The organism is Enterococcus canis NBRC 100695, assembly GCF_001544375.1.
Lineage (GTDB): Bacteria > Bacillota > Bacilli > Lactobacillales > Enterococcaceae > Enterococcus_H > Enterococcus_H canis.
In genome coordinates, this window is the sequence record NZ_BCQJ01000003.1 from 57,672 (window position 1) to 115,342 (window position 57,671).

Consider the following 57,671-nt stretch of genomic DNA (forward strand, 5'->3'; position numbering starts at 1 on the left):
TTCTTCATTATACTGTGTTTCTTTTTGCAAATAAGCGCGAATCCTTTGGTCTAACTTGGGATTGTCTTGCCAACCTGCCACTTGAACGACTCCCAGCATGGATCTTTCACCGGTTAGCGCGTACTGCTGGTAAAGATCATCTGCGATTACACCGATAGCGTTGGTGTTTAAATTAAACTGAGTAGTCACTTTCTCTACATCAAAGGTGACTGGCTTCTCTTCTAAAACGCCGCTCACCGTCACCTTGCGTTCGGCCGCTGACATGGCTTCTGTCGCTGCCACATCCGTGTTGGAGGTAGCGAATAAAATTAGCTCTTGACCTTGTGGCTCGTACAGCGGCAAATCAGTTGCCTTGGCCAGCCTTTGGTATTGACTCGCCGGCAGCAATGCTAGGGTGATTGGCAGTACAGAGGTTGTTGGCAACGGCGTATCGCCTAAATCTAGATAGATTGGTCGGATAATTTCCTTCGTGGTGGCCGATCCCTCGGCTTCAGCCAGCTGCTCCACCTGATCCACCAATCCTTCAAAGTAGGCAGCTTCTCTGTCAGCGCCAAAACCGTTTAGCACATAGGAAAAACTTGGCCCTTGGGTCGCCGCAAAGTCTGATCCTCCAACAGCCCACGACACGCCAATCCCCACAAACGCCACTGAGGCAACAATTGTAATCAAACTATACATCAACGCATTGTCCCGCATTCGATAAATGAGTTCACTAATAGAGAGTAAATTTGTGCCTCGTAATGCCAGTGAACGGGTTTTAAGAAATTTTAGCAAATAGACACTGCTTTGATAGAAAAACAGGATTGTACCAGCAATCGTCAATAAGACACATAGTAAAAGATAATGGAGCTGCATATCAACCCAAACTGCGTAAAATACAGTGCCATACCCCGCTAAAATCAAGCCAATACCTAGAACCATCCAATACCAAGTTGCTTTCGGTTCAGGTCGCGGCTGTTCATCGGCTTTCATGAGGGAAACCAGTGAAACTTTTCGCAGTGACACCAAACTGGCAAATGAAATCCATAAAAAAATCAAGAAGAATAAGCCGAAGGTCAACAGTACCGGTTTAACTGGTAAATAGAAATGCAAACCATCGGCTAATGATAATAGCTGTTGGCTAATCAGTAAGACAAATTTTGTAAATAAAACGCCTAGTCCGATACCTCCAACGGTTGATATCAACCCTAATAGCGTATTTTCCAAAAAAATCATCCAGCGTAGATCTCGTTCTTCAATCCCCAACAGTAAATACACCGACAAATCTCGCTTACGAGCCTTTAAAAAAACCATAAAAGTATACCATAAGAAAATCAACGCTAAAATGATAATGACGACTTGCGCCGTTTTTAGGCCAATTCCAGCCAACTCACTCATGGTATCACTGCTAGCTGCAATTCGTTTGGTTAGTTGTGGATGGAAGTACAGCATGGAGAAAAGATAAAAGATAAATACTGAAAACAAACTACTAAAAAGGTAGGTCGCATAAACCCGACCATTACGAACAACATTACGGAAGATCAATTGATTGAAGGTCATCGCTTCGCCCTCCTAAATGTGCCAAAACATCTAAAATCTGCTGATAAAAGACTTGCCGATCCTCGCCGCAATACAGCTCATTATAAAATTGCCCATCCTTGATAAAAACAACGCGGTTAGAATAACTAGCTGAGTAGGGGTCATGGGTCACCATCATAGTCGTCACTTGATGTGTCCGGTTCATTTCTGATAGCAGTCGCATCACGTCTGTTGCTGCCTTGGAATCTAAATTTCCGGTAGGCTCATCCGCTAATAGTAACTGCGGTTCATGGATCAAAGCCCGCGCAATCGCCACTCGTTGTGCCTCGCCCCCTGATAACTCATATATCCGTTTACTGCTTTTCTCCGTGATCCCTAGCTCTGTTAATAAAGCCGCCGTCTTCGCCTTCATCTCAGCTACTGGCACCTTATCCAAGGTCAATGGCAGCATAATATTTTCCGCCACAGTCAAAGGCGCTAACAGATTATAGTGCTGAAACACAAAACCTAATGCTCGGCGCCGAAACAATGCCAATTCTTGTGGGGAAAACTGCCGTAATTCTTGACCAGCTAAACTGATGGTCCCCTCGGTAGGTGTGTCTAAAGTTGCAATCAAGTTCAATAAGGTCGTCTTGCCACTACCTGATGGTCCCATAATACTGACAAATTCGCCTTCTTCTACTTGCAAATGCAGCTTTTTCAAAACCGCCACCGGAACCGTCCCAGGATAGGTCTTACTGATATTCTCTAATTGTAAAAATGACATGGTCATCCCTCCTATATGACTAGTCTAACAAGCGGGCCTTTTTTCTCATAGGGACTAAGTTGACAGCCAGCTTACAAAACTGTCACTTGCTAAAAAACGGCAGCCCATGCCTTCAATTTCTTGAAACATGCACTCCCGTTTCCGCCTAGTCTAGTTTTGTATCTTGAAAGCGTAGCGTAATAGTCGTACCTTGGCCAACTTTTGATTGCACCGTGATACCTACTGCTAGTCGTTGCGCAATCGTTTGGGCTAGAAATAAGCCCATCCCCGTAGACTCCCCTAATTTACGACCATTTTCCCCTGTATAATAGCGTTGAAAAATCCGCGGCTGGTCACTGCTGGGAATCCCCAGGCCGTGGTCTACAACGTCAATCTGCTGTGGCTTTAGAATCAGTTCAACTTGTTGACCTGCTGATGAATACTTGATGGCATTGCTGAGTAGCTGATCAAGTAGTAAGAGCAGCCACTTTTCATCGCTCAAAAGGGATTCGTGGGAGAGGATCGTCAGCTTAGGAAAAACGCCTTGACGAATAAAATAGCGCTTTTGCTTTGCAATCGCCTTTTTAACTAACGCCTCTGGATCCAGTGGTCGAATTAGAAAATCAAACGCAAAGTCCTGCAAGCGAGCCAATGTTAGGGCCGTCTGCAAGCCGTGTTGTAAGCGGTCTGTTTCTGCTAAGACTTCTTCCTTCGTGATATCATCTGATTCTGCCAACAACGTTAGCACCGCTAAAGGCGTTTTCATTTGATGGACCCACAGCTCCATGAAATCCGTTTGCTCCCGCTGCTGCTCTTCCAACTGCTTGTTGGCTAGCTTCAACTGGTCTAGTTCTTGTTGGCGGCGACGTAAAATCTGCTCGCCTAGTGGGGTTCTTGCTTCTGGCAGTCCCCTGCCCTCTGCTAGCAAACGATAAAGAGAGCGTTCCAGAAAGTAGCGCCGTAGCCAATATACACTGCTTAACAGCAAAATGAGTAGTCCGGCGTAACCTAACAACGCCACCTGTTGATAACCATCGAGCCACACAATCAGGCTCACTAGCCCCCAAGCCAAAAGGGGCCAGAGCCACTTCATGATATTTTCTCGTAAAAACAGCTTCATTCCTTCACCTTCAATTGATAGCCTTTCCCACGAATCGTTGTAATAGCCGTCACCAAACCTAAAGCTTCTAGTTTTTTCCGGAGACGACCAACATTGACCGATAACGTATTATCATCCACAAATTGATCTGTATCCCAGAGAATTTCCAACAGTCGCTCTCGGTTAACAATGCGCGGAAATGCCGTCATCAAGGCTTCTAATAATTCACCTTCTCGCTTAGTCAGCGTTTCCTGTTGGCCTTGAAAAGTAACTTCTAGCCGTTCGGGTAAGTAATGTAAGCCCCCTACCTGTACGATGCGTTCCTGTAAAGAAGACAGTTCCCCGTATACACGGCGAGTCTGACTTTTGATTTTCGCTAAGAGTAATTCAAAAGAAAATGGTTTTGTAAGATAGTCATCTGCCCCATATTCCAATGCCATAATTTGATCCATCTGACTATCCCGCGCAGACAAAAATAGAATCGGCACCTTCGAAATTTTACGGATTTGCTGTGCCCAGTAAAAGCCGTCAAAATAGGGTAAATTGACATCCAATAAAACTAATTCAGGCGCTTCTCTTTGAAATTCGGCGATAATACGCTGAAAGTCGGCAGCAGCGGTGACTTGATACGCATATTTTTCCAGATGCTGTTGTACCATATGCGCTAATTTTTGATCATCTTCAACTAAAAAAATCTTCATGGTAACTCCTCCCACCTCGATTGTACCATGTTGTCACAGGGCATCGTAGCAAGAACTGAAGAGACAAGTCGACAAGTGCTTTGACGTAGAACAACTTAGCAAAAACTTACAAAACTGTTCGTCATAAAAAATTGTAGAATCAGTTTGAGAAGTGCATAATGGTAACACTTGGGGGGATTTTTATGAAAGCAAAACATGCTAGTCGCAACAAACGATCATTTCGTAGACAGATTGGTCGTTTACTCATCCTAACTGTGGCCACCGGCGCAGTAGGATTATCTGCGTATTTCAGTTATTACTATATTTTAAAGGGTACTTTTTTTGCCGCGGATACTAGCAGCACCACTGCCACCAGCAGTGAAAGCCTCACCTCCCCGGACCCGACAGAAGAAAAGCTCGGTTTTGATACGCACTATGCTAACTTTCAGCAACGCGTTGACGCCAGCAACAGTCCTTCGCCCTTAGCCGCTCAAATTGATGAGTATCTCAAAGCGGGAGATTTCATCGGGACTGCCTTAGTCGTTCACGAAGGAAAAATCATTTATCAAAAAGGTGCTGGATATGCCAATTTAGCAAAAGGTGTTGTCAACGACATCAATACTCAATACAATATCGGTTCTGTTCAAAAAAACCTAACGGGTCTTTTGATTATGCAGCAGATACAGCAAGGAAAACTGTCTTTAGATACGTCCTTAGCGACCTTTTATCCCACAATCCCTTATGCGGAATCTATTACCATTCGGCAAATGCTCACCATGCATTCTGGGCTGGTACAAACCAAACAACCCACTAAAGTCATGGATGACCAACAATTGATCCAGTTTGCCTGCGACCATCTAAAAGTAGAAAAGTTAGGACAATGGCGTTATTCGCCTGTCAACTTTGTTCTTTTAAGTGGGATTTTGATGCAATTGACGGGGAATGATTACTATCAACTTGTTCAACAACAAATTTTAGACCCTTTGGCGCTCGCCCATAGTGCCTTTTATCAAACGTTTACTAAAGACAAAGCCTATCCTGTTGCCTACGCACCTAGTGATGCTGGCGCAGATTATGGCTCTATTGTAAAAGAAGCAGATTACGCCTACGCCCGTGAATTGGGGACCGGCAATCTCGCCATGACTCCTGGCGACCTTTATACGTATTATCAAGCCTTACTTAGCGACAAGCTGCTGACGGCTCAGCAGGTTACTAGCTTATTGACACCTTATGATCAATATACCTATGCCGCAGGGCTTTATAATCGCGGTACTTACTACACAGCCCACGGCGTAGAAAAAGGAATGGAGGTCTCCGCCATAGTGGCCACTGATGCCAGTGACGCGGTCATTCTTATGACAAACCAAGCGCCGGGTCATGATTTGAATAGTGATCAGGCAGCCGCAATTTACCAAATGATTACCGGCGTTCAGGCCAAGGTCTAGAGGAGGAGAATGATGATTGTTATTGATTTTATTTTACATGTAGATGAACACTTGCTTTATTTGATTCAGCAATATGGGGCTGGCATTTATCCCCTTTTATTTGCGATTTTATTCGTTGAGACTGGCGTCGTGGTCTTTCCGTTTTTACCAGGAGACTCCCTTTTATTTGCTGCAGGAGCGTTGATTTCTGCCAGCAATGGCGTTTTATCCCTGCCTTGGCTGCTATTGGTCTGTATCCTTGCCTCAATAATTGGTAACTCCACCAATTACTGGCTTGGGCATAAACTGGGGACCCCGGTCTTATATTCAAAAAAAGTAGGCCGTTTTCTAAAGCCGCAACAAGTTCAAAAGGCGGAACACTTTTTTGAAGAAAAGGGCAAATACACCATTTTTATTGGTCGTTTTTTGCCTTTTATCCGGACACTGATTCCCTTTATCGCTGGTTCCACCAAAATGCCTTGGCGTACTTTTAGCTTTTACAACATTATCAGTGCCATCTGCTGGGTCGTTTTAGCCACTTGTGCCGGTTACTTCCTTGGGAGTATCCCGGTGATTCATGATCATTTTTCATTGATTATGTTAGCCGTGATTTTTGTTTCCTTATTACCTATGGTGATCACAGCTTGGAAAAATTTCCGCCAACGATCAGCTTCGTAGCCTTTAACTAAAACGCCATATAAAAAGGTTGGATAAAACTGTAGGAACAGTTTTATCCAACCTTTTTAGTTCTAACATAAATCTGCGCTAGCCTTCTCGCTGAAGGAGGTGAATTATTTCCCCTTGTGGATGGTCTTGATAGTAGCCCACAACCTCATTCAGTATTTTGGGTCGCAAATCTTTGCTTTCTAATTTATCAAACTTTACCCACTGCGGAAGTAGCTTTTCTTCCCCAGCAAGAACCGGCATTTCCACCGCCGTCATCTTTCGCTTAAGCCCATAGACGTAAATAAATTGATGGTAGTCTGCATTTTGATAAATAAGAAAATTTTCAATTATCGCAACAAGTTTAACTACCTCAACCGCCAGTCCCGTTTCTTCTTGAAATTCCCTAATAACTGCCTCAGCAGTAGTCTCGCCTGTTTTAACAGCGCCACCGGTTAAGGTTCGGCTACCATCAGGTTCATTGGAGATTAAGAGTTGTTCACCCTCTAAAAGGATGCCACAGGCCCGAACGTCAAACCCGTTTTCGCCAATCTTTATGCGAATATCTTGTCTATTATACATCCCTGCCCCGCCTTCCTATTTTATAAAAATAGACAAAAAAAGGATCTTGAATATTCAAGATCCCAAAAAGCCACCTGTCGGATTCGAACCGACGACCCCCACCTTACCATGGTGGTGCTCTACCTACTGAGCTAAGGCGGCATATTGCTTATCAGCACAAGAAATAGAATAACGGATAAGCAATCATTTGTCAATCACTAGTACTAAAAATCCCCGGATTTATTCGGAAGGTTCCTCAGGCTTTTTTTCTTTGGGCTCAGCCGTTGCTTGATCTTCTTTTAGAATTTCTTCGACTGATTCTTTTCCTAGAAACTTCCCCAAGCCTTCCGCTAACTGCTTTGTTTGACGTAAGATAAAATCACGGTCTTCTTGTGGCATTAGGCTTCCTCCAAAGTATTAATAGCACTTAACAACTCAGAGGGTTGAGTCACTATTTTGTCAGCGCCGCCTTCTTGTAACTCACTTTCGCTACCGAAACCATACAGAACACCGATACTCTTCAAACCATTGGCTTTGGCCCCCAGAATGTCATGTTCCCGGTCGCCGATCATCACTGTTGCAGTAGGTGTTGCCTTTGACTCCTGCAATGCGTAAGCAATCACTTGCTCTTTCAAGGTCCGTTCCGTATCCATCGTTGCACCGTAAATCCCTTTAAAGTAGCGCGTTAGATTAAAATGGGTCAAAATACGCTCTGCAAAAATTTCTGGCTTACTAGTAGCAATTGATAACGTATAGGTTTGGCTTAGTTCTTGCAGCGCCTCTTCTAAGCCATCATAAATTGTTCCTTGGAAAATCCCTCGCTGACTATAATATTCTCGGTAAGCTGCCACTGCCTCTTGCGCGCTAGCTTCATCCAATGAAAAATAGCGTTGAAAAGATTCTCGTAAAGGTGGGCCAATAAAGACACGGTAGTCTTCTACCAATGTGCTGTCCAAGCCGTTTTTAGCAACTGCATATTGAATTGCGCGAATGATTCCCTCTTCAGAATCCATGATGGTCCCATCTAAATCAAAAAAGATATTGGTTACCATTTCATCACTCCTTTTTCCCATCTTACCATAAAAAATCGGCTGTTTTCCTTTTATCTAGGAAGTTTCTCCTCCACAGTGGTTTTTTTAGCAAATGATTTTAGCTATGAGCGAATTTCTTGAGTTATTTTGCCTAAGCCTTTATACTTACTTTTAGTAAGTTAAATATTTTTTACCGTAGGAGGTATTTACACATGGATATTCAAATTAGAGGATTACATCACGTTACCGCAATGACTAGCAGCGCCGAAAAAATCTACCGGTTCTTTACCGATATTTTAGGTTTGCGTTTAATCAAAAAAACTGTCAATCAAGACGACATTGAAACTTATCACCTATACTTCACAGATGATTTAGGTTCAGCCGGCACAGATATGACCTTTTTCGATTTTCCAGGCATCCCTAAAGGAACTAAAGGAACCAATACGATTTCGCGCACCTCTTTCCGTGTGAAAAGCGATGCTTCCTTAGACTACTGGATTGACCGTTTCAATCAAAATGGTGTGGAACATGGTGAGATCTTAGAACGTTTCGGTAAAAAATATATTGAATTTGAAGATTTCGATAACCAACGCTACCAAGTAATATCTGACGAAAAAAATGTCGGTGTTGCGGGCGGAACACCTTGGAAAAATTCAAATGTGCCGGCAGAACATGCCTTGATTGGATTAGGTCCTGTTTTTGTAACCGTTCAAAACTTCAAACATATGCAATTGGTTTTAGAAAACGTCTTAGGTTTTAAACTGACTGATGCAGAAGGCAACTTCCATCAATTTGAAATCGGCGAAGGCGGTAATGGCGCCACTATCATCGTGGAACATCGTGAAGACTTGCCCGTTGCCCAAGAAGGTTATGGTAATGTCCATCACTTAGCCTTGCGCGTAGCTGACCGCGAAGCCTTGGAACATTGGATTAATACCATCAATAAATTAGAATTCCCAAATTCTGGATTTGTTGAACGTTTCTACTTCGAGTCTGAATACTTTATGGCTGCGCCTAACGTATTGTTTGAATTAGCGACTGACGGTCCTGGCTTCTTGCAAGATGAAACCTATGAAACAGCTGGGGAAATCCTTTCCTTACCGCCATTTTTAGAACCAAAACGTCAAGAAATTGAAGATTATGTGCGCCCCTTCGATACTTCTGACGCAAATAAAAAACGTAACTAATTAAGTAAAAGAGTCCCTAAAGACTGGATGAAGTCACGCGCATCCAGTCTTTTTTTAAAGGAGGAAATCTCATGCGGCATTTTGCTAGTCATGATTTAACAAAAAAGCAGCAGTACAAGTTTTTATCGGGCGCTATCATTCCAAGGCCAATTGCCTGGATCACGACGCAAAACCAGGATGGCCTCGTTAATGCCGCCCCTTTTAGCTTCTTTTCAGGTGCCTCTAACGAGCTGCCCTTAGCCACCCTTGCAATTTTACGAAAAAACGGTGTTTTAAAAGACTCCGCCCGCAATATCTTAGAGCAGCAGGAATTGGTGATTCATTTTGTTAACGAAACGGTCGTAGCTGACATGAATCAGACGGCAGCCAACTTAGCACCTGAGGAAAGCGAAGTCGTGGTGAATAAGCTGGCCACAATTTCCAGTCAAACGGTTGCGGTTCCCGGCTTAACTGCCGCCCCCATTCGGATGGAGGCTGTCTTACACCAATATTTACCTATTAAAGATGGCGAGCGGGTCCTAACTGATCTTTTTGTGGTTCGGATTACGGACTTCTATTTTGACGAGTCCCTCTTCGATGCCGAACGGGAATACATTTTACCCGAAAGCTTTGCGCCAATTGCTCGCTTAGCGGGTAATCACTATGCCAATATCAGTGACTTTTTCGAATTAGAACGGCCCCAATAAAAAAACGTCTCAAGTTTTTAGCTTGAGGCGTTTTTCTGTTTTATGGTCGTAAATCGACGATTGGTACATTACCATCTAAGACACCACTTGGTGATTTTAGGTATAACGTGTTAAAACGATCCTTGACGTCTAGCGTCATATCTTCGTCTAAATACATTTTAGAATAGTCCTTAATCAAGACCTCACCCACATTGCTATCTAAAGTCAGCGCATAGTCTTTACTTTCTTGCACTTTATCCAAGATCAAAATTCGAAAGCTAGTGTCCAAGGAGCAGACACCCATTTTTGAATAGGCCCCCACGCCATCATCTAAATCCAACACTACTTTAGCGCCAGCTTCAATATAAGGTTCCAGTTTAGCTTGGGCAGCATCTGTTACAGTCAAATACATCCTAAAACCCTCCTTCATAAATAAAAAATCTTTTCAGTTATCTCTTCCTTCATACTAGCACAGCGGGAGAGATAACTGAAAAGATATGTTTAGTGCTTATTTGACGTAGGACTTATTAGCCGTTAAATAGCCTTGGTTCGTAACAAAGCGCGGTACACCGGAGGCAGTAAATTGGATTCCTTTGACGGTTACTTTCGTGTTCTTTTTCACTGCCTGCTTCCGATTTTTCAAATTGACATCGCCATAGAAATAATCATTTTTCTTCAACGTAACACTACTCTTAGCCGCAGTAAAATATTGCGAATAATTCGCCGTCACTTTAGAAACGATAGTCTTCTTGGCAGAGATATAGGTACCATTACTTAACTTAAAGCGCGGGTAGTTAGAATCACTATAAGCCACGCCGACTACCTTCAAAACATCACCTTTTTTATACTGTTTACTGCCATTTTTTAAGTTAGCTTCTTTATACGCCCAATCGTTTTTCAGAAGGACAATATAGCCTTGATTGGTGAAATAGTAATCTTGATAATTGGTGACTAGGGTGGACACAATTGTCCGGTTACTTGAAATGTAAGAACCATCAGACAAGATAAAGCGCGGTGTCCCACCACTCGTATACGCAATGCCTTTTACATTGACCTTGGCACCTGTTTTATACAACTTTTTCTTCTGATTGCTGCTAAGGTTCACATTCTTATAAGAATAATCATTTTTCAGCAAGACTAATTGCTTCGGCACTTTCGTCATGTAGTTCGCATAGCTATTAGTTATAGTGGAAACAATACTGCGATTTGCAGAGATATATGTCCCATTACTCAATTTAAAGCGGGGATAGTTCGTTGAGCTATACACAATACCGGAAATTTTCAAGACGGTACCGGCAGCATATTTTGTTTTCACTTGATTTTTAGACAAGTTAGCATCGCCATAAGAAGTATCACTTTTCAGCATAACGATATAATTCGTCGCTGGCTGTGTATAGTAATTCTTATAGTTTCCTGTAATCTGTCTAACGATCGACTTATTAGCCGTTAAGTAGCCACCATTGACGATCAAACGTGGTGTGCCACCTGAAGTCTTGGTAATACCTGTGATTTTCAAAACAGTACCCTTTTTATAGGTCGTGCTCTTAGTTTTAAAGTTCACATCTTTATAAATGCAATCATCCTTCAACACCGTCACGTAGCCTGGGTTTGACGTATAATAGTTGGCTGGTTTCGGAACAGTCACAAATTTTTTCACATAATCTGACGAAATATCAAACGGAAAATCAATTCCGGGGAATTTCAACCGTGAATTCCATTGCCATGCGCCGTATTGCGTATGACTTTGATTCTTGCTGACAGAGTAAGGATATTGTGCGATCCAAATATTTTTTGCCCCTAAAGTATTGGCGTTTAACTGTCCAGCAGTTATCGCGCCCAAATAAGTATAGTGAACGGTGTTACCATAGCCTTGTTTCTTCAATTCTTCGGCAAAAATCTGAGATTGACGGGTATGATTAGCGGTCCCCATAATCTCTGGATCTTCTAAATCGTTGACCATGATCGTTGAAGCAGCCAAGCCCAGCTTCTTCGCAAATTTAGCATAATAGCGTGCTTCGGCTCGCGCACCCGCATCAGTCGTAAACCAGCTGTAATGGTAAGTCGAAACTTTCAAGCCAGCTGCTTGTGCATTTTGAATCTGAATCTGTGCATAGGGATTACGATAAGTGGTATATTCCGTCAGTTTGACAGCAACCCCTTTAACACCCCAAGCCTTCAATAACTGATAGTTTGCGACACTTAGATAACCATTATGGGAAGAAACATCTACAAAATCTTTTGTTGGTGTATTTGCATTGTTGTGCGCCACCTGCGGAATAGAACGGACAGCACTTTGAACTACCGGTGCTTGAAAAGAACGAACTTGGATGCGATGAACTGGCTTTTCCGCATCAGACAAATCAGAACGCTCATAATCTTCTGGGATAAAAGTATCTGCGTCCTCTTCACTAGTTGCTTCCGTTTCTTTCACTGCTTTCGATTCAGTAGTTGAAGATTCTGTTGTTTCTGATTCACTAGAATCTACCACCGGCTTTGTTTCGGTTGATTCTTCTAATACACTGGTTTCCGTCGATGAATTTGTCGTTCCTGGCAATTCAGTTGGAAAACCTTGCTTTTGTGTTGAACTAGCACTATCTGTCTCGCCAGCTTCGCTTGAACTGTCTAAATCGCTTAGGGACTCAATGCTTTCAGCCGTTTCAGGAGCTACGCTGATCAAGCCTGAATCCAGACTGCTTTCAGCAAAGGTCGCCATGGGTGCCAAAACCAACGAGCTCATGGATGTAACCACCAAACTTACCCAAAATTTTCTTTTCATTTGCTATTCCACTCCATTTTTTCATTTATGCTACCTTAAGCATAACCGAATTCTAATTTGATGGCAACGGGCTTTTTGTTATTATTGCCTCTTTAATTTTGTCAAATTCATGACAGTTATATGACAAAAAAAGAGAACAGCTGTTGCTGTTCTCCCTTGCTTTGTTTTTTTAACGTACAGCTACTGCCATCTTCTTTGGTTTGTAGGCACGATATAATTGTGCTTCACTGACCCAAAATTTCCCGCTGATTGGATCGGTTAGATGATAACGACCATCTTTGTAACCGTCCACTACCATCACGTGTAGATTAGTCACCCCTGTACCCCACCAGAACTTTTTAGTAACCGGTTTTTGATACAAATAGGTGGCCCAAATAATCACAGGATTTCCTTGCAGCAGCTCATTTCTTAATTGTGTCACCGAACTACCACTAATATCCGCAATCTTACCTGGTGCATACTTGTTAGCAAAAGGAACGAAGGCTTTAGGGAAAATCGTTTGATGGACATTTGCACTGGCAGGTAACGTTTTGAACGGCGTGCCGGCAAAGCCATTGTAAGGATTATTGTTACTAGAGAGTGGCAAAGCTTTTAACAATTTTGGCAGGCTTTGGTTGCTGGCATAGCCTTTGTAACGGAATGTCTCCCACAACGAGGCTGTTTCACAGCCCTGAGGCGCCCCCACGGCATACTGACTATAAAAAGGAACATTCATTTGAATCGTTGGGCTTGCACTGGTTGCCGCCACATACTTTTTATTCGCCGTTAAATAGCCGCCTCGAACTTTCAAACGAGGAATCCCCGAACTAGTGAAGGTTAAATTTTCAACACTAACAACCGTATTTTTAGGTAATTTGGATTTGCGACCATTTTTGTTGAATTCGACACCATTATAGTACCAGTCAGTCACCTTCATTTTGATGCGTGCCGGTTTGCTGGTGTAGTAGTCTTGATAATTGGCAACCACTTTATTCACATATTTCTTATTAGCCGTCAAATAGCCTTTGCTGGTTTTGAGCCGCGGTGTCCCACCGCTCGTGTAGACAATTCCTTGAACCTTGACCACCGTACCGGTTTTAATTGCGGCCCCTTTTTTAGTGAAGGCTGTGTCTCGGTAGAAAACATCATTTTTCTTTAAGACAATTTGCTTTGGATTGGTCAAATAGTAGCTATTATAGTTATTCGTAACCGTTTGAACGTAGCTTTTGTTAGCCGTCAAATAACCTCCTGCTACTTTAAAACGAGGGTAGCCACTGCTGCTAAATACAATGCCTGAAACCTTTTCAACTTTCCCAGCTGATAGTTTACGTCCCTTTTGGGCTTGTCCAAATTCGGTTTTGTTATAAACCACGTCATTTTTCTTCATAACTACTTGTTTAGGTGCCGTCAGATAGTAGGCTTGATAGTTATTCGTTACTTTTACCACAATGCTTTTATTCGCAGTGATATAACCACCCGCTACTTTAAAACGAGGATAGCCGGTCTTCGACAACACCACACCCGTTACCTTCAAGACTGATCCGGCTGCGTATTTTTTCACTATACCGCCATTGAGATCTGCCGTTTTGTAGGTAACGTCTTGTTTTTGCATCACGATATAACCAGGATTATCGGTGTAATAATTTTTATAATTCCCAGTGATTTTGGTACCGATTGTTTTCAAGGCTGCAGTATAACCGCCGCTTACTTGAAAAATCGGTACACCAGCTGGATTTCGCAAAAGCTTAGCCGTTGCAAGAACCGTGCCCTTACGCAGCGTCTGCTTAGGCTGGCCAGATAAATCATTTTTAGCATAAACTTTAACGTCTTGACTAAGCCAGATATATTGTGGATTTGTGGCAAAATAGTCCTGCTCTTGAATAATTGGTTTATCTGCCGAAGCATTAGATTTTGAATTAGTTTGCTTTGGCGCCGCAGCTTCTGCCGGCTTACTTGCTTCACTACCTGCAGTGACTTCCTCTGATTCCTCTGTATCGCTAGCGGCTGGTGACTGTTCTTCGCTGGTAGTCTCTGTTGTTGTAGTGGCAGTCTCAGAGCTTGAAGAAGCTGCGGTTTCTTCCGAGCTGGTTGGTGGCGTTGCCTCGCTGGTTGGTGGTAATGCTACCTGAAATTGAACCGTTTGGTTGTCAATTTCATAAGACAATTCTTTTGCCACTGGTTGTTCAGCAATTTTGACTTCATCAATGGCGGTTTCCGTAAACGTATACAATTCACTACGCCAAGTTGTATCATAAAAAATTTTTAATAGATAGGGTTGTTCAGCTACCGAAAACTCATGGATATACGGCTCAGCCACTGTATAAAAGCGGTCAACTTCAATAGCTGGTAGCTGCGCTTTTTCAGCTGTCGTAGTTACATCAGTGGTGGTAACGGCCAATGCCAGCGGCGCTTCCGCTAACAATAAAGAAGCCGTTAATAAACTTAACCCAATCGTTTTTAACACTTTTTTCATTTTATCACTCCTTTTTAATGATTATACCATTTAAAAAAGCTGCTTTACAATCAAAAAAGAACAGAAATGGCAATCTATAAAAGATTGTCGTTTCTGTTCTCGTTTAGGCTTTAAGGTTAAAATAATCTGCCTCTGTGATCCAGCCTTTTTCTTGATCAATTTCTACTAAATAACATGGTGTACCCACATAATTACGTTGGATAGGATCAATCAAAACAGCTTTTTCAAGAATTTGAACTGATTGCCCTTCGGCTAAAATGTTTTTGGTAATATGGTAGCCTTTCTCACCAATCACGTCAGACCATAAGACAATATCTGCTGTTAGTTCTGCTTCTTCGCTTAGGCGGGACAACGTACGATGTTGATAGCTTTCGCCGTTTAAGATAAAGGAAACAGCACGTTCAGCTGAATGACCATCCTCCCAGCCACAATACTTCTCTTTAAATTCAGCGAAGTTTGGTGCTAAAGTCGGTTGTTGCAGCTGCTTTCTGATTTCAGGATATAGCGCATCTTCCGTTTCCAATATCGGACCAGGTGCTTCACTATAATCAAAGTAGAAACCCCGAATTTCCCCTGCGTATGAAGCTAAATCGTAGGCATAAAAAATCATAGGACGTTCTAAATTAGCGAAATCAAAGAACACAGAAGAATAGTCTGTAATCAGTAAGTCACTGATTAGATATAAATCATTGATATCTTGATACTCTGAGACATCCAATACTTGCTCATCATCGGCAATATCTAAACTATTGGCAATCAAATAATGGGTCCGAATCAACAAGATAACATCTTTCCCTAGCTCTTCTTTAAAGCGCGCCAAATCAAGATGCAATTTTGCTGTGTAATGATCCGCTTTTAAGTATTCATTATCGCGCCAGGTAGGGGCATATAAAACTACCTTTTTATCAACTGAAATCCCAAGTTGTTGTTTGATTCGCTGTACATCAGTCGGGGTGTGGGCCAATAGTATATCATTACGAGGATAGCCACTATTGATCATTTGTTCCGACCGCAAACGAAATGCTCGTTGGAAGATTTCTGTTGAATACGCATTGGGACTCAAGCAATAATCCCACTTATTAGAATCCTTGATAACATCTGCATGATAACTGTCAGCTGTCAAGCCTGGCATCGTCAATAATTCAACATCGCGTCCCAAGGTTTTCAGTGGTGTCCCGTGCCATGTTTGAATCATGGTGGTGCCTTTGGGCTTCTTCATCCACAAGGGCAGACGCGTATTCATAACCCAATATTCCGCACGCGCGATTGTCCGGACACCGCGTAGGGATAAACGCTCTACATAAGGAAGTTTATGTTCTTTAAAATACGCCTCATACTCTTTATTAATATTCCAAACCACTTGATACTCTGGATGATGCTGTCTCATATACTCATAGATGGCTTTAGGATTATCGCTATATTTGCGACCAAAGAAACTTTCGAAGACAATCAATTTTTTCTTTGGTTTCTTCCCAACGTGTTCCAAATATTTCGGATACCATTTATTGTATTTAAACAGGCGTTTGAATTTTTCCCGAATCAGCGGCTCGGTCTCACTTTCAGAAGTCGTCAAGCGCAACATTGCTTCAGAAGCTTGCTGTGCGGCATTCCCCTCTTGACCAAACACACAGAAACGATCGTAAAAAGCTGCTTGCTTGGCAGCATATTGATCCGGTTGAGGGTCAGTTAGTGCCTCAATAATTTCTGCAGTATCACGGACAATCGGTCCTGGCACTATTTCTTCATAGTCCAAGTAAACACCGCGCAAATCTTGGGTATACTCTTCCAAATCATAGGCAAAGAAGAGCATTGGCCGCTTCAGATGGGCATAGTCAAACATAACGGAACTATAATCCGTGATCAAGAGATCACTCACTAAATAGAGTTCTTCAATGGATGGATAGTTAGAAACATCACGCGCAAAAGGAGCAAAATTTTCGATATTGATATTATTAGAAACAAAATAATGCAAGCGCACTAATAAAACAATTTCATCCCCCAATTTTTCCTGTAACTGCTGCAAGTCTAAGGCCAGCTCAAAACCTTCTTTGGTGCGATAGGTTGGTGCATATAGCACAATTTTCTTATCAGGCGGCAACCCTAACTTCATTTTGAGCTTCTCAATAACTTCTGGACGATTTTCTGTATAAAGAACATCATTCCGCGGGAAGCCGCTCTCTACTATTTCACGTTGATAGTCAAAAGCAGAACTGATTTTCTCTGTCATGTAAGGCGAAGGAGAAGTCACCAAATCCCAGCGACTATTGCGACGAGCAAAGTTGTTTTGCACCGATTTCTTCGCATTTTTGAAATAAGGCTCATCAAAGCCCATCGTTTTCATAAAGGTCCCGTGAAAAGTCTGAACCTCGATTTGTCCTTGCCGTTTTGCGTATTGATTTGGCAGATTAGTATTTTCAATTAGATATTTGGCACGTGCTAGATAATACCAATAACGGAAACTATTTTTCCGAACTTTTTTGGCTGGTCCAGCAACGGGCAAATTAACCGTTTCAAGTAACCACACATGCTCTAATTCTGGATGAGCTTGCCGCAAGTAATCATACATTGCCTTAGGATTATCATTGATGGCGGCTGACCAGAAACTATCATAGACAACAGTTTGCTTTTTTAATGGTAACAAGCGCATCAAAGGATAAAGAATGGAGTAGCTGATTCTTCGCTTCAAACGAGAGTTATCAAGCCATGCCCATTTCTGTACGGAGGAAATACGCCAAAAGCCATTAGGTGTTTCATAGCTATTTAGTGTAAAACCAGCGATTTCCGTTAAACGCTGCTTTTCCATCCCATCTAAACTGATTCGATAAGAAGTCACTTCGTCGGTAATAACATCTAAAAAGACGTCATACTTACCGGGGCGAATCAAAAATTCAGCTTCCAGTGTTAAGTCGCTAATGAAATCTAGACCTGCTGCTGTTTCACGATACTCTGTCAACTGATAGCGGTACTTTTTATGCTCCTGCAGCAAACGTAGCTGATAACGAGCGTTAGGTACTTTCTCACAGACCAAGCTTACCTGCAGTTTTTGATCCACTACCTGGGCTTCCCTGAGAGAAACCACGCCTGCCAAAAACTCAAATTTCAAATTCGTCAGCCCAGTGGAATACAATACGATAGGTTGCGCCGCTGTAATTCGTTTAGGCAAGTCCGGCAGTTGGTTGATATACAATACTTCGTTATAAAAATCATCATATAATTTTAACTGATATTTTGTATGAAATAGTAGCGTCAGCGGTTCAGAAACTAAGTCCGCGCCCTCTTTGGTCAACTCAAAGAAATGCTCTCCATGATCATTTTCTAAATCATAGAGACTCCCCTTGGTAACAAAGGCTGGCAGTTGACCACTTAGTTTTAAGCGGTCCTGTGAAAAAACCAGACTGCTGATACGCGTTTCTGCTTTTGTCACAATAAAAGTTAGTTGCCAATCATTGTTGTAATGCAGACGTACCACATGATCTTCTAGTAAAAAAGTCGCAATTTTAGCAGCGCCTTTTTGTGGATTTCCCAAAAAGCCGACAGACGTGATATTTTTCAGTTCCTCGCAGACTTCAATTTTCCAAATACCCTCAGTCAATTGCTCCGCCAGTCGATTAAAATCCAATTCAATATCCAAGCCAACCTTCAAGGGTAAGCGCATCGTACTTTTTTCTAATTTAGTCCGCTTTTGCAGAAATGGTAGACGGATTTTTTCATCGGTGTTGGTGTTGGTTAAAAAGACTTGGTAATCAGCTAAAGACGGCTTCAAATGCATGGTATGTTTAGCAAAGGCAGCAGCGTGTATCATAAAGTGATTTTGCTTCACCGTTGCAATCGTCCCAATTTTAGACGTTAACGGTAACGAATGTTCCAGCTGGATTTCTTTTTGCCAGTCTTTATCGTTTAACATTTCGTTAGCAAAAACAAAAGTGCCCTTGCGCTCCTCTACTTGACTACTCCAGGTCTCACCGTCGACAAAGTCAACCATTACCTCAAGATCACCGTGAAGCAGTGCCACTAGTTGCGCCTGTTTGTCAGGTCGAACTTGCGCTAAGTATTCAAGCCCTAACTCATGAATTTTCCGGTAAGTCATTTTTTGAAACTCCACCACATAATCTAAATCAGCATGGTGCTTTTCCGGAATAAAAAGGGGAATATCAACTTCCAACGCCTTGACTTTTAAAGGCTCTATTAGTTCAGGCGCACGGTACTCTTCAGCCAAGGTCAGTGCTTGATCAATGGCTACTAGGCGTTGTTGGTATAACGCTAGATCATTACGATGCTGCGTCCAAGAACGATTATCGCCTTCTCGCCAACGCCATTTGTATACAATAGTATCTAATATATCGACAGCCTTCGCTGTTAGGTGCGCGTGTAAAGTAAAGGAGATGTCTTCATAAATCACACCTTCAGGAAACCGGATGCCTTGATCGATTAAAAATTTCCGACGATAGACCTTGTTCCAAACGGTGGTATCGTAAATCAATTCTGGATGTTGCCGGATTGTCGTCTTTAATGCCGTATCTTTGATGGCTTTCCGATGGAGGAATGAGTAGACTTCCTTTTGTGAATTGAATCGTTTGACCCCACCTATCGCCATTTGTGAGCCGGTACGATCTAAAGAGCCCACCAGCTCTTGGTAAGCAGTTTCCGTCAAGAGATCATCGCTATCTAAAAAAGCGATATATTCACCGCGGCTTTCATTAATTCCTAGATTCCGTGCAGCACTGATGCCTTCATTCAGCTTGTGTATCACCCGAAAATTAGGCTGTTCAGCTGCATATCGATCCATAATTTCACCAGTGCTATCGGGCGATTCATCATCGATCATAAGAACTTCGTAATCTGTAAATTTTTGCGCTAAAATTGAATCCAAACAAGCTTCTATATATTCTTCGACATTGTATCCCGGAACAATAATCGATAATTTTGGTTGATTCAACGGGATCCCTCTCTTCCTAATAATTCCACTACTTTTTGTGAGGCTGTACCATTTTCCCAAATACCAAACTCCTCAACAAAAGTTTCAAGCTTGAGTGTATCCGCTAAAAATGCGTTTTCCTGTAAAAATTCTTTAAGATAATAATAAAATTCCGTGACTTCGGTTGCGATTGGTCCAGGAACTTGCTGGTAATCAAAATAGAAGCCGCGCAATTGATCCCGGTAGTGATCCAAATCATAAGCATAAAACAGCATCGGGCGTCGTAAATTAGCAAAATCAAAAAAGACGGAAGAATAATCGGTAATCAGCAAGTCACTAATCAAATAGAGATCACTAATTTCCTCGTCTGCTAAAATCACGACTTGCGTTTCATAGCCTGAAATATCGATTTGATCTTTTACTAAATAATGGGGACGCAAAATTAGCCGATCCTCTGGTGCCATCAGCGCCACCACCGTTTCTAGTGAAAAAGGCAGCTCAAATTTATATTGGCCTTTTGTATAGTAAGCATCATCACGCCAAGTTGGCGCATACAGCAGCACACGACCTTGGGTAGTCCCTAAATAGCGTTCCTTCAAAGCTTGTACTTCGGCTGCATCCGCTTGAAAAAGCCGGTCATTACGTGGATAGCCAATTTCTAAAAAGGTGTTTTGAAAGGCAAAGGCTTCTTTAAAAATCGCTTCAGAGTATGGATTAGGGGCAATCATATAATCCCAGCGACTCGTTTCTTGAATAAAATATTTTTTATAGCTTGCGGTATCTGTGCCTGGCATGGCCACCTCATCAATATCCAAACCTAGACGTTTTAAAGGCGTCCCGTGCCACGTTTGAATATAGGTCGTCCCTTTATTTTTCCGTAACCAGTGTGGCATCCGCGCATTAAAAATCCAAAAATTGGCGCGCGCTGTCAGCCATAGCCATTTTAGCGAAAAACGTTTCACTAACAAAGCAGCTGGTACCACTTGCTGTGCTTCCGCTAAAAAAGCATTTTTGACACTCCAGTAAATATGAAAATCGCTGGCATCCTTACTTAGCTCTTGATAGATCGCCAAGGGATTATCGCTAGGAACCTTTCCATTAAAGCTCTCAAACATAATCGTTTTCTTTTTCACTGGTAGATAACTGACAAGATTAAAGCCCATCCGATAGACGCGCGAAATGATTTTTTCTTTGATAATAGTTTGCAGATCCATCTTAAACTCCTTTTTGATTGTGGCGATGCCAGTTTAAACCCTTTAATAAAAAGACCGGCAGCTGCAAAATACGATAAAAGCGGCTGGGATGTTGGAGCGAACGGTACAACCATTCAATATGCAGATTCACAAAAAAGGCTGGTGCGCGCTTTACGTAACCACTCATGACGTCAAAGCTGCCACCAACGTCTTGAAAAACACTCGCATCAACAGCTTGATAATTTTTTGCCAACCATTTTTCTTGTCTTGGAAAGCCTAAAGCGACAAAGACAAAGTCCGGCTTACTTTGGTTCATGGTTGCGACGATTTCTTCATCCGTGAGCTGGGTATAACCATCGATTCGACCAGCTATCGTCAAATGAGGATACTGTTGCTGGATATTTTCAGCAGCTGCTTTATTGATTTCAGGTTTTGCACCATAAAGAAAAATCCGTTGACCTTGTTGATTCGCATACTCGAGAAAGGCTGTCATTAAATCGATGCCTGCCACGCGTTCACGAACTTTTCCTTTGGTCAGCTTGGATACTAGTACAACCCCAATGCCATCTGGAATACGAAAGGTACTATTTTCGAGAAAAGGTACTAATTCAGGGTAATCTTTAATTGATAAAGCAATCTGTGGATTGACACTGATTGCCGTCATTTTATTTTGTGGGGTATGCGCTGGCAGTGCTCGGATGATATCCGTAATGGTCACCGCATCTACCGGCAGCCCTAGAATCCGTTCAGTCTCCATGGTATAGCTCCTTTATTTCTTGGATGACCCGCGGTATCGCCTGCCCGTCGTTCATTGTATTCCACATCGCATTAAACTGGTGAAAGTCTTGTTGAGGGACTAACAGCTCTTTGGTCGTCAACTCTTTAAAGATTGGGCCCGGTGCCCACTTTTCAAAATCTGGCTGTATGCCGACCTTCGCTTGATACTCCTCCAAATCATAACAGTAAAACAGCATTTTTCCAGTAGAATTTGCCAGCGCGTACTCAAAAGGCACTGAAGAATAATCACTAATCAAAAGGTCCACACTAGGCAAGAGCTCCATTAAGGAAAAGCCAGCCAAATCCAACATCTGTTCTGGTACTTGTCGCCGCAGGTCATGATCATGGGGATGTGCCTTAACGAGCATCCGATAATCTTTGGTTTGTAGCCAAGCCGTATCGGGCATGCTTGTGGCCGTTTCCCGATAAGTCGGAGCATAGAGTGCTATCGGCTGGTCCCCAAAAACATCCCGCACTCGCTGCTTGACATCCCGACGCCAGGATTCGTCAAAATAACGATCAGTCCGTGGTGTACCTAGTAGCTTGATTTGTGCTGGTTTGGCTAAATAACTGCGTTGGAAGGCACGTCCCATAGTTTCTGATGCCACAACGTAGTGACTAAAACGCTGATAGACTTCTTGATAGCGTAAACGGTCTGCTGGCGTTGCCTGTTGAGCATATTTGGCTTCTAAACCAAATGACTTGATGGCGCCATTGGCATGCCATAATTGAATCACTGGGGTTTGCGCCAAGTCTAGCGCACCTAAAAATGCAAAGTAGTTGTCTGCTAATAATAAACGGGCACCCGCGATAACGGGTATATTTTTTAGTAACTTGGCAAAAGGCTCAAGCGGCTGGATCATTGCGCCTAAACGGGCATAGTCCAGGGCTTCAGCCTGACAATTTTTCGTATAGTAAATGCGCAGTTGCGGAAACTCTGCAATTAGTTCCGTCAACAGTTGACGATTATTTTCGGGAAAGCTCAAGAGATAAGCAATCGTATCATTGATCTGTGGCCGCTGTTTGCTAATCAACTGCATATAGGACCTTTTTGCCAGATTTACTATTGCCTGTTTCATCATGTTCTTCCTTTCTCGTCTTCGCTGTTCTCTATCATACCTCATTATGCAAAAAAAATACAGTTTGCCCGCGGTCAAACTGCGAAATAGCGCGTTTATTTTCCGTCTAAATAATCATCCTTAGAAAAATGGGTTTCCTCGTATTTGCCTTCTTCTCCATAGTAGCGGTTGTAGCGATTTTTAAACTTACGGAAAAGATAAATCGTAATGACTTTAATAATGGCGTAAATTGGGATGGCAAAGATCAAGCCAAAGATGCCCATCAGATCCCCCATCACTAGTAATACAATCACGATCGTTAAAGGATGGATCATTAAATGTTTTCCCATTACGGCTGGCTCAATCAAATGACCATTCAACATTTGGACTACAACCCAAACGATACACATTTTCAGAACCATCACCCAACTTACCATAAAAGCAACAATCAGGGCTGGCACAAAGGCTACAAATGGTCCAATATACGGTACGATGGCGGTAATGCCCACGACAATCGACAAAATACCAGAATAAGGCATGCCTACAATTTTAAAACCGACAAAGGTCAGTAGACCAATCACGATTGAAACTAAAATCTGGCCTTTCAAATAGGCACCAACCTGCGTATTCATGGTAGCGCCAATCTCTTTGGCATCTTGCCGGAACCGCGGTGGGATGATTTCCAACAAGAAACTGAAAAATTTCTGGTCGTCCTTTAATAGGAAAAAAGTCATGATAGGCGCTGTCACTAATACCAATGCGATACTGGTAATAGTAGAAAAAACAGCTGAGGCTCCTTGCATCGCCTTGCCCAAATAATCAATCAAACTGTCAGAAATACTCTGCATCCAGTCCTCAACCTTCGTTAGGGCTTCATTCAATTGATCTGCAAAAGCCGTCTCTTTGAAAAAGGCCGTCACAGTATGATTGATCTCTTCCACATAATCCGGCATATTTTTAATCAAACTTTCGATTTGATCACTGATAACAGGCACAACGAGAATTACCCCTAATACGAGTGCCGCTAAAATCAAGATAAAAATTCCTAATACACTATAAAGCCGTTTAATGCGATGTTTCTCCAACCAATTAACTAGCGGATTAAAAAGATAATACAACACTAACGATAATAAGACGGGACCAATTATCGTGGCGATAATAACGCGTAAAGGATCAAAAATAAAACTTATCATATTTAAAAGATAGATTGCTAAAGCGCCTAGGATCAGAACTATTAGTGTAAATACTAAGTTTTTACCCCCAACAAATTCAATCCAGCGGGTGCTTTTCCATGATTTCATTGCGATACCTCCTTATCTAATCGTATAGCCAAAACGATATAATTCTAAGGCTGTTTCTGCTAGATTTTGTCGTGTATAGCTGGCTTCCATAGCTGCTTTCTGATCGACTGGACCTTTTTGGATTGCAAAGACACCGGCAAATAGCTCCTCAATATTCGCGATTTCCCCTTTTTCTCCAACTAAAGCGGTCACCGGCAGATGGTGCTCATTCCCTAATTTAGCCACCTGAAAGGGTACTTTCCCCAAATTTGACTGCTGGTCCATCCGCCCTTCGCCAGTAATCACCCAGTGCGCATCTGTCAAATGCTGGTCAATCCCAGATGCTTCACGAATCAAACGAAAGCCTTGGACGATAGTTCCACCTAATAGAATGACGCCTCCGCCTAAGCCACCGGCAGCACCAGCCCCGGGGTATGCATTCAGCAAGGCTAACTCTTTTGCCGACTGAGCTAAGTTGATTGCTTGACTGTCTAGCCGGGCAATCTGCTCCTCTGAGGCACCTTTCTGGGCAGCAAACATTTGAAACGCCCCTTGCTTGCCCCAATAAGGATTTTCGACATCCACTGCGGCAATCAGCGGCTTGTCCGGTAAAATTAATTCACTAAGATCCATTTGAGCTGCTTCCAGTAGCGTATTGCAATTAGTCGGTAAGAGGTCACCCGCTTGGTCATAGATTTTAGCGCCAAATGCCTGTAATAATCCTAAGCCGCCATCGCTAACACCCGTGCCACCAAGAAAAACGATGACTTCTTCCATGCCATCCGCAAAAGCTTGACGAATCACCTGGCCCACCCCAAAGCTTGAACCGTTCGCAACGGTTGTGGACGAAGGGCTCGCCGGTAAGCCAACAATTTGGGCTGACTCAATAAACGCCGTGGTAATGCCTTTCCACTCACATTCAAAATAAGTCGCAGTCAGCGGTGTACCAGTCAGATCGACTGTTTCTACTGGATGAAAGGTTCCTTCTACATACTCTGCTAAGACACTTAATACGCCGTCCCCACCATCAGACATGGGTAAAACGACTGACCTAACCCGCGAGCAAGCTGCCAGTCCCTCAGCAACTGCCTGGCTTGCCTCCTTCGCTGAGATACTTCCTTTAAATGAATCCATTGCAATGACAACCTTCATAAACAACCTCCATTTTTCTTCTATAACTAGTATAACCAGAAAGCGATTCAAAATGAAAGCGTCGACCACATTTTTCCGTAAATCTATAGCAAACGATTGATGATTTTAGATAAAAAAAGAGTATGGAATACAACTTTTTGAGTTATATACCATACTCCTTCTATCCCAATAAACACTTCTGTCCCAACCGCTAGAGATAACGGGCAATCAACTGCATCAGCTGTTGCGGAAAGGTTTCTAAGTCTGTGATATCAATAAAATGATTTTCTCCGTACAGTTCCCGGATTTGTTCTTTATCTTCACCCACTGCGGCGGCTAAAAATAGAACACCTTGACGTTCATAGTCCGTCAGAACTTCTTGGATATCTTCACGGGCCTTTGTTCCGGTATAATCCGGTAACGCCTTAGGTTGACCATCACTGATACTGATCAATAGCTTAGTGGTGGCTTGCTGGCGCGCTAATTTTTCCGCAATCACCCGCAAGACCGCACCATCGCGATTATTTTGCCGCGGCTTCATGGTCATGATTTTCCCAGGTAAACCACTATAATCTTCCGTAAACTCTTTATAAGAATAAATGGAGGTCTTTTCCTTCGCCGTCAAATCAGCGGTATCGCCATTTAACATGAAGGGAATCCCCACGCGTTCCGCAAATTCGGCGACTGCTAAAGCGGCACGTTTTGCTGCGGTAATACGGTCATCCCGTAACATGGAGCCTGATTCATCCACCCGTAAAGCTAACGCTAAAGAAGGTTGGATATTAGGCGGATTTTTCTTATCAAAATAGCGGTAATCGCCTTGCGCTACTTTACTAGCATTAAAGCGAGTACCATAATACTTGCCTGTTTGATAACCAGCCCGTTCTTCTTTTTCTAGCAATGCTAATACTTTACGAGAAAGCTGTTCAACCGTGGGTAAAATCTCCCGCATAAATTTAGCAGCTTCTGTTTCATCTGCCGGCGTAGCCTCAGGTCGATGAACGATCAGCCCCTCTTTTTTGTGGACGGAATCCTTCAAAATCTCCCGCGCTTCCCGGTTCAGTTCTCTTTTTTGCAGCTTCTCATCTTTGATTTCTTCAGGTGCTGCTTGCGTACCGGCAGTGTTGGTTTCCACTTCTTCCCCTTGTTGGCTAGCCCCCGCTTGTTCTTTGCGCTCAGCTTCCATTTCTGGCTGTTCCCGCGGCGTGCCTGCTGGCTCGGATTCTTCTGTTTCCTTCTCCTCCGACTCACCCACTAAGGTGTCCGTAGCTTCGACGCCGCGTTCTGCCGCTTCTTCTTCTGAAAGCAGACGCCCCTGTGTCAATTGCTGCGTGCGAATGGCGGTAGCTGCACCGATCCAAAGTTCGCGCAGCTCCACTAACAGCCGCGATTGATCTAGGGCTTCTTGTAAAATAATGATCTCTGCATCATCGGTAGAAATTTTATACAAAACTTTCGGCCAGATGGTATCTAGCGGATCTTGTTCTTGCTTAACGGTATTAACCCAGTAAAGATAAGACCGCATCCCAGCAACACCTTTGATGCCATTGGCTTTCGCCGTGGTGTCTAACAAGGTAATGATTTCCGCCATTTTGCTTAAAATCGGTTGATTTTGGTAGCCTGTTTTCCCTTGCGCCCGCTCAACCATTGTATCCAGTGTCGGCAAATTCATCTTTTCAGCATGCTGCATCCGGTCCCGTAAAGATTCATTCAATGGACGATTGCCTTCATAACTACGGTTAGTCGTCACCACCACCACACAATCAGGGTGACGTGGTACGATCCCAGTAGGAATATTAAGGCTGCCATTAGGCTCTAGTGCTGAATTAAGCGCCACTAAAACAGAAGCATCGCGAATAACAGATGGTTCTTGAATTTCTAAAAGGTAGCCTTTTTCCAAAGCCCGAACAATTTCCGATGGATAAAACTTATACTCCACGGTGGACTCATCATCCAAACGATCCACCAGCTCAGCAAAACGTTCTTTAGCAGCGTTATGCGGCAGATCATAAGTCGTCATTAAAAATTGAATGACTGCCTCCAAACTATCAGTGGCATAAATGGCCTCTAAGACAGCCTGGTCTGCTACTTCATCCGTGGCAATCACTGGCAACAGTGCGCCGAAAACATCGGACTTATCCATATCCGCAAAACAAGTTACTTTGGTGTAAGGCAGCTGTAAATCGGCGGATAATGCTTTAGCTAATTGTGTCTTACCAGAACCGGCATCGCCTTCTAATAAAATATTCATCAGTTTCATTTCAGGATCCTGCCAGTTTAGGGCAATTTCCTCAGCAATCCGCTCTTCTTCCAGACTATCAATATGACTGGCAGGCTTTTGCCAAATCATGGCTTGTTCTTCCGTTGTAAATTGCCGTCCATGGGTCAGAATCGTATCCATGCGACTTCCTCCTTAATAACCTAGTTCTTCTAATAAGCGTTTCAAAATGCGATAACGTTCCCCTAATAGTTCACCATCTTGTTGAAAAGCATCGTGCAAGAGCAAAATATCTTCATCAATCATAGGATTTTTCGTATCAACTTCGACAGTCATGCGATTTCCTTGAACTCCGATGATATCGATTTGAGGATTTTCAGGGTCATAAAATTTTTCATACCGATACGCATCTTGTAAATAAAGGGAGGTACGTGCGGTTAAAATCGCCAAATCTAAAATGCGGTTGATGGGTAGTTCTTCTGACTGACGAGACCATTTTTCGCCTGTATGTCGCCAAACTTTACCAGATATATCAACTTTTCCTCGTTCATTCCATTGGGCTAACCCTAATGAAAGTCCCTTTGCATCAGTATCAAATGCGCGGCGGCCATCAACTTTTTCATAGTCTTCCACAACAATTACTGGTTTGTGCTTCAAATTTGTAGGAATTTCCATTTGTCATTCTCCTTTTAGTAATTTACTAAATTACTGCGTTACTAATTTACTAGATAATAACGCAGAATGCTTTATCGGTCAAGTTCAGCCTTTTATCCATGGAGTTCCCAAGGTAAGCCATCAGGATCGTGAAAAAAAGTCATTTCAGTTTGGGTATCGGGATCGATGCGAAGCGGTTCACAGCTGATACCTAAACTGCTAAGCCATGCCACTGCTTCCTTTACATCTGGCACAAAGAAAGAAACATGTCTTAGGCCCGCCGCTTCCGGATAACTAGGGCGCTTAGGTGCCGCTGGCTTGATAAAGAGTTCTAACTGGATTTTCCCTAAATGCAAGTCAATCTTACGATCATGAGGCCGTTTTTGGTCTTGAACCACCTGAAAGCCCAGCTTCTGATAAAAAGTTAAACTTCGTTTATAATCGGTGCCAATCACGGCGATATGGTGCAAAGTATCTAATCTCATCTTGATTTCCCCCTCTTACTTAACCTATCAAAAAAGCGCCTAGAACAAAAGAAATTTGCCAAAGCAGAAAACTTCATTTAATCTTTAAAACGTGCTATTTTTAAATAGTCAAAATTTTATTAAGCTCGCGACCAAGCTCCTTTTCCACTGGCTTCTATGCTATAATAATGACACTATATTGAAAATTTACGGATGGAGGTTCGTCTGTTCATGACTAGAAAACATAAAAAATCTCGTAAGAAATGGTGGCTGATTCCTGTTGCGGCAGTGGCGATTGCTGGGGTCGGCGGATATGTCTTTTTCGACTCTCGTTTCTTACCAACTGCCAAAGCTGAATCCATTGATATTGGGATGATGACCGTTGCGGATGCCAAAGCAAAATTAGAAAAACTCAATGCACCTAAAACTGTCACGATTGAGGCTAATGGACAAGAATTTCAAGTAGAACTACCTAAACGCTTCCAGATCGAAGAAAATTCCTTGAAAAATCAAGTGAAAAAATTCGATGTAAAATTGGAAAATAACCAAGAATTTGAGACTCAGCTAAAGAGTGAATTGGAAAATCTAGCCTTTCCAGAAGGCGAAGCCAGTCAAAATGCAAAACTGATTTATAAGGATGACAAGTTCGTCATTGAACCAGAAAAGCAAGGGACTGAGATTGACAAGGCTGCTTTAATCGACAAGATTTTACAAGAGGCCGCTTCTGAAAAAGAGGCTGATCGCTACGAAGCAAGTGACTTCTATAAAAAACCTGAAGTCACTAAAGAGGATGAAAAATTAGTTGCTCAAGCAGATAAGCTTAACCAAACAATGGAAAAGAATATCACGCTGACAATCAATGGTAACGAGGCGTCCCTCCCTAAAGATGTTTTGAAATCCTCTCTTAAGGAAGATGGTTCCATTGATGCTACCCCTTTAAATGACTGGGTGGACGAACTGAATGCTAAATATAGCTCTTTGAACAAACCAATTATTTTCACTAATATCCATGGAGATACTAAGAAATATAAAAATAATGGTGCTTATGGTTGGGGAATGGATACCGATCAAACAAAGACTGCTTTAGTAGATGCCGTTAAAGGCAAAGAAATGACTAAAACGATTGATGCTCCGTTAGTTGGTTACACTGGCCAAAATTCCGAAGTAAAAAACAACTATATTGAAATCGATTTGAACGATCAAAAAATGTATTACTTTAAAGATGGTAAAAAAGTCGTCGATACTGATGTGATAACAGGTCGCTATAATAAAGGGACAGCTACGGTACCCGGTTTCCATACCATCATGTACCATGATACCGACACTAGTTTAGAAGGTACTATGTTAGATGGTACGAAATATAGTGTTCCTGTAAAATACTGGATGCCACTTTTAAGTTATGGTGGGGTCGTTACCCAAATTGGGATTCACGATGCTGATTATAAAGCCGAAGCTTTTGGAGACAAAGAAGCCTATAAGACCAACTTAGGCAGTAACGGCTGTATCAACACACCTGGCGATCAAGTCAAAAAAATCTTTGAACAAGCCCCCGATGGTCTACCGGTTATTATCTATGGTGATATTTACAATGATGCACCTGGCGAATTCGATAAACCAGTTGACCATGGTGAAGCAGTATAACAAAAAAAGGTGGATACGCTATGATGCGTACCCACCTTTTTTACGTTCCCGACCGGAATCGAACCGATGGCCTAGCGCTTAGGAGGCGCTCGCTCTATCCTACTGAGCTACGGGAACAGACAATGTTTATTGTAGATTTTTCCCTATATTGTGTCAATGCTTTTCCATCAAAGGCAAATCATTTATCATCATCCGCTGCCTATGCTATCATTAAAGTAGTAACTAAAAGGAGGAAACAGCATGGATAAGGATAAGTCAAAAGAAGAAATCTTTACGGAACGTATTGATGAGAAGCAAAAAAAGACCAAAGAGATTATCAAGGATGCCCTCGACAAAGAAGAACAAAAGGAAGACCCTAAGTCTGAAAAAGAATAATGACTAAACACGGCCTGCCAAAGGTCGTGTTTTTTTCATGAAAAAAGGGAGCCTACAAGGGCACCCTTACTTTCATAGATTTAATAAGACGTTTCAATCATCTGCAACATTTTTTTGAAACGACGTTTTCTTAAGAAGCCTACGACGACACCTAGGACCATATCGTTCATTTGTTGCATGAAACCGTAAGACTTCATGGTTTCACGGTAACGTACTTGACAACGACGGTCATCAATTCGTTTCACATCGTATTCCACTAGAAAATCATTTCTCGTAGTAGAAGTGCGGAAATGATAAGCTTCATTTTCAACAAACTTCTCGATGGTGATTTTCGCGCGACTGTTTTGAGAAAATTCTTTCACATACTCAAAATTATTTAGTTGCTTCTTATTGACGGCTTTTCCTGTCTGTTTTTGGATATCATATAAAACAGAATCAGTCACCTTATCAAAGAAGAAAGTAGCGGGTACATTCATTTCTTTAACGATTTCCATCAGTTATTCACCTTCTTCTTTTCGGCTGCATCTTTCTTACGGCCTTTGAAGAAGAAATAGCCGCCAACCGCTACTAAAAAGACGCCTGTCGTCATACTCAATAGATCATATTCCAAAGACGTTGGGTTCACAGCTAGCATGATGATGATAAACCCGATACTTGCTATAAATAAGCCATTTTTGACCATTTCTCTCATCTCTTTCTATTTTGCCGGTGTAGATTGGAAGTACAATACGCTACCCCATGGTTGTGTTTTGATTTCAGCTTTTGCTGCTTTAGCAGCTGCTTCCAAATCATCTGCGCTTGTTTCAAAGTATAATTTAATACCTTTTTTCTCTTTAAAAGTAAAAGTAATACCGTCTTGATCATATTTGTTCAATAATTCAATTACTTGGTCTTGGTTCAATGCTACGCTAATTTCAATCATTTTTTCCGCTCCTTTATGTAATGACAGTTGCTTCCGCTAAGCGAAAGCAACTGCATAGGTTTTATTTAGTTTAACACAATTATTCAGCTGCTTCCAATTTGTTAGCAGAGATAACGAATGGTACCCAGATGAAGAATGACACAACCATACAGATAATTGTTACGATTGGTGCTCTCCAGTCAGCCCCTGTTGCCAAGAATGACAGCAAGATTGGTGGTACTACCCATGGTACTTGTTGTGATACTGGTGCAACTAAACCTGCGGTAGTTGCGAAGTAACCGATAGCGGTTGTCACGATTGGTGCTACCAAGAAAGGAATGAACATAATTGCGTTCAATACGATTGGCATACCAAACATGATAGGTTCGTTGATATTGAAGATACCAGGTCCTAATGACAATTTACCAACTGTTAAGTAGTCAGCACGTTTAGAGAATAATAGGATGGCGATGATCAAGACGATCGTACCACCGGATCCACCAAACATTGTGTAGGCATCGAATGAACCACGTACCCAGTAATAAGCTTGGCCATCTTTGATAGCGGCTAAGACAGCGTCAGTCCCTTTAAGACCATTGTAGCCTTCTTGGAAGACGTTGATATTTTTCAATTGTGCTACGCCCCAGATACCTTCTAGTACTGGTGCCATTACGTTGGTACCATGGATACCGAAGAACCAGAACAATTGGATTGCCAACTGCACGATTACTAAGGCACCAAAACCTTGAGATAAGCCCAAGAATGGTTCCGCGATGTATTTTTGTACAAGGTCGATGATCAATTGACCACCAGTTACTTGTGCAACAACAAAGTTAATGATTGCAACTACATATAAAGCAATAGATGCTGGCAAGATAGCCGCAAATGCTTTAGATACTGCAGGAGGTACTTGTTCAGGCATTTTGATAGTAATATCAGCTAACATTAATTTCGCATAGATAATCGTTGCTAAAGCCCCGATAATCATGATGGTAAAGTAAGCATTCCCGTTTAAGTGGTCTAGTTTCAACCAACCCCATAGACCAACAGAGATGTTACCGTCAGCGATTGTTGCACCAACACCAGAGTTGTTGATTGCATCAGCAATGTTTTGCGGTACATCTACACCTAAAGCGGCAGTGTTACTTGGACCAAAGCTGATCCCTTGGATAAATGCTGCAAGTGATACGATACCACCGGCTAAGTCCGGCACATTGTATGCACGTGCTAAGTTGTAGCCCCATGAAAAGGCAAAAATCAAACCGGCGATGGCTAATGTACCATTCCATACATATCCGTTGACCCCGATAATTTGTTTGATTACTGGAATCGTGTTCCCATCGTAGCTTGGCCAGAATGCTGGCGGTAAATCACGAATAATAGCGTTGATCATTACGGCGATCGCACCGGCCATAGTAGCTGGCATTGTACCGATAAAAGCATCACGCAAAGCAACTAAGTGTTTTTGCGCCCCGATTTTAGCGGCTACTGGCAAGATGTGTTTTTCAAGCCATGCTGTTAAAGCGTTCATTTTTCTTCCTCCTATAAAAATAATTTATATAAAGATTGCTCTTTACATCAAAAGGGATGGGACCCGTTCAAAATCCCATAGTTCTATTTAGCGTCTAGACGACGATATAAATCGATGATTTCTTTTGCTAAATCAGTGAAAGCAATTGAAGTCATCAAGTGATCTTGGCTGTGAACTGTTAATAGTGTCACAGTTACATGATTTCCTTGTGCTTCTTGTGTCAACATCTCTGTTTGAGAATGATGTGCTTGTACTAATGAAGCTTCTGCGTCTGCGATTTTTTGATCAGCTAATTCGAAGTTTCCTTCTTTCGCTGCTTGAATCGCTTCCATTGCATCGCTTTTTGCATTTCCACCATACATGATCAACCCCATGATGGCTTCAAGATTTTTTTGATCTTCCAACTTAAATAAGCTCCTCTCGCTGTTTACTTGATTATTCGCCGATCAATTGGATCGCTTGATCAAGCACTTTTTCACCATTCATCATACCGTAGTCTGCCATGTTGATGACGTCCAACGGAATGCCCATAGGTGCCAGCTTTTGTTCAAATTGTGACTTCATGAAACGAACTTGAGGGCCTAATAGTAAAACGTTCACATCTTTAGCCGACAAGTTGTTGTCCGCGTCAGAAGCAGATACTGCGAAGATGTCCGCATCCATACCACGGGCTTCAGCCGCTTTTTGCATTTTTGTTACAAGTAAACTTGTACTCATACCAGCAGAACAAACTAACATAATTGTTTTCTTTGCCATTTTGTTACACTCCCTTCTTATTTTGTGCTTTACACTAATTATATAAAGCAATTACCGTGCCAAAATAAAAATAGACCAAAACCTTATAATGTTAGGGTTTTGGTCTATACACATTGTGTACACACTCAACAAAATGAGAATGCACACTAGCTGTTGTGTGTGAAATCTAATGAACTCTTTATTTTATTCTCTAAAAACATATTGGTTAAATGGGCGATCTCACCTTCTGATACCTTGATACGATAGTATTTTTCCAAGGGCATCAGATTGGTGCGGATAACATCCGTTTCCAAGCGATGTTTTTTTATGAATTTGGCTAGCTGATCAAACTCCCGCGCTGGCTGCCCATTTAGAATACTGTCCACTAAAAAGGCCAGATGGATCACAATACCGGCATCTACACCAGGCTCAACAATCACATGCAGGTCGCTTTGAATCTGATGAACCACTTTTTGTAAAAGTACAATTAATTTTTGAATGGAATCCACGGTAGTGATAGCCCCATTTAAAGAACGCACGATTTGTTCGACTGGTACTTCATCAGAAGCAATCCGCTTCAGCATATTTAGCTTTTCATCATCAAAGACATCATAGGCGGAAAAGAAAGGAATATTTTGATACTCGACATTTACCGTTCCGGCAATGGCCTTGATTTCATATTCTTCCATTAAACTATCAATATGTTTTTTGAAGGCTTCTCGTTCTAGAAACTGCATCTGAATGATTTCCACCTTATCTGGATCAATCACCGGACGAATTCGTTGATACAGCCGGGTAGCAACGCCTTCGCCAGTAAAACAAGTGACAACTACTGCTTTTTTGCCCTCGCGCTGACGCGTTCCATTCCGGAATTGCTCCCGCACGATACTTTCAAAGGACATCTGAATATTTTGATAGATATCTTCCAAGCTCCGACCAACTGTCGCCATCCGAATTGCTTCCAGGACAATCATGGTACTGCTCATGGTGATGGCTTTTGTCCGAATACCGGTTTCTTCATAAATCATATTACCAAAGGAGTTTAAGGAACCCATATCGGTTAGTAGTAACATCCCATTTGTGAGGGCACTGCGGTTAGTGTCCACATAGTTGCGGAGCTTCTCGTACATGGTTTGAACTTCCATTGTTAAAGGCATATTCATAGCCGTTCCCGTAGAAGTCCCTAAAAGTTCCTGCGCCGTTTCTAGCATGCTGGAAGCGGTGGAATTACCATGCATCAAAACTACAACCCCCACATGATTTTCTTGAACTTTTTCCATATCACCGACATTAATGGACAAGAACATGCTGATAAAGCCGATCTCATCAAAAGGAATCTCAATTTCATTTTCCTCTTCAATGATAGCAGAAAGATCCAACGCAGTTTGGAATTCCTGTTTCATATTCTTACGGACATTGTTGAGGTCTGGATGGACGATTAAATGCCCTTCCTTCACTCGTTCAATGGTACTTTGCAAATGTAGGGCGAAGGCAAAACGCGCCTTTTCATTATAGTTACGAGCTAAGCGTTCTTCCGCAATATCATACAAACGGTTGGTTAGTTCCCAAATTTTTTCAGGAATCAATTCTTTATGCACAGGATTTTGCGTCAACTCTTCCACATACGTTTGGAAATACGCATCGACATCTCTTGAAATCAACTGCTCCAAATCGACACTTTCCAGGCCGTCTTCTGCTAATGAAGAAACTTTTTCTTCAATATCATTGTAGACCTGCATATTTCGCGTAGGATCTTGTGACCAAACGACTTCTTTAGCCCCTGGCTCAAAGGAAAGATAATTACTCTTACTTTCCACAAAACGATCCATCCGGTCAGGGAGTTCCTTGATTCGCAGCAATCCCTTTTGAACATTCAAACTGAGGTCTTCTTTACGAATCACCAAACTTTTTTCATTATGTGTGCGGTAATGAAGAAAGGCTTTGGCACAAACAAGTTTCAGATCACGCTTGATTTGACCAATGTTTCCTTCAGCTTGATAGAGCATGAAGGCCAAAATAGCTTCCCGTTCTACATCAATCCGTTGATTCAACCGATTCGCTTCTTGTTTGATAAATAGACTGATAATCTCATAACGTTCATCTAATGACCGCGCCTCTAAGGAAGGCAATGTAATAGCCATAGGAATCCGCCGATTAAAGGTGGTTAAAAAGCTTTCAGAAGACTCGGTAGTTGCTCCGATGATTTGAACCGAGGCCTCATGAACTTGACTGCTTTCCCCTAAAGGCCGATAGACACCCTTATCAATAAAGGTAAATAGCATTTCTTGACCTTCTGGTGGCAAGCGATGGATTTCATCTAGGAACAAAATCCCACCATTCGCTTGCGCAATCAAGCCGACACGATCTTCTGAGGCACCGGTAAAAGCCCCTTTTTTTACGCCAAAAATATGGCCGAATAGCAGTTGCGGGTTTTGTGCGTAATCAGCACAGTTAAAACTTATAAAAGGAGCATTCGCATTCAAAGTTTGCGAATCGATGGCAAAATGATACATACATTCTGCGAAAAGTGACTTCCCGGTACCGGTCTGCCCAAAAATAATGGTATGCAATCCCCGTGGCGGATATAAGATAGCAGCTTTCGCTTGCTGGATACTAACTTTTAATGAATCATTGACCCCTACCAAATTCTCAAAGGTGACTTCAGTAGAATGGTCCACATGGACTTCCTCAATTGAACGGGCACCATACAAGACTGGTCTAGTCTCTGTTTTTGTTATTTTTTCTTCTTTGAAGAGTTCATTCAAGTAACGGCTGGCATTCGTGCGGTCAATCGCCAATGAATTGGCTATTTCGCTAGCAGAAACCGGCTTTTTACTTGTCTCTACAAGGTTTAGAATCTCTTCTTTTCTTGATTTCATCAGAAACCTCCTAACGTGCGTGTTACACGCTAGCTCGATTTTAACACAAAACGGCGCTTATTTGCGCCGTAATCCTTTATTTTTTTGGTTCTTTTTTCGTTTTTTCTGTTTTTTTTCTACTTTCTGTGTAACAGTGTGTAATTTTTCTTTCGGCTGGCGTTCCTTGACTAGCGGTGTAGCCACGGTTTCCTTTTCTGGCCGAGTTGTGGTTAACTGACGACTGTGTAAATAGACGGCTTGTAGTGCCACGCCTGCTTCCTTGGTGATTTTTTGCAAGTCGCGTTTTTCATGGGAAGCTAAGAGTGTAATCACCGTGCCGGCAGCTCCCATACGGCCCACTCGTCCAGAGCGGTGAATGTAACTTTCAACTGACAGCGGTGGCTCATACATAATCACATAAGGTAATGCGGCAAAATCTAATCCTCGGGCACCTAAATCGGTAGTCAAAAGCAAGCTGGCTTGCCCGTCTTTAAAGCGGTCAATTGCCATCTTCCGTAGTTGTTTATTTTGGTCAGAAGCTAAACTGACAACGGGAACTCCTTCGTACAATAATTTATCTTCCGCGGCACCCAAGTCGGCCAACTGATTGAAAAAGACCATTGCTTGAAATCCGTCAATTCGACTTAAACGTGCTAATTGATCGACTTTTTTACGCACGGTAGTTTCTAGATAATAATGATGAACCTCGCCAGCCGATTGATCAGCCTCTCTGGTGTCAATGACGGCCACGTTACTAAAGTTGGTGGTAACTTCGGTCAAGACACGGTCCGCAGTGGCTGAGAAAAAGGCGAGCTGGTATTCTCTAGGGGCACTGCGCAGGATATCTTGAATCAAATTGAAATGATTTTCGGCTAACAACTGATCCACTTCATCCATCACAATCATCTCTAGTAGATGGCTTTTCAGTTTTTTCTGTTTAATCAACTCTAAGACGCGTCCCGGCGTACCAACGAGAATTTCTGGACGTTCCTTCAGCTTCTCGATTTGACGTTTCACATTTGCGCCACCAATCAAGCTTTGAACCTTCAAATCTAAAGGCGCACTCCAGGCTTGAGCCACATTGGTGATCTGGATTGCCAACTCCTGAGAAGAAACTAGCACTAGCAATTGATTGCCCGCCCCTTTTTGCACTCGTGTCATGAGTGGCAATAAATAGGCCAGTGTTTTACCGGAGCCGGTGGGTGAGATACCCAAAACGGAAGTGCCTTCTTTTAGTGGGGTAAAGACGGCCTCTTGGATAGCCGTGGGGGCACCAAACCCATTTTCTTCCCACATCTTTTGCCAAGCTGGTAATAATTCATTCAACATATCTTTCATCCTTTTCTCAAAAAAAGAAGGACTGTCATGATAAATGCAGTCCCTCTTTACATTCTATTGGTAGTATACCTTTTTTTCTAGCAAAGCAAAAGGTCAACGACGATCCGCATCAAACTCGATGCCGGCGTCTTTACGCAAGTCGGTTAATACTTGGTTAACGTTGCGGGCTAATTCCACCCATTCTTCATATAGAACGCCCCATTTTGAATCATCAGGATGTTCCATTACATTAGCAAAATCCATAGCTTCCTCCACCATCGGATTTGCTTGGGCTGTCACTGGTAAGCCTTCAATGCGTTTGTGCGCCCGGTCATGGTATTCAGCTGATTGAATCGCATTCACACCGTCCATAACTAGCGTCCCATTGTTTAAATAAATTTCTGAACCTTGATATGCATCACTAATTTTCCCGGTTTGCAAGGTGACATCGAAGAGATCATAGCGCAAGACAGCTGTCCCTAACCCGTCAACGCCAGTAGGAATCTTACGGGCAAAGTAATGTACTTCGTCCGGCATACCGAACCAAGCCAAGGCAGCATAGACTAGATAAACACCCAGATCCATAATGGCGCCACCGGAAAAATGCGGAGAAAAGATATTTGGTTCTTTGCCATCAAGTACAAGATCATAGCGGGAAGAATATTTCATATAAGTAAAGTTTGCCCCTAGAATTTCATCTTTTGCAGGTAAAAAGTCGGCAACTTTCTTAAAGCTGGCTTCGTGGACATTACGGGCTGCCTCAAAGAAAAAGACCCGTTGTTGATTGGCTAACTCAATAATCTCAGCCATTTCTTCCGGTGTTGAAAAAGCTGGTTTTTCAACGATGACACTTTTTTTGGCTAAAATAGCTTTTTTCGCTTGTTCAAAATGTAAAGCATTAGGCGACGCAATATACACCACATGAATATGCTCAATGGCAAAGAAGGTATCCAAGTCGATAGCATATTCCGTATCGCCAGGATATTTTGCCCCAAATTCTTGGGCCTTGGCTAACGTCCGTGAGTAAACGGCTGTTAATTCATATTTTTTCGTTGCTAAAGCTGCCTCCACAAATTGATGGGAGATCCAGTTTGTTCCGATAACACCTAAGTTCAACATACTTCCACAACCTTTCTAGTCATTGGGATCTATAAATTCCTGGTCCAGCTCAAAAGGTATAGAACCTTTCACGGCAATGGTGCCAGGGGTCACAACACAATTATACGCTAAAACAGTCAATCCCTCACGTTGACCGCTCAAAATTGCCGCAGCTAAAGCCGGCTGCATTTGCTGATGGATAGTGGCACTAGTGACTGGCTCAAACTGAATAATAAATAAAACATAGCCTTGATAGCCCGCCTGGATTGCTCGCCGCAACCCCTCCACGTGTTTTAAACCACGTAAGGTCGGCGCATCAGGGAAAGCCCCTAGGCCATTGTTTTCCAATGTCATGCCTTTAACCTCAACAAAAGCCTGCTCGCCTTGATCCGTTTCAATATAAATATCGAATTTCGAATCTTCAAAAACAACTTCGCGTTTGACTAACGTGATATTTCCCTTTAGCTTTGGCAATAAAATTTGACCACTACGAATGCCATCAGCGGCTAAGGCATTGGGCACTTGGCTGTCAATATTAATCCAAAATCCCGGGTCTGTGCCCTTCTTGACCGCAATCAAATCATAATCCGTCTTGCGCTTAGGCGACGGTTGATAGCTCAAAGCCACTTCTACTAAAGGTAGCAACACTTCTTTGCCGCGTCCCGTATTTTTAACATGAGCGGTAATTTCTTTCCCAGCAACTAAGGCATGGGCAATAAAACGATTGGGGCGGTCGATAAACCGTCCTACTTGGACTTGTGGGTAATGATACAAGCAGCACCCCTCCTCTTCACAAAAGATACCACAAATTTTCGAAAAAAACGAAAGAATACGGCTTTCGACGGAGTGAATTTTCATGATTATTGGTTAGACTATAAGAAAGCTGAAAGAAAGCAAAGATTTCTTAAGGATAAACAGGAAAGAGGAATTCTGCGTTTCTTTCATGATATAGTAAAAAAAAAGAGGTGATCATATGCGGAAAAAAATATCTATTGCTTTAGGTGTCGCCCTAGTTGCTGGTGTTTTGAGCCTGTTGGCAAAGAAAGACAAACCCATCTCATTTGCAGATCATAGCGGCAAATGGTGGTTTATCAACCGGCAAAAGGGCATCCAACATTCACTGGAAGTCCGCGCTGACGGAACAGTGTTGATTGATCAACGGCCCTTGCGCTATCAACTGATTGAACTGACACCCCAACGTCTCGTTTTACAAGACAGTTATGGCTATCATTTGATTTTGACCAAGCAGCCTGAACATTACACTTTTTATGATGAAGCAGACGATCATACATTCGAACTGGAAGCTTTTCCTAATGAGCTTCCCGACCTAACCTCCTAGTATGGGAGGTTTTTTTAGACTGTCAATTCCAACTGATTCCCTTCAAAGGCTAAAATAGCACTTTCAAAATAGCCATCACCTGTGGTTCGTGGGCCAGATAAAACCCGATAGCCAGCCTCTTTTAAACGGGTGGTCAGGGTTCGGACGGCCTCCTCTGAACCTAAGCTAAAGGCGATGTGAGTGAAGCCTAAGTGGTAAAGTTCTTCGTTTTTATTCACTGCTTCAGGACGCGCCATGATTTCGAGCCGCGCCCCATCTTCAAAGGAGAGAAAATAAGTTTGTAAACCAGTTTTAGGATTATGATATTTATGGTTAGCTTGGGCCGCAAAATACGTTTCAAAAAATTGGCGCGCCCCTTCCAAGTCTGTTACATATAAAGCAATATGTTCAATTTTCATGCTGTTCCCATTCCTCTCTCAAAACACCATATTTGATGGCATCATAATATTGACCATTTACATAGCGCACTTGACGAATCCGCGCTTCTTGTTGCATGCCGACTCGTTCGCCTAGTGCCATCATTCGTTCATTTCCTGACCAAGTGGACAAACCAATATGCGGCAGTGGGTAGCGTTTGAATAAGAACGTCAGCCATTGTGTCAACGCTTGGCGGCCGACGCCTTGTCCCCAAATCGCAGCATCATAAAGGACAATCCCCACTTCCAACCAGCGAGATAAATCACCATCTTCATAATAAGCACTCACCATTCCTACCAGATTCTCATCTAAAAAAATACCTTGCCGATCCGGTAGTTCGATTGAAGCACCGCCAAAGCCCTCCAAAAATTCCTGCCAAGACAAAACAGGATCTTGGAAATAAGGGCCATTCCACTTCATCCACTCTAAATCTGCTTGAGGACTATAGCTAAGCGCCCACCAAATTGGCAGGTCGGCCACTCTAAATGGACGTAACGTGATTTCTTTGTGCTGTGTCATAAAACACCTCCACCTTTAGCCTACGTGAGAAGCCGTTACTTGTCTATCTTGAAAAGTAAAAAAGTGAAAAAACTACCAAGGTCCAACGAATCGCTGGTCCCTGGTAGTTTTCCTTTAGTCAAACTTATTAGATGAAGTTGTCATTATCTACTGCTGATTTTAAAATGTGCATACTGTGATCAAGTTCAGTCTGATGTTGGTCAATCTGATGCGTATTTTCTTCAATATGCTCTAGTTTATGACTGATTTCTTCTAATTTAGTCAAGGTTTCCTCTAAAATTTTTACATAGGTTTCGTTCATGATTGTTCCTCCACAATTAAATTTCGACGCGGTCAATTTCGTATTCCGTAGTTTCCAAAGGTTCAATAGCGTTACTCTTGTAAAAGAGCGCATATAACACGATACAAATGATGGGAATGACACCAGCGGCTAGATACATACCTTGGAAAGATAATAAAGCCCGCAGTTCACCAAAGAAATAAGGTCCTACACCTAAACCTAAGTCCAAGCCGACAAAATAAGTGGACAGCGCAATCCCGATGCGATGATTGTGGACCATTTTTAAACAAATCGCTTGGCCGTTAGACATGAAGGTTCCATATCCAAGACCCACAAAAGCGCCCGCCATCCATAACATCCAGCTAGAATTTGTAACACTTAGTAAAAAGAGACCGGCCGTCAAAAATAGGTAGCTTGGATACATGACTGCATTTTCACCCTTAGCATCGAAAATTCGTCCTGATAGTGGCCGAGTTGCGGTAATCACCAAGGCATAAACCACAAAGAAATAAGAGCTAGCCGCAACTAAATCAATGACTTTGGCATAAGAAGACAAGAACGACAACACACTGGAATAAGACAAGCCCATTAAAAAGGCGATGAAGGTAATAAATAAAGCTTTCTTTTCAATAAAGCTATCAATTGTCCAAGCAGATAAGGTTTGTTTTTGTGCTGTGGTCAATTGGATATTGTGGACGGAAATGATAAAGCAAGCAATTGTCGTTGCTAAAATCAATAAAATTGAAACCAGAATAATTACATAAAAATTGGTATAATTTAACAGCATCATCCCGATAAATGGCCCAATCGCCGCTGCCAAACTGGTACTCAAACCATAATAATTGATGCCTTCGCCATGTTTCTTTTTAGGAATATAGGCGGTCACGATGGCATTTGTCGCGGTGGACACTGTGCCATAACCGAAGCCGTTCAACAGACGAATCGCATAAAGGACGGTAATATTCGGAATATATAGATAAGCGACGGTAGTAATAAGATAAAAAATTGCACCATAGCGTAACACCGCTTTACGACCATATAATTCCAATTTCTTGCCCATAAATAAGCGGGCTAATAAAGTCCCGATAATATAGATACCTGAAGCTAAACCAGCTTGCCCTAAAGAGGCGTGCAAGTCTTCCTGCGCAATCACCGCAATAATTACCATCAACAAATAGTACACTAGATAGACGACAAAATTGATCAAGGTAATACTGATGAACCCCTTATTCCATAATTTCGATTGATTTTCCATAGACACATTTACTCGCTTTCCCATTAGTTTCCCACTGTGCTGTCTCCTGTTTCACCATCACAGTCGGTTGTGAAAACAACTATAAATAATTTCAGAAAATAAAAAAATGAGCTATGTGTACGCAAATTGTTAGGTACTTTTCTTTTTCACAAATTTTATTAACATTTGTTATTGCTTTTTGCTATCACATTCGCTTAAATAGGAACAAAAGGGCGTTTTCTGAAAATAGCGAGTTCTTTACATAAGCCCCAGACCAAATTGAGAGGATGCAACACCCCATGATGGACAATCAAACACTGCAACAATATCTCGATCAGCATCATTTTCCCGTCATTATCAAAACCAAAAAAAAATATTTGACCTATGAAGGGCTGCAGGATCGATATGTCTATATCCTAAAGAGCGGCGTCATTAAAACCAGCGTTATCTCCCCTGACGGCCGCGAGTTCAACTTTCGCTACATCAATCAGCTGGAGATTGTTTCCTTATTGAAAGATGAGTATTCACAGTTCACTGATGCCCCTTTCAATATTCGGATTGAATCCAAACAAGCCGAATTATACCGCATCGATCGCGTGCAGTTCTGGCGAGATATTAATTGCGACATTGACCTACAGCAATATGTCAAAGAATATTATCGGGTCCGGCTGCTCCACTCCATGAAAAAAATGCAACAAATGCTCATGAATGGCAAATTTGGGGCCGTTTGTACGCAAATTTATGAATTATATGAAACCTTTGGCGTTCCCGTGACGGAAGGTACCTTAATCGATTTTGTGGTGACCAATGAAGACATCGCGCATTTCTGTGGGATCACCTCCGCTAGCAGTGTCAATCGAATGATGCAGCAGTTACGGGACGTTGGCGCTATTGAGATTCGTGACCGTAAAATTTTGATCAAAAAATTAGAAGTTATCAAGGATCAGATTATCGTCTAATCGTTCAGCATACTAAACGATTAGTCATTTCCCACTAGCCCGTTATTCTGAAAGGAGTTCCTATGACATTACGTTATATCCGTCAAGCTACTAAAGCTGATTTGCCCGCCATGTTGACCATCATTGCCGATGCTAAGGCCCTTTTAAAAGCTGATGGCAGCCCGCAGTGGCAAGATGGCAGCCCCAGTCAAGCCCAGCTATTAGCTGACATCGAAAAACAGCAAAGTTATGTCTTAATCTTAGGCGACAAAATCGTAGGGACAGCCGCTCTGGTGACTGAACCAGACCCCCACTATGCTGAAATTGAAGCTGGTGCTTGGCGCAGCACCTTGCCGTATGCCACGATTCACCGTATTGCCGTTGCCAGCAACTATCGAGGCCAACAATTAGCTCATTATTTCTGCTCTAATCTAATCAGTCGGGCTTACAGTTTAGGCTTTCGGGCCCTGCGTATCGATACTCATCAACAAAACCTGCGCATGCAAGAGCTGATTACCGCTCTGGACTTTCATTATTGCGGGATTATTTACGTGGCACCGACTCCTCATGGTCGTCGGCTAGCCTATGAGCTGATTTTAGGGGCAGAAGATTAGGGAAATGATTTCACCCTTGCTATAATGAGAAAAAAGGAGTGACCATCATGGTAAACATCAACACAGAGTTGACGAAAGACCGCTTAGCTTTCACTTTGCCAAACGAGCAAGGAGAAGTTTGGATTACCGATACGTTTCCCGCTTTAACGCAAGCCGTTACTCTCGTCTACGCTGGCGGCAAACTAACCGCTATTACGACTGAAGCAACTGCTGGCGAGCGTTTTATTACGATTCAGCCCAGTTGGGAGCTAGAACCACAATATTTAGCCAAAGCCTTATTAGAGCATGCCCAAGCGAATGGTCTCTTAAAGACAGCAGAGGATACCACGCTGCCCGAAGGACCAGCTAAAGCTGTCGCAGCCTTTTTAAAAGAGTTATTGCCACTGCTGGATAAATTAGGTTACTTGATGGAACCCGCTAAGAAAAAACCAGCCAAAGCACAGCATCGTTGGGCCAAGGCCGTCAGTACGATTGCTTTCCATGTGAATCGTCCTGATAGTCAAGCGACTGTTTATTGGCAAAAGCGCAATGAAATGCTAATCAAAGCAGGTGCCAAAATGGCCGCCGAAGTCCCTTTGAACAAAGATGGCTCCGTTGGTTTTAGCGCACGCTTTGCACAAAAGCTACGTGACGAACATGCAACTAAATTCACTGACTTTGTGACAACGGAAGACATTATCTTAAAAAGTGTTAACGAAGTCGGCCTCTTTCTTTACTTTGGTGGTACCAATAGTTGGTTAGAGCTTCTTGATGATCAAGGAAAATCCATTGATGAATGGACCGTTGTAAAATAAAAAACGTGCAAGCTCCCATTGTGATAAAACGACCTCCGAAAAATCAAGTTTCGGAGGTCGTTTCATTATTACGCAGAGCTTGTGCGTTTTTAGTTAAACTCGTATTGCATCAGACCAGTATTGGGGACATTGAAGTCGAAATACTGCTGGTTCGTCATATCCTCAAAATACGTATGAATCGTTCGCATGACCGCATTGTGACAAACGAGCAGAATCGTTTCATCACTTTCCCGACACTCAGCTAACAAAGGATAAAGCCGTGCTGCCATATCCAACACGCTTTCACCTTCTGGAAAACGATAGGTAAAGTTTGGGCGAGTCAGTTGAAAAGCGGTGGTAGGGATTGGTTGACTGTCATAAATTCCAAAGTCCATCTCCATTAGTCGCTCATCCTGGATAAGCGGAAGCTTGATTGCTTCTGCTACAATCCGGGCTGTTTCCTTCGCCCGCGTTAAGGGCGAGTGAATGATTTGTGTGACTGGCCGTTCTAATTGTGTCACATTTTCTGCTAAAACTGCGGCTTGTTCATAGCCTTTTTCAGTTAATTGGGCATCTACCCGTCCTGAAATCAGCCGTTTTACATTATGATCTGTTTCACCGTGGCGTGCAACATATAGTGTCATGCTTTACCTCCTACTTGGTTTTGCGGACTACCAGCTAAAAACTGCTGTACATTCGCCACCGCAATGTCCATCAGCCGCTGGCGTGTTTCCACAGGAGCCCAGGCAATATGAGGCGTGATTATACAATTAGGAGCCTGCAGTAATGGATTGTCGGCTGTGATGGGTTCACTAGAAACCACATCCACCGCGGCTCCGGCTAATCGTTTTTCAGTTAGGGCTTTAGCTAGCGCGGCTTCGTCAACTAATCCACCGCGAGCGGTGTTCACTAACAACGCGGTAGCTTTCATCTGTACCAAGGTTTCTTGATTGATAATTTTCGTTGTTTCCGGTGTCTGAGGAACATGGAGGCTAATGACATCAGCCCTTTTGTAGAGTTCAGGCGCGTTTACTTGCTGAGCCCACTCCGCCTGTGGTGCTTTAGGTCGGTGATTGGTATACAGAATCTCCATGCCCAAAGCATGTCCGATTTCCGCAACCTTTTGGGCAATTTTACCATAACCCACCAAGCCCAATGTTTTCCCTGACAATTCTACTAAAGGTGCCCGCCAAAAAGTAAAGTCTGGAGAATGGGTCCATTCGCCTTCATGAACTAATTGATTGTGGAGCCCTACATGACTTGTCAATTCCAAAAGTAGCGCAAAAGTAAATTGCGCCACGGCCTCCGTACTATAAGCTGGAATATTAGTCACCACTATATGATGCTGAGCCGCGGCAGTTAGGTCAATGATATTATATCCGGTGGCCATGACCCCAATGTAACGCAGTTTCGGCGTCTTCGCCAAAATCTCAGCCGTAATGGGTACTTTGTTAGTTAAAATCATTTCCGCATTACCAATTCGTGCCACAATCTCCGCTTCATCTGTATAGGACGTACGTTCATAAATCGTGACATCGCCGTTTTCTTCCAGTGCTTGCCAGCTTAAATCGCCAGGATTCAAGGCATAGCCATCTAACACGACAATTTTCATAGTCTCGCCTCCTGCCTTCATTCTAGCGGTTTTCCCCCAAAAAACCAAGAACACTATTGCTCTAGCTGAATTTCCCGGGTCGCGACTTTTTGCAAAAAGCTCTGGTCATGATCTACTACCAATAAGGTAGGCCGAACATCCAGTAATAACGCTTCAATTTGCTGGTGGTTGAAGACATCCAAATAATTCAGCGGCTCATCCCAAATAAATAACTCAGCTGGTGTAGCTAAGGATTTTGCTAGTTCAACTTTCTTTCGTTGTCCCATACTCATCTGCTCAATCAATTGCGTAAAAACTTCCCGCTCCATCCCCAATTTCTGCAAATTCCACAGAAAATCTTGATAGTCCAGTTGGTTCTCTTCCGCAAACGATTGGAGACTGCCGCGATTATCTTCATAATTTTGCCGGACGTAACTAACAGTGACTGGCGGCAAATGGATTGTCCCAGTTACTTCGCCCGTAAAAGTCCCTAATAGTGCTTGAATAATCGAAGATTTTCCCGAACCATTGCGACCCACCAAGGCGACTTGCTCTCCTTGATTAACCTCAAAGGTCAAGGGCTGAAACAAGGGCTCTGCATAACGTAACTTTAAATCTTCCACCCGCAGTAGCTGACGATGATGGGAGGGCTGATAACTGATGCGTAATGGTTCCACATACTCGATATCCTTCAGTAATTTTTCTTTCTCAGCTACCTGAGTGTTCAAGCGCTGCACGATTGCTTTGGAACGTTTCATAGTACGAGCTGCATCAGCTCCTACTGCACCTTTATTGACTCGCCGATTTTCCGTATCAATAAAACCTGTCCGTTTTTTAGCTTTATCACCTTCACGAGAACGGGACCATTCAGCCTTTTCAGCCGCTGTCTGCTTCAGTCGCCCGATTTCGCGTTGTAATTTTTCGTTCTGCGCCTGCTCAAATTCATCTTGTAGACGTTTTTGTTCTTCATAGGTTGAAAAGTTCCCTTGATACAAGCGCAACTTGGTCTTGTCGATGGCTAAAATGTGATCCACCACTTGATCTAAGAAGAAGCGATCATGGCTAACTACAATATAGCCTTGCCGTTTACGATTCAGATAGGTAGCCACCTGCTCCCGGCCTGCGATATCCAAATGATTCGTTGGCTCATCAATCAAAGGAAAGTGTTGCTCATCCGTGAAAAGCTGAGCTAACAGCACTTTGGTCTTTTCACCACCAGATAATGAATCAAAAGGTCGCCACAAAATATCCGGATCAACCCCTAGTAAGTTCAACTCTCGTTCAATTTCCCACTGCTCAAAGTTTCCTAATTCAGTCAATACATAAAATGTTAGCTGCGTTTTATCTTGCAGCTTTTGCGGAAAATAGACGAAATCCAAGCTGTGTTGGATAGTTCCAGTGTATGGCAACGATCCTTGTAGCAGTTTCAGCAGCGTCGTTTTCCCCCGACCATTGCGCCCTACTAGCCCCAACTTCCAGCCAGTATCCAGATTAAGCTCCGCATGATCGAATAATGGCGTGGTCTGACCGCCATATTCGAAGGATAATTGTTTGATTTCTATTTTAGACATTTATCTCACCCTTTAAAAAAAGACCAGTCCTATTTTCAGGACTGGTCAAAAAGAGTCTTTGCCTAAGCATCTAAAAAGACCCCACATTGAATGCAGCCAATCCTGAAAACCTGCACACAGACCCCTTGGTAGAACCCAAAAAGACTATCTAAATGCAGCTTCAATAATTGATTGCTTATTTCAATGCGCGATCCCTCACTTCGTATTTGATACTTTTACTGTACGGGATGAGCTTTAGTTTGTCAATGAGAAGGTACTAAATGATTACCTTAAAAGTATCACCATCAATGTTGCCCCCAGAGACTATAGCGACACTCGTCTGATCTTTCAGTATATGATCGATTGCACCACTTAAGATTGCCGCCGTTGTCAAGGCACCTGCACCCTCTGCAATGATTTTTTCTTTCAAAGCCAGATAAGTAATCGCACGTTTAATTTCATCTTCTTCCACTAAAACTGTTTCATCAATCAAATCACTTAATAAATCAAAAGTCAGATTACCCGGAACTGCAACATCACAGCCGTCTGCTAGCGTACGTTGCTGCCGGTTAGCCGTGATTGTATGATTCCATAGCGAACGAACCATCCCATGCACACTATAAGTCTGAACACCAATAATTTTTATTTGAGGATTTAGATTTTTAGCAAACATTGCGATACCTGTGATAAGACCCCCACCGCCAATTGGCACCAGAATATTATCAATTTCCTGTAATTGTTGGAAAAGCTCAACAGCAACTGTTCCTTGTCCAGCAATCACTTCAGGGTCATCATACGGCGGAATAAATACCTCTCCTGAAAGTAAACTAGCACTTAAGCAGGCTTGCTTGGCCTCATCAAAATTTTCTCCTACTAATTCTACCATTGCTCCGTATTTACGAGTAGCCTCAATTTTCATTTTAGGAGCAGTCACTGGCATAAAAATACGTGCCTTGATACCTAACATTTTTGCAGAGATTGCCACGCCCTGTGCATGATTTCCAGCAGAGCAGGCAATTACTCCCCGTGACTTTTCTAATTCTGTTAAGAGAGCTAATTTATTATAGGCACCACGGATTTTAAATGAACCCGTTCGTTGCAAATTTTCCAATTTGAAATGAACGCATCCATGTTTTGCTTCTGACAAAATATTACTAGGAACCAATGGTGTTTTGATCACCACTGGTTCCAGACGTTCATAAGCATGTTCAATATCAATTGTAATTCCTTTTTTTGTTGTAACCATTTTTTATTTACCACCTGACAACGCAATACCTTCAATAAATTGTTTTTGGAAGATCAAGAAGGCAATGATCAATGGGATACAAGCCAGGAATGAACCAGCCATTACCATTGGGAAATCAGTTCCATATTGGCCACTTAAGGAAGCCAAACCAGCTGAAAGCGTCATTTTTTCTGTGGAGGTATTGACGATCAACGGCCATAACAATGAATTCCAGCCATACAATAAAGTAAAGATAGATAATGAAATTAAGGCTGATTTAGATAACGGCAGGATCACTGTGAAGAAAATACGGATTCGTGAAGCGCCATCAATAATAGCCGCCTCTTCGACTTCTTTTGGTATCGTCATAAAGAACTGTCGCAATAAGAAAGTCCCAAAGGCTGAGAAGAGACCAGGCATAAATAAGGCTGGTATTGAGTTCAAAAGTCCTAATTTTTGAATGATCAAGTATTGTGGAATCAAGAAAATTTGGCCTGGGACCATCAAAATTGATAGTAATAATAGGAATAGAAAATTCTTGAAAGGGAACTCTAAGCGAGCAAAAGCATAGGCCGCTAATGCACAAAAGAATACTTGACCAACAGTGATTACAATCGTGGATAGAATCGTATTCACGTAGAAGTTACCAAAAGGGAAAATCTCAAAAATTCGTGCGAAATTGCCCCATTGCGCCACTTCCGGCAAAATACTTGGAGGAACCTGAATCGCTTCGGTTTTAGTTTTAAGTGCTGTCAAAATCATCCAAATAAACGGAAACAACATCATAGCGGAACCTAAAATTAGTAATAAGTGTACGACAATTTTGCCGTGTGATTTACTTTTAGTCATAACGTTTTCTCCTTAACTAGAATAATGAACCCATTTTTTCTGCAACAAGAAGTTGACGGCCGTGATAGCTAATGTAATCAATAACAGTACCACAACAATTGCTGCACCATAGCCTTTATTATTAAAGACAAAGGCGTTACGATAAAATAGGAACGCCACTGATTGCACACTCTTCAAGGCTGGATTTGTTTCTGAATACATCAGATAGATCAAATCATAGACCTGTAAAGCCGAAATTATAGAGGTAATCAATGTAAAGAAAATCGTTGGTGTTAACAAAGGCAATGTTACACTGAAAAATTTCCGGATAGGACCAGCCCCATCCATTTCAGCTGCTTCATAGAAAGTTGAGGAAATTCCTTGCAATCCGGCTAAATAAATTACGATAGAAGTTCCCAAAGAACTCCAGATTCCCACCACTACTAAAGCAACCATTGCCCATTTAGGATCCGTCAGCCAATTAGGCCCATCTATACCAAATACTGCCAAAATTTGGTTTAAAATCCCAAACTCAGAGTTAAAAATCCATTTCCAAATCATCGCTACTGCCGAGGTCATCGTAACCGCTGGCAAAAAGTAAATGACACGATAAAAACTTTTTCCTTTGATTTTAGCATTTAGTAAAACTGCAATAAAAATAGCGATAAACATACCAACTGGTACAGTGAATAATGCATATGTAAATGTATTTTTCAAGGCACCAATAATTTCTGGATCTGTAAATAATCGTTGATAATTTTTAAAACCAATGACTTTATAACCGCCAAACATGCCCCATTCAGTGAATGAATAAAAAATACTTTGAAACATTGGAATCAAGTAAAAAATAATAATCCCGGTGAACAGTGGGGCTATAAATAGCCCCGCCGTTACCAATTGATCTTTCTTATAGCGTTGGAAAAAGCTGCGTTTCTTTGGTTTCTGTTTACTTTCGGTTTTAGTATTTTTCAGTTGAATCGTCTCCATATCCGGGTCCCCCTTTTATGACTTACTGCTTCAAGATTTCATCTGCCTTTTTAGCGATTTCTTCACAAGCTTCTTTAACGGTGATTTCACCTGTCCAAGCTTTATTAATTGAATCTTGTTCAATTGCGATTGCTGCGGATGAGTTTTTGTAGTTTGGCAATGCAACTGCATAGTCAGCGGCATCAACAAACACTTGTAGATTTTTATCTGGGTAAGCATTAACCCAAGCTTCTTGTGAACCTTCATAAACCGGAATAACGGTTCCTGATTCTGCTACATGTTTCATAGATTCTTCAGTCGTCAAATATTCAACCCATTTTTTCGCTGCTTCTTTGTGTTTTGACCCTGCGTAGACTACATTAGCTAAAGAGTTAGAAGTAGTCGCTCTAACTTTACCTTTAGGTAGTGGCGCAACATCGATATTTTCTTTTCCGTATTCTTCTTCAAAGAAAACTGGTGTTTGATAAGAACCATCCACTGCCATTGCAACTTTGCCTGAAAGCATCAATTCAGTTTGGTTAGTATTAGTAATCAATTCGATTGGTGTCCCAGAACCGTCTTTGACGAAATCATACCAAAATTCTACCCCTTCAATCGTAGCCGGTTCGGTAAAGCCAGATGCTTTCCCATCTTCGCTAAATGGTGAGCCTTCATTTTGGTAAATCGTTTCGTAATAGCCCCCTTGCCAAGTAGCTGGCACAGCCATACCATAAATACCTTTATCTTTATCGGTTAATTTTTGGGCAACTTCTTTCCAAGTATCCCAAGTCCAAGTATCATCTGGATATGCGATTCCTGCATCATCAAACATTTTTTTGTTATACCAAAGGCCATTGGTATCAAAGTCTTTCGGTACACCGTACAATTTACTATCAGCGCCGGTGTATGCCTGTAAGTATTGGTCATGGATCTTATCTTTGTTGAAAGCTAGATCGTCTAATGGTTCTAAGACACCGTTGTCGATGTAGTCCACTACACGAGGGATATTCATCCAGAAAACATCAGGAGCATTTTGACCAGTTACAGCTGTTTCTAATTTTGTCCAATATTGGGCCCAAGGTGTAATCTCAAATTTCACAGTAATATTAGGATTTTCTTTTTCAAAATCTTTGGCGATTTCTTCATAAACAGGTGCTTGCGCCTTATCCCATAAGCCGTAAGTAATCGTCTGCTTTTCATCCCCACTGCTACTACCGCCACCATTATCTCCGCCGCCACAACCAGCTAAGACTAATCCTAAGCTCGCCATTCCTAAAACTGCTCCAATAATGCTCTTTTTCATCTTCTTCCCTCCAAATTTATGTTTTATAATGCTGTGATTTCAGTTGTATCTGCCGACTTCACTTCACCCTCAGCGATGCGGATCGTTTCCATCGTGCTAGCTAAAGGACACGCGATTGCTGGATCAACATTATCCAAAATAGATTGCGCGAAGTGTTTGATTTCGATATAATAGCCACTTTCTTTACTGATTTCCGGCTCAAAGCTTTCAGCATCGTTAGGATAATCAACTAATTTCCCTTTTTCTAAAATGATGCTGCCTTTTTCAAAAACAAAACGGAAACGCATTTCAAAGCCAAAGTCATTGTTGTTGATGGTCCAGTTATCAGAAGCGTTGGCTACAATGCCATCATAGTGATAATTAGTAGAGACTATGTCGTAACCACTGCCTTCAAAAACAACGCGGCCCGTTGAGCTGACGGATTTTGGTGTACCCAATAGCCAGTTCAACGTATCCACATCATGAATATGTTGATCTAATAGACAACCGCCGGAACGTTCTTTGGTCAATAACCAGTTTTCCCATGACCAGAACGGGGTCGTGCCACCACGGAACAAGTTAGCTTCAGTCATCTTACCGTAGCGACCACTATCTAAAGTTTCTTTAATATAGTTGTAAGAAGGAAAGAAGCGTAAAGTTTGACCAATCATTAAATAGCGATCATATTTTTTTGCTGCATCAATCATCTCTTGACACGCCTCACTTGAAATGGCCATTGGTTTTTCACAGAATACATGTAAACCTTTCTCCATCGCTTTGATTGCATATGGTGCGTGGATAAAAGTCGGTAAACATAGATCCACATAATCTAATTCTTCTTGATCGATCATTTCATCCATATCAGTGTAGAAATTAAATTGTGTAAAATCGATACTTTGATCGCTGACATCAATATTTCCTTGTGTTAGCTTTCCTGATTTTTTTTCTTCATTTACGTCACAGATTGCCACGATTTTGACTGGAAATTTTTCTTCCATTAAACGCATATAAATACTTAAGTGAGAACTTCCCATGAAGCCTAATCCGACTAACCCAACTTTTAACATAATAATTTCCCTCCGCTTTAAAGATTTACAATATAGTCTAATGCTCGGCTTGTGTCATAAGCCAATTGTTGCCCATTTTGTTTGTAGGCGCTCAACTCACAGGTCAGCGGCCCGTTGTAACCGATATCATTTAACGCCTCTATTAATGGTCGCCAGCTTACATCCCCATTTAATAAAGTGGTAAAGCCCTGGATATTCCCGATACTTACTTTAAAATCTTTCACATGAATCTTCTTGATACGAGGTCCTAGAATGTGGACCCATTGTTCTGGGAAACCAAATTGTAAGATATTGCCTGCGTCAAAATACATACCCACATAAGCGTTGTCAATAGCATCAATAAACTGACGAGCCTCCAGAGGACTTAGCAAGAATTTGTTCCAGACGTTTTCGATTCCAATGTGGATTTGTCGTTCTGTGGCGTAGGGAGCCAATTCTTTAAAAGCTGCTAATGACCGGTCATAGCAAATGTCATAAGGAACATCCTGTTTTACCAGACCTGGCACAACTAACACAGCATCGCCGCCCAGTGCTTGACAGACATCAATCATCTTGCGAACAATAGCGATTCCCTTTTCTCGAATCTCAGGTTCATTGGCACTCAATGGATAATTCCAATGAAGAGCCGTGGAAATACTACTGATAGGTAGCTGGTACTTTTCACTTAAGGCTTTAATGCCTGCTAGATCTTCTGCAGTACTATCTAAAGTCAAATCTAGTTTTTCCGAAAGTGCCAAATCGCCAGTTACGATGTTTTCTGCAGCATTGTTTTCGCTTAGATTTAATTCAATCGTATTAAAACCAGCGTCCTTAGTCAGTTGAAACTGCTCTTCTAACGATAGCCCTGCTGGTAATGACCAGACATTCATTCCCTTTAATAAGGTCATGCGTGTATCTCCTCCTTCAAATAAATAATTTGTTGCGTAGTAGCAGCTGCATAAGCTGCTTCAGTCAACGCAACTGTGTATAAGCCATCAACACCAGAAACCGGTGCTGGTCGTCCCTGATCTACCGCGTCAATAAATGCTTTGATCATTAAAGAATCCATGTCCTCTTCAAAGTAGAAATCGGTAATACTATGATTTTCATCATTAAAGACTTTGACTTTACGACCAAAGCCATCAATCGTTAGTTGTCCTTTTTCAAAAACTAATTCCAAAATTGCGTCACCCCACACTGGGTAAGATTTTGGTCGATTCCAAGAAGTATCAAGTGACATAATCACCGGCTCATGAAAAGCAATTTGGACTAAACCTATATCCTCAACTGGTAAATTTGCTTGGCTTTTTGCTGCATATGCGTAAACTTCCTTGGGATGTAGTCGAAACAGATAATTTACTAAATCGGAGATATGAACCGTGTGGTCAATCAACGCACCTCCACCAGAAAGATTAGGATCAATGAACCAACCGCCTGGATTTTTACCATGATTGGAAGAATTGATCAGCTTTAACGCTCCCAAAGTTCCTTCATCCAAGATTTTTTTTAGATTTTGAACCGGTTCTGCAAAACGTACAGGGTGTGCTACCATCAACAAACGCTCTGCCGTTTGGGCGGCCATGATCATCTCCTGTGCATCAACAGTGTTCAAGGCCATTGGCTTTTCAACAATTACATGCTTTCCTGCTTTTAAAGCTTGTAAGGTATAGTCTTTGTGGAAAATATTTTCAGAACAGATTACAACAGTATCGCAGTCTGTCTCTAATAATGCCACGATGGTTGTGAAATGAACTAATTTTTTTTCTTCAGCAAAACATTCTGCCCGAGGTTGATCATGATCAAAAACTCCCGTAATCTGTACTTGCTGATCTCTAAATTGCTGTAAATAACTGTAGACATGCATATGGGCTACACCGATAATCCCGATTTTCATCCTACCTTTACCTCCCGCTGTTGAACCTGTTGGATTTCTTCAACCAAGTCGATGATATATTGTTCTAGTTCAGCTGAAACTTTCTTCCCGTTGATTTTGATTGGCGAGCTAGTATAGGTACCACTAAAAGCATTATCTGCTTGCGAATCATATTGAATCATCCCATTTTTTCCAACCAACTCTATTTTGAAAACTGGTACTTGCGGCTCATCCCAGCTTGCAAATGCTAAGTTCACTAAACACTCGTCTTGCAAATTCAAGGTAACTAATAGGCTATCTTCATTTTTTAATACCGAGTAAGAACTTGGTTCTTCGTTTTTTAATCTAAAAACCATTCGCAATATCTCATGGATTATTTTCGTTTGTTCAACTTCTTTAAAACGGTGATCATAAAAAGAAATACGTAAAAATGTTAAAGTACCGATTTCTTTTTGTGCCACGATTTCTTCGATGTCTTGCACTAATTCCATTTCAGCACCTCCAAGCACTCATTTATGAATGCGCTTTCTTTATCTGCTGTTAGAATACAGGAGAAACTGTTACGACTATTTAGATAAAAGTATCCTTAATTTACAAAAAAAGACTCGCTATGAGGAAATATTACATAATTCTCTAATATATGGCATAATGAGGGTACGAAAAACACAAATATGATTCTGGAGACGCCTTATGAACAAAACAAATCACGTTAATTCGGGAAAAATAATGACTAGTATGATTGATAACATAACAAACATATCCTATTATGAATTCTCTCCTAAAATGACTTTTGCCATTAGTAAGTTGAACTATTGGAATCTTTGTTTTGTCGATTACGGCGAAGTAGAGTTATCTGTACTAGAACAGTGCTATCATTTACAAGAAGGTATATGCTTTCTTTCAGCACCGGGCAAAGATTTTTCTTTTGAAACACAGGATAATCCAGTTAATATGATGATTATTGGATTTGAAACTCCAACTAAGTTAATAGAGGCAGTTTATGAGCGCCCGATCCTGTTAAAAAATACGACCCGTAGTTTATTTGCCAAAATTTTACACGAGGCCAAAACTGTCTTTCCGCAGATTTCATTGAATGTTTTTCGTACGGAAGATCGTCTTAAAAAAATTCCCCTAGGCGCTGAAGAGTTGCTTTATCTTTATCTATCTGAACTTTTGATCATTATTGCTCGCTCCAGCCAAGAAAATGTACCCCAAGAAACCGAAAAAAATTTTATCAAAACTCATTTCGGTAAAAAGGTAGTAGATGACATCATCCAGTACATGGAACAAAATTTGGATAAAAATATTTCAGTGACTGAATTTGCTGACCATTTTTATGTAAGCCCTTCCTATATCAAGAAATTCTTTAAAACAGAGACTGGTTTTAGTCTCATCAATTTCTATCGTACTTTAAAAATGGAAAAAGCGAAATTTTGGATTCGTGAGGAAGCCATGACGTTTACAGAGATATCAGCGCAACTAGGTTATGATACGATCCACCATTTTTCTAATACATTTAAAAAATATACCGGGTTAAGTCCCACTGCTTATAAAAAATCAATCCAAGCAATCGAAACAAAATTAGATACATAATGAAGGAGGCCCTTATGCAACTAGAACATCGCGATATTTTAAATCGAATCCAACAAGACGAATTTGGCGAAATCACGTTTTCGCGTTATGAAGTGGCGACAGGTCTGATGTCGGTAACTCATCTAGATAAAATTTTTAAAGAAGCCTTGCAGTTTTTAGCACTTTGTCATCAAAATAACCTCGAGACGTTGTACGCTTCGAGGCACCTCGACCCTGATGTTTACCTAGTGACTTTACAATTTCAAAATCAAAGTTTAGCTAATTTACTGATTGACGGCTCTCCTAAGCATAATATGCACTACACCAAACAAATTGAGATGGTAGGCCCAAATGGTATCTATCAGTATAATTCATTGTTTAATCGTGGCTTTTCCTCTGATTTCTTACAAGAGGGCAACTATCAGCCACAATTTCAAGAAGACTCATTGGAAAATCTATGGCTATCAGGTTTGGTCGAAAAAATTCAAGAAAGTATCCAAACGGATAGCATCATCTATTTAGGAGGAACCCTATGAAAGTTGGGATTATCGGTTGTGCTCATATGCAAGCCAAAACCTACTGTGAAGTTTTACAAGAAATGGGGGTTACAGTAACCGGGGTCTTTGACCGTAACCGATTGCGTGGCACTAAATTCGCCAAAGAATTAGGTATTCCAT

Annotated in this window: 57 protein-coding genes and 2 tRNA genes (2 of these 59 cut by a window edge); 13 read left to right on the forward strand and 46 right to left on the reverse strand. The window is 41.9% G+C overall.

Going from position 1 to position 57,671, the window contains the following annotated elements; genetic code table 11:
• The 4 genes from ECA01S_RS05590 to ECA01S_RS05605 form a co-directional block, all read right to left on the reverse strand.
• A protein-coding gene (locus ECA01S_RS05590; RefSeq protein WP_067392402.1) for an FtsX-like permease family protein crosses the window boundary here: on the reverse strand, positions 1-1,539 show its 5' portion. 489 nt of this gene lie to the left of the window's left edge; only the first 1,539 of its 2,028 coding nucleotides appear in the window; the start codon lies at positions 1,537-1,539; its stop codon lies off the left edge, out of view.
• A complete protein-coding gene (locus ECA01S_RS05595) occupies positions 1,511-2,284 on the reverse strand; it encodes an ABC transporter ATP-binding protein (RefSeq protein ID WP_067392406.1) in 774 nt (257 codons plus the stop codon). Before ECA01S_RS05595 ends, ECA01S_RS05590 begins: the two co-directional genes overlap by 29 nt.
• Positions 2,285-2,429: 145 nt before the next feature.
• Positions 2,430-3,356, reverse strand: a complete 927-nt coding sequence (locus ECA01S_RS05600) for a sensor histidine kinase (RefSeq protein ID WP_169792761.1) — start codon at positions 3,354-3,356, stop codon at positions 2,430-2,432.
• 23 nt (positions 3,357-3,379) lie between these two features.
• Positions 3,380-4,063: a response regulator transcription factor gene (locus ECA01S_RS05605; protein ID WP_067392411.1), complete on the reverse strand. Its 684-nt coding sequence runs from the start codon at positions 4,061-4,063 to the stop codon at positions 3,380-3,382.
• 182 nt (positions 4,064-4,245) lie between these two features.
• On the opposite strand from ECA01S_RS05605, the gene ECA01S_RS05610 reads away from it, so the two are divergent.
• A complete protein-coding gene (locus ECA01S_RS05610) occupies positions 4,246-5,487 on the forward strand; it encodes a serine hydrolase domain-containing protein (protein WP_067392414.1) in 1,242 nt (413 codons plus the stop codon).
• A 12-nt stretch (positions 5,488-5,499) separates the two neighbouring features.
• Positions 5,500-6,144 (forward strand): VTT domain-containing protein, encoded by a 645-nt coding sequence (locus tag ECA01S_RS05615; RefSeq protein ID WP_067392416.1) that lies wholly within the window; start codon positions 5,500-5,502, stop codon positions 6,142-6,144.
• Positions 6,145-6,231: 87 nt separating this feature from the next.
• On the opposite strand, the gene ECA01S_RS05620 is transcribed toward ECA01S_RS05615, so the two are convergent.
• The 4 genes from ECA01S_RS05620 to ECA01S_RS05630 all read right to left on the reverse strand — a co-directional run bounded on the left by ECA01S_RS05620 (position 6,232) and on the right by ECA01S_RS05630 (position 7,742).
• Entirely contained in the window at positions 6,232-6,711 is a 480-nt protein-coding gene (locus tag ECA01S_RS05620; protein WP_067392419.1) for an NUDIX hydrolase, read from the reverse strand.
• Between the two features lie 68 nt (positions 6,712-6,779).
• Positions 6,780-6,852: transfer RNA gene (locus tag ECA01S_RS05625), tRNA-Thr, on the reverse strand.
• 78 nt (positions 6,853-6,930) lie between these two features.
• A complete protein-coding gene (locus ECA01S_RS14345; RefSeq protein ID WP_169792762.1) occupies positions 6,931-7,089 on the reverse strand; it encodes a hypothetical protein in 159 nt (52 codons plus the stop codon).
• A complete protein-coding gene (locus ECA01S_RS05630) occupies positions 7,089-7,742 on the reverse strand; it encodes an HAD family hydrolase (protein ID WP_067392421.1) in 654 nt (217 codons plus the stop codon). Before ECA01S_RS05630 ends, ECA01S_RS14345 begins: the two co-directional genes overlap by 1 nt.
• 191 nt (positions 7,743-7,933) lie before the next feature.
• Between ECA01S_RS05630 and ECA01S_RS05635 the strand changes: the two genes are divergently transcribed.
• Both ECA01S_RS05635 and ECA01S_RS05640 read left to right on the forward strand, forming a co-directional pair.
• Entirely contained in the window at positions 7,934-8,908 is a 975-nt protein-coding gene (locus tag ECA01S_RS05635; RefSeq protein WP_067392424.1) for a ring-cleaving dioxygenase, read from the forward strand.
• 71 nt (positions 8,909-8,979) lie between these two features.
• Complete coding sequence (locus ECA01S_RS05640; protein ID WP_067392426.1) at positions 8,980-9,594, forward strand: flavin reductase family protein; 615 nt, start codon at positions 8,980-8,982, stop codon at positions 9,592-9,594.
• Between the two features lie 40 nt (positions 9,595-9,634).
• Here the strand turns inward: ECA01S_RS05640 and ECA01S_RS05645 are convergent, their stop codons facing one another.
• The 12 genes from ECA01S_RS05645 to gloA2 all read right to left on the reverse strand — a co-directional run bounded on the left by ECA01S_RS05645 (position 9,635) and on the right by gloA2 (position 28,512).
• Positions 9,635-9,985 carry an iron-sulfur cluster biosynthesis family protein gene (locus tag ECA01S_RS05645; RefSeq protein ID WP_067392429.1) on the reverse strand — a complete coding sequence of 117 codons (351 nt, stop codon included), beginning with the start codon at positions 9,983-9,985 and terminating at the stop codon, positions 9,635-9,637.
• A gap of 96 nt (positions 9,986-10,081) precedes the next feature.
• Entirely contained in the window at positions 10,082-12,349 is a 2,268-nt protein-coding gene (locus ECA01S_RS05650; RefSeq protein ID WP_082703258.1) for a DUF5776 domain-containing protein, read from the reverse strand.
• Positions 12,350-12,518: 169 nt separating this feature from the next.
• Positions 12,519-14,801, reverse strand: a complete 2,283-nt coding sequence (locus tag ECA01S_RS05655) for a DUF5776 domain-containing protein (protein ID WP_067392435.1) — start codon at positions 14,799-14,801, stop codon at positions 12,519-12,521.
• A 103-nt stretch (positions 14,802-14,904) separates the two neighbouring features.
• On the reverse strand, positions 14,905-19,737 hold the full coding sequence (locus ECA01S_RS13885) for a bifunctional glycosyltransferase/CDP-glycerol:glycerophosphate glycerophosphotransferase (protein ID WP_071858912.1): 4,833 nt from the start codon (positions 19,735-19,737) through the stop codon (positions 14,905-14,907).
• Positions 19,734-20,930 carry a CDP-glycerol glycerophosphotransferase family protein gene (locus tag ECA01S_RS05665; RefSeq protein ID WP_067392438.1) on the reverse strand — a complete coding sequence of 399 codons (1,197 nt, stop codon included), beginning with the start codon at positions 20,928-20,930 and terminating at the stop codon, positions 19,734-19,736. Before ECA01S_RS05665 ends, ECA01S_RS13885 begins: the two co-directional genes overlap by 4 nt.
• A 1-nt stretch (position 20,931) precedes the next feature.
• On the reverse strand, positions 20,932-21,666 hold the full coding sequence (locus ECA01S_RS05670; RefSeq protein ID WP_067392442.1) for a WecB/TagA/CpsF family glycosyltransferase: 735 nt from the start codon (positions 21,664-21,666) through the stop codon (positions 20,932-20,934).
• Positions 21,656-22,765, reverse strand: a complete 1,110-nt coding sequence (locus tag ECA01S_RS05675; RefSeq protein ID WP_071858913.1) for a CDP-glycerol glycerophosphotransferase family protein — start codon at positions 22,763-22,765, stop codon at positions 21,656-21,658. Before ECA01S_RS05675 ends, ECA01S_RS05670 begins: the two co-directional genes overlap by 11 nt.
• Before the next feature lie 95 nt (positions 22,766-22,860).
• Positions 22,861-24,045 (reverse strand): AI-2E family transporter, encoded by a 1,185-nt coding sequence (locus ECA01S_RS05680; RefSeq protein ID WP_067392450.1) that lies wholly within the window; start codon positions 24,043-24,045, stop codon positions 22,861-22,863.
• 12 nt (positions 24,046-24,057) lie between these two features.
• Positions 24,058-25,176, reverse strand: coding sequence for a glycerate kinase (locus tag ECA01S_RS05685; RefSeq protein WP_067392453.1), 1,119 nt, complete (start codon positions 25,174-25,176; stop codon positions 24,058-24,060).
• Between the two features lie 190 nt (positions 25,177-25,366).
• Positions 25,367-27,556 (reverse strand): AAA family ATPase, encoded by a 2,190-nt coding sequence (locus ECA01S_RS05690; protein ID WP_067392455.1) that lies wholly within the window; start codon positions 27,554-27,556, stop codon positions 25,367-25,369.
• Between the two features lie 12 nt (positions 27,557-27,568).
• Entirely contained in the window at positions 27,569-28,048 is a 480-nt protein-coding gene (locus ECA01S_RS05695) for a DUF6530 family protein (protein WP_067392458.1), read from the reverse strand.
• A 92-nt stretch (positions 28,049-28,140) separates the two neighbouring features.
• Positions 28,141-28,512 carry an SMU1112c/YaeR family gloxylase I-like metalloprotein gene (gene gloA2, locus ECA01S_RS05700; RefSeq protein WP_067392461.1) on the reverse strand — a complete coding sequence of 124 codons (372 nt, stop codon included), beginning with the start codon at positions 28,510-28,512 and terminating at the stop codon, positions 28,141-28,143.
• Positions 28,513-28,722: 210 nt separating this feature from the next.
• Between gloA2 and ECA01S_RS05705 the strand changes: the two genes are divergently transcribed.
• Positions 28,723-30,132, forward strand: a complete 1,410-nt coding sequence (locus tag ECA01S_RS05705; RefSeq protein WP_143139546.1) for a L,D-transpeptidase family protein — start codon at positions 28,723-28,725, stop codon at positions 30,130-30,132.
• Positions 30,133-30,175: 43 nt separating this feature from the next.
• Here the strand turns inward: ECA01S_RS05705 and ECA01S_RS05710 are convergent.
• Positions 30,176-30,249: transfer RNA gene (locus ECA01S_RS05710), tRNA-Arg, on the reverse strand.
• Between the two features lie 123 nt (positions 30,250-30,372).
• Between ECA01S_RS05710 and ECA01S_RS14710 the strand changes: the two genes are divergently transcribed.
• The gene (locus ECA01S_RS14710; RefSeq protein WP_281176646.1) at positions 30,373-30,507 is read left to right on the forward strand and encodes a hypothetical protein; all 135 of its coding nucleotides are present in this window, start codon (positions 30,373-30,375) and stop codon (positions 30,505-30,507) included.
• An 80-nt stretch (positions 30,508-30,587) separates the two neighbouring features.
• On the opposite strand, the gene ECA01S_RS05715 is transcribed toward ECA01S_RS14710, so the two are convergent.
• The 10 genes from ECA01S_RS05715 to sfsA form a co-directional block, all read right to left on the reverse strand.
• Positions 30,588-31,001, reverse strand: a complete 414-nt coding sequence (locus ECA01S_RS05715) for a DUF3284 domain-containing protein (protein WP_067392467.1) — start codon at positions 30,999-31,001, stop codon at positions 30,588-30,590.
• Positions 31,001-31,189, reverse strand: a complete 189-nt coding sequence (locus ECA01S_RS05720; RefSeq protein ID WP_067392470.1) for a DUF3188 domain-containing protein — start codon at positions 31,187-31,189, stop codon at positions 31,001-31,003. Before ECA01S_RS05720 ends, ECA01S_RS05715 begins: the two co-directional genes overlap by 1 nt.
• 15 nt (positions 31,190-31,204) lie before the next feature.
• Positions 31,205-31,429 (reverse strand): hypothetical protein, encoded by a 225-nt coding sequence (locus ECA01S_RS05725; RefSeq protein WP_067392473.1) that lies wholly within the window; start codon positions 31,427-31,429, stop codon positions 31,205-31,207.
• A 79-nt stretch (positions 31,430-31,508) separates the two neighbouring features.
• Positions 31,509-32,939, reverse strand: a complete 1,431-nt coding sequence (locus tag ECA01S_RS05730) for a PTS sugar transporter subunit IIC (protein ID WP_067392475.1) — start codon at positions 32,937-32,939, stop codon at positions 31,509-31,511.
• 83 nt (positions 32,940-33,022) lie between these two features.
• Complete coding sequence (locus ECA01S_RS05735) at positions 33,023-33,343, reverse strand: PTS lactose/cellobiose transporter subunit IIA (RefSeq protein WP_067392478.1); 321 nt, start codon at positions 33,341-33,343, stop codon at positions 33,023-33,025.
• Between the two features lie 31 nt (positions 33,344-33,374).
• Complete coding sequence (locus tag ECA01S_RS05740) at positions 33,375-33,695, reverse strand: PTS sugar transporter subunit IIB (protein WP_067392481.1); 321 nt, start codon at positions 33,693-33,695, stop codon at positions 33,375-33,377.
• Positions 33,696-33,841: 146 nt separating this feature from the next.
• On the reverse strand, positions 33,842-36,553 hold the full coding sequence (locus ECA01S_RS05745) for a sigma-54-dependent transcriptional regulator (RefSeq protein WP_067392482.1): 2,712 nt from the start codon (positions 36,551-36,553) through the stop codon (positions 33,842-33,844).
• Between the two features lie 57 nt (positions 36,554-36,610).
• Positions 36,611-37,870, reverse strand: a complete 1,260-nt coding sequence (locus ECA01S_RS05750; protein WP_067392485.1) for a DEAD/DEAH box helicase — start codon at positions 37,868-37,870, stop codon at positions 36,611-36,613.
• A gap of 93 nt (positions 37,871-37,963) precedes the next feature.
• Positions 37,964-38,968, reverse strand: coding sequence for a Gfo/Idh/MocA family protein (locus ECA01S_RS05755; protein WP_067392487.1), 1,005 nt, complete (start codon positions 38,966-38,968; stop codon positions 37,964-37,966).
• Positions 38,969-38,983: 15 nt separating this feature from the next.
• Positions 38,984-39,721 carry a DNA/RNA nuclease SfsA gene (gene sfsA / locus ECA01S_RS05760; RefSeq protein WP_067392489.1) on the reverse strand — a complete coding sequence of 246 codons (738 nt, stop codon included), beginning with the start codon at positions 39,719-39,721 and terminating at the stop codon, positions 38,984-38,986.
• 199 nt (positions 39,722-39,920) lie between these two features.
• Here sfsA and ECA01S_RS05770 point away from each other — a divergent pair, with 199 nt between their 5' ends.
• Positions 39,921-40,286: a DUF4828 domain-containing protein gene (locus ECA01S_RS05770; protein ID WP_067392493.1), complete on the forward strand. Its 366-nt coding sequence runs from the start codon at positions 39,921-39,923 to the stop codon at positions 40,284-40,286.
• Between the two features lie 14 nt (positions 40,287-40,300).
• Here ECA01S_RS05770 and ECA01S_RS05775 read toward each other — a convergent pair whose 3' ends face one another.
• The 4 genes from ECA01S_RS05775 to ECA01S_RS05785 all read right to left on the reverse strand — a co-directional run bounded on the left by ECA01S_RS05775 (position 40,301) and on the right by ECA01S_RS05785 (position 42,757).
• The gene (locus ECA01S_RS05775; protein ID WP_067392495.1) at positions 40,301-40,684 is read right to left on the reverse strand and encodes a VOC family protein; all 384 of its coding nucleotides are present in this window, start codon (positions 40,682-40,684) and stop codon (positions 40,301-40,303) included.
• Positions 40,674-41,222, reverse strand: a complete 549-nt coding sequence (locus ECA01S_RS05780; protein ID WP_067392497.1) for a GNAT family N-acetyltransferase — start codon at positions 41,220-41,222, stop codon at positions 40,674-40,676. Before ECA01S_RS05780 ends, ECA01S_RS05775 begins: the two co-directional genes overlap by 11 nt.
• A gap of 127 nt (positions 41,223-41,349) precedes the next feature.
• Positions 41,350-41,523, reverse strand: a complete 174-nt coding sequence (locus ECA01S_RS14150) for a hypothetical protein (protein ID WP_157490287.1) — start codon at positions 41,521-41,523, stop codon at positions 41,350-41,352.
• A 16-nt stretch (positions 41,524-41,539) separates the two neighbouring features.
• Positions 41,540-42,757 carry an MFS transporter gene (locus tag ECA01S_RS05785; RefSeq protein ID WP_143139547.1) on the reverse strand — a complete coding sequence of 406 codons (1,218 nt, stop codon included), beginning with the start codon at positions 42,755-42,757 and terminating at the stop codon, positions 41,540-41,542.
• Positions 42,758-43,038: 281 nt separating this feature from the next.
• Between ECA01S_RS05785 and ECA01S_RS05790 the strand changes: the two genes are divergently transcribed.
• From ECA01S_RS05790 to ECA01S_RS05800, 3 genes are all read left to right on the forward strand, one after another.
• Entirely contained in the window at positions 43,039-43,695 is a 657-nt protein-coding gene (locus ECA01S_RS05790; protein ID WP_067393178.1) for a Crp/Fnr family transcriptional regulator, read from the forward strand.
• A 62-nt stretch (positions 43,696-43,757) separates the two neighbouring features.
• Positions 43,758-44,288: a GNAT family N-acetyltransferase gene (locus ECA01S_RS05795; RefSeq protein ID WP_067392503.1), complete on the forward strand. Its 531-nt coding sequence runs from the start codon at positions 43,758-43,760 to the stop codon at positions 44,286-44,288.
• Between the two features lie 47 nt (positions 44,289-44,335).
• Positions 44,336-45,082 carry a hypothetical protein gene (locus tag ECA01S_RS05800; RefSeq protein ID WP_067392506.1) on the forward strand — a complete coding sequence of 249 codons (747 nt, stop codon included), beginning with the start codon at positions 44,336-44,338 and terminating at the stop codon, positions 45,080-45,082.
• Between the two features lie 89 nt (positions 45,083-45,171).
• On the opposite strand, the gene ECA01S_RS05805 is transcribed toward ECA01S_RS05800, so the two are convergent.
• From ECA01S_RS05805 to ECA01S_RS05855, 11 genes are all read right to left on the reverse strand, one after another.
• Positions 45,172-45,705 (reverse strand): histidine phosphatase family protein, encoded by a 534-nt coding sequence (locus ECA01S_RS05805; RefSeq protein ID WP_067392509.1) that lies wholly within the window; start codon positions 45,703-45,705, stop codon positions 45,172-45,174.
• Positions 45,702-46,673, reverse strand: coding sequence for a D-2-hydroxyacid dehydrogenase (locus tag ECA01S_RS05810; RefSeq protein WP_067392512.1), 972 nt, complete (start codon positions 46,671-46,673; stop codon positions 45,702-45,704). Before ECA01S_RS05810 ends, ECA01S_RS05805 begins: the two co-directional genes overlap by 4 nt.
• Before the next feature lie 53 nt (positions 46,674-46,726).
• Entirely contained in the window at positions 46,727-48,223 is a 1,497-nt protein-coding gene (gene abc-f / locus ECA01S_RS05815) for a ribosomal protection-like ABC-F family protein (protein ID WP_067392515.1), read from the reverse strand.
• Between the two features lie 256 nt (positions 48,224-48,479).
• Positions 48,480-49,448, reverse strand: a complete 969-nt coding sequence (locus tag ECA01S_RS05820) for a pyridoxal-phosphate dependent enzyme (RefSeq protein ID WP_067392518.1) — start codon at positions 49,446-49,448, stop codon at positions 48,480-48,482.
• A gap of 3 nt (positions 49,449-49,451) precedes the next feature.
• Entirely contained in the window at positions 49,452-50,276 is an 825-nt protein-coding gene (locus tag ECA01S_RS05825) for a carbohydrate ABC transporter permease (RefSeq protein WP_067392521.1), read from the reverse strand.
• A 12-nt stretch (positions 50,277-50,288) separates the two neighbouring features.
• Positions 50,289-51,242, reverse strand: coding sequence for a carbohydrate ABC transporter permease (locus ECA01S_RS05830; protein WP_067392525.1), 954 nt, complete (start codon positions 51,240-51,242; stop codon positions 50,289-50,291).
• A 22-nt stretch (positions 51,243-51,264) separates the two neighbouring features.
• Complete coding sequence (locus ECA01S_RS05835; RefSeq protein WP_067392528.1) at positions 51,265-52,524, reverse strand: ABC transporter substrate-binding protein; 1,260 nt, start codon at positions 52,522-52,524, stop codon at positions 51,265-51,267.
• A 23-nt stretch (positions 52,525-52,547) separates the two neighbouring features.
• Positions 52,548-53,570, reverse strand: a complete 1,023-nt coding sequence (locus ECA01S_RS05840; protein WP_067392531.1) for a Gfo/Idh/MocA family protein — start codon at positions 53,568-53,570, stop codon at positions 52,548-52,550.
• 17 nt (positions 53,571-53,587) lie between these two features.
• A complete protein-coding gene (locus ECA01S_RS05845; protein WP_067392535.1) occupies positions 53,588-54,457 on the reverse strand; it encodes a sugar phosphate isomerase/epimerase family protein in 870 nt (289 codons plus the stop codon).
• On the reverse strand, positions 54,454-55,443 hold the full coding sequence (locus ECA01S_RS05850; protein WP_067392538.1) for a Gfo/Idh/MocA family protein: 990 nt from the start codon (positions 55,441-55,443) through the stop codon (positions 54,454-54,456). Before ECA01S_RS05850 ends, ECA01S_RS05845 begins: the two co-directional genes overlap by 4 nt.
• The gene (locus ECA01S_RS05855) at positions 55,440-55,913 is read right to left on the reverse strand and encodes a hypothetical protein (RefSeq protein ID WP_067392540.1); all 474 of its coding nucleotides are present in this window, start codon (positions 55,911-55,913) and stop codon (positions 55,440-55,442) included. Before ECA01S_RS05855 ends, ECA01S_RS05850 begins: the two co-directional genes overlap by 4 nt.
• A gap of 199 nt (positions 55,914-56,112) precedes the next feature.
• Between ECA01S_RS05855 and ECA01S_RS05860 the strand changes: the two genes are divergently transcribed.
• The 3 genes in view from ECA01S_RS05860 to ECA01S_RS05870 are tightly spaced (at most 14 nt apart) and all read left to right on the forward strand, a layout consistent with a single transcriptional unit that may run on beyond the window.
• Positions 56,113-57,015: a helix-turn-helix transcriptional regulator gene (locus ECA01S_RS05860; RefSeq protein ID WP_067392543.1), complete on the forward strand. Its 903-nt coding sequence runs from the start codon at positions 56,113-56,115 to the stop codon at positions 57,013-57,015.
• A gap of 14 nt (positions 57,016-57,029) precedes the next feature.
• A complete protein-coding gene (locus ECA01S_RS05865; protein WP_067392546.1) occupies positions 57,030-57,530 on the forward strand; it encodes a hypothetical protein in 501 nt (166 codons plus the stop codon).
• Positions 57,527-57,671, forward strand: the start of a protein-coding gene (locus tag ECA01S_RS05870; protein WP_067392548.1) for a Gfo/Idh/MocA family protein. It continues 848 nt past the right edge of the window; 145 of the gene's 993 nt are visible here — the first part of the coding sequence; it begins with the start codon at positions 57,527-57,529; its stop codon lies off the right edge, out of view. Before ECA01S_RS05865 ends, ECA01S_RS05870 begins: the two co-directional genes overlap by 4 nt.

Excerpts from the sequence above, each read along its gene's own strand:
- ECA01S_RS05595 (WP_067392406.1), bottom strand. The coding sequence starts at position 2,284 with ATGTCATTTTTACAATTAGAGAATATCAGTAAGACCTATCCTGGGACG.
- ECA01S_RS05600 (WP_169792761.1), bottom strand. The coding sequence starts at position 3,356 with ATGAAGTGGCTCTGGCCCCTTTTGGCTTGGGGGCTAGTGAGCCTGATT.
- ECA01S_RS05605 (WP_067392411.1), bottom strand. The coding sequence starts at position 4,063 with ATGAAGATTTTTTTAGTTGAAGATGATCAAAAATTAGCGCATATGGTA.
- ECA01S_RS05610 (WP_067392414.1), top strand. The coding sequence starts at position 4,246 with ATGAAAGCAAAACATGCTAGTCGCAACAAACGATCATTTCGTAGACAG.
- ECA01S_RS05615 (WP_067392416.1), top strand. The coding sequence starts at position 5,500 with ATGATTGTTATTGATTTTATTTTACATGTAGATGAACACTTGCTTTAT.
- ECA01S_RS05620 (WP_067392419.1), bottom strand. The coding sequence starts at position 6,711 with ATGTATAATAGACAAGATATTCGCATAAAGATTGGCGAAAACGGGTTT.
- ECA01S_RS14345 (WP_169792762.1), bottom strand. The coding sequence starts at position 7,089 with ATGCCACAAGAAGACCGTGATTTTATCTTACGTCAAACAAAGCAGTTA.
- ECA01S_RS05630 (WP_067392421.1), bottom strand. The coding sequence starts at position 7,742 with ATGGTAACCAATATCTTTTTTGATTTAGATGGGACCATCATGGATTCT.
- ECA01S_RS05635 (WP_067392424.1), top strand. The coding sequence starts at position 7,934 with ATGGATATTCAAATTAGAGGATTACATCACGTTACCGCAATGACTAGC.
- ECA01S_RS05640 (WP_067392426.1), top strand. The coding sequence starts at position 8,980 with ATGCGGCATTTTGCTAGTCATGATTTAACAAAAAAGCAGCAGTACAAG.
- ECA01S_RS05645 (WP_067392429.1), bottom strand. The coding sequence starts at position 9,985 with ATGTATTTGACTGTAACAGATGCTGCCCAAGCTAAACTGGAACCTTAT.
- ECA01S_RS05650 (WP_082703258.1), bottom strand. The coding sequence starts at position 12,349 with ATGAAAAGAAAATTTTGGGTAAGTTTGGTGGTTACATCCATGAGCTCG.
- ECA01S_RS05655 (WP_067392435.1), bottom strand. The coding sequence starts at position 14,801 with ATGAAAAAAGTGTTAAAAACGATTGGGTTAAGTTTATTAACGGCTTCT.
- ECA01S_RS05665 (WP_067392438.1), bottom strand. The coding sequence starts at position 20,930 with ATGGATCTGCAAACTATTATCAAAGAAAAAATCATTTCGCGCGTCTAT.
- ECA01S_RS05670 (WP_067392442.1), bottom strand. The coding sequence starts at position 21,666 with ATGGAGACTGAACGGATTCTAGGGCTGCCGGTAGATGCGGTGACCATT.
- ECA01S_RS05675 (WP_071858913.1), bottom strand. The coding sequence starts at position 22,765 with ATGAAACAGGCAATAGTAAATCTGGCAAAAAGGTCCTATATGCAGTTG.
- ECA01S_RS05680 (WP_067392450.1), bottom strand. The coding sequence starts at position 24,045 with ATGAAATCATGGAAAAGCACCCGCTGGATTGAATTTGTTGGGGGTAAA.
- ECA01S_RS05685 (WP_067392453.1), bottom strand. The coding sequence starts at position 25,176 with ATGAAGGTTGTCATTGCAATGGATTCATTTAAAGGAAGTATCTCAGCG.
- ECA01S_RS05690 (WP_067392455.1), bottom strand. The coding sequence starts at position 27,556 with ATGGATACGATTCTGACCCATGGACGGCAATTTACAACGGAAGAACAA.
- ECA01S_RS05695 (WP_067392458.1), bottom strand. The coding sequence starts at position 28,048 with ATGGAAATTCCTACAAATTTGAAGCACAAACCAGTAATTGTTGTGGAA.
- gloA2 (WP_067392461.1), bottom strand. The coding sequence starts at position 28,512 with ATGAGATTAGATACTTTGCACCATATCGCCGTGATTGGCACCGATTAT.
- ECA01S_RS05705 (WP_143139546.1), top strand. The coding sequence starts at position 28,723 with ATGACTAGAAAACATAAAAAATCTCGTAAGAAATGGTGGCTGATTCCT.
- ECA01S_RS14710 (WP_281176646.1), top strand. The coding sequence starts at position 30,373 with ATGGATAAGGATAAGTCAAAAGAAGAAATCTTTACGGAACGTATTGAT.
- ECA01S_RS05715 (WP_067392467.1), bottom strand. The coding sequence starts at position 31,001 with ATGGAAATCGTTAAAGAAATGAATGTACCCGCTACTTTCTTCTTTGAT.
- ECA01S_RS05720 (WP_067392470.1), bottom strand. The coding sequence starts at position 31,189 with ATGGTCAAAAATGGCTTATTTATAGCAAGTATCGGGTTTATCATCATC.
- ECA01S_RS05725 (WP_067392473.1), bottom strand. The coding sequence starts at position 31,429 with ATGATTGAAATTAGCGTAGCATTGAACCAAGACCAAGTAATTGAATTA.
- ECA01S_RS05730 (WP_067392475.1), bottom strand. The coding sequence starts at position 32,939 with ATGAACGCTTTAACAGCATGGCTTGAAAAACACATCTTGCCAGTAGCC.
- ECA01S_RS05740 (WP_067392481.1), bottom strand. The coding sequence starts at position 33,695 with ATGGCAAAGAAAACAATTATGTTAGTTTGTTCTGCTGGTATGAGTACA.
- ECA01S_RS05745 (WP_067392482.1), bottom strand. The coding sequence starts at position 36,553 with ATGAAATCAAGAAAAGAAGAGATTCTAAACCTTGTAGAGACAAGTAAA.
- ECA01S_RS05750 (WP_067392485.1), bottom strand. The coding sequence starts at position 37,870 with ATGAAAGATATGTTGAATGAATTATTACCAGCTTGGCAAAAGATGTGG.
- ECA01S_RS05755 (WP_067392487.1), bottom strand. The coding sequence starts at position 38,968 with ATGTTGAACTTAGGTGTTATCGGAACAAACTGGATCTCCCATCAATTT.
- ECA01S_RS05770 (WP_067392493.1), top strand. The coding sequence starts at position 39,921 with ATGCGGAAAAAAATATCTATTGCTTTAGGTGTCGCCCTAGTTGCTGGT.
- ECA01S_RS05775 (WP_067392495.1), bottom strand. The coding sequence starts at position 40,684 with ATGAAAATTGAACATATTGCTTTATATGTAACAGACTTGGAAGGGGCG.
- ECA01S_RS05780 (WP_067392497.1), bottom strand. The coding sequence starts at position 41,222 with ATGACACAGCACAAAGAAATCACGTTACGTCCATTTAGAGTGGCCGAC.
- ECA01S_RS14150 (WP_157490287.1), bottom strand. The coding sequence starts at position 41,523 with ATGAACGAAACCTATGTAAAAATTTTAGAGGAAACCTTGACTAAATTA.
- ECA01S_RS05785 (WP_143139547.1), bottom strand. The coding sequence starts at position 42,757 with ATGGAAAATCAATCGAAATTATGGAATAAGGGGTTCATCAGTATTACC.
- ECA01S_RS05790 (WP_067393178.1), top strand. The coding sequence starts at position 43,039 with ATGGACAATCAAACACTGCAACAATATCTCGATCAGCATCATTTTCCC.
- ECA01S_RS05795 (WP_067392503.1), top strand. The coding sequence starts at position 43,758 with ATGACATTACGTTATATCCGTCAAGCTACTAAAGCTGATTTGCCCGCC.
- ECA01S_RS05800 (WP_067392506.1), top strand. The coding sequence starts at position 44,336 with ATGGTAAACATCAACACAGAGTTGACGAAAGACCGCTTAGCTTTCACT.
- ECA01S_RS05805 (WP_067392509.1), bottom strand. The coding sequence starts at position 45,705 with ATGACACTATATGTTGCACGCCACGGTGAAACAGATCATAATGTAAAA.
- ECA01S_RS05810 (WP_067392512.1), bottom strand. The coding sequence starts at position 46,673 with ATGAAAATTGTCGTGTTAGATGGCTATGCCTTGAATCCTGGCGATTTA.
- abc-f (WP_067392515.1), bottom strand. The coding sequence starts at position 48,223 with ATGTCTAAAATAGAAATCAAACAATTATCCTTCGAATATGGCGGTCAG.
- ECA01S_RS05820 (WP_067392518.1), bottom strand. The coding sequence starts at position 49,448 with ATGGTTACAACAAAAAAAGGAATTACAATTGATATTGAACATGCTTAT.
- ECA01S_RS05825 (WP_067392521.1), bottom strand. The coding sequence starts at position 50,276 with ATGACTAAAAGTAAATCACACGGCAAAATTGTCGTACACTTATTACTA.
- ECA01S_RS05830 (WP_067392525.1), bottom strand. The coding sequence starts at position 51,242 with ATGGAGACGATTCAACTGAAAAATACTAAAACCGAAAGTAAACAGAAA.
- ECA01S_RS05835 (WP_067392528.1), bottom strand. The coding sequence starts at position 52,524 with ATGAAAAAGAGCATTATTGGAGCAGTTTTAGGAATGGCGAGCTTAGGA.
- ECA01S_RS05840 (WP_067392531.1), bottom strand. The coding sequence starts at position 53,570 with ATGTTAAAAGTTGGGTTAGTCGGATTAGGCTTCATGGGAAGTTCTCAC.
- ECA01S_RS05845 (WP_067392535.1), bottom strand. The coding sequence starts at position 54,457 with ATGACCTTATTAAAGGGAATGAATGTCTGGTCATTACCAGCAGGGCTA.
- ECA01S_RS05850 (WP_067392538.1), bottom strand. The coding sequence starts at position 55,443 with ATGAAAATCGGGATTATCGGTGTAGCCCATATGCATGTCTACAGTTAT.
- ECA01S_RS05855 (WP_067392540.1), bottom strand. The coding sequence starts at position 55,913 with ATGGAATTAGTGCAAGACATCGAAGAAATCGTGGCACAAAAAGAAATC.
- ECA01S_RS05860 (WP_067392543.1), top strand. The coding sequence starts at position 56,113 with ATGAACAAAACAAATCACGTTAATTCGGGAAAAATAATGACTAGTATG.
- ECA01S_RS05865 (WP_067392546.1), top strand. The coding sequence starts at position 57,030 with ATGCAACTAGAACATCGCGATATTTTAAATCGAATCCAACAAGACGAA.